This window comes from Mycolicibacterium peregrinum (assembly GCF_001665625.1).
Lineage (GTDB): Bacteria > Actinomycetota > Actinomycetes > Mycobacteriales > Mycobacteriaceae > Mycobacterium > Mycobacterium peregrinum_B.
Map to the genome: position 1 here is coordinate 1 of NZ_LZSY01000180.1, position 57,256 is coordinate 57,256.

General features: G+C 66.7%; 56 protein-coding genes and 1 pseudogene (1 of these 57 cut by a window edge). 40 read left to right on the forward strand and 17 right to left on the reverse strand.

Translation table 11 applies throughout. The features are described from left to right. A pseudogene (locus A5779_RS29135) lies at positions 1-313 on the forward strand (HNH endonuclease); the annotation flags it as partial. Between the two features lie 23 nt (positions 314-336). Here A5779_RS29135 and A5779_RS29140 read toward each other — a convergent pair. After that, positions 337-954, reverse strand: a complete 618-nt coding sequence (locus A5779_RS29140) for a TetR family transcriptional regulator (protein WP_064887203.1) — start codon at positions 952-954, stop codon at positions 337-339. A 71-nt stretch (positions 955-1,025) separates the two neighbouring features. On the opposite strand from A5779_RS29140, the gene bioB reads away from it, so the two are divergent. From bioB to A5779_RS29155, 3 genes are all read left to right on the forward strand, one after another. Then, a complete protein-coding gene (gene bioB / locus A5779_RS29145; protein ID WP_055113863.1) occupies positions 1,026-2,033 on the forward strand; it encodes a biotin synthase BioB in 1,008 nt (335 codons plus the stop codon). An 11-nt stretch (positions 2,034-2,044) separates the two neighbouring features. Continuing rightward, the gene (gene bsaP, locus A5779_RS29150) at positions 2,045-2,284 is read left to right on the forward strand and encodes a biotin synthase auxiliary protein BsaP (RefSeq protein WP_064887255.1); all 240 of its coding nucleotides are present in this window, start codon (positions 2,045-2,047) and stop codon (positions 2,282-2,284) included. A 62-nt stretch (positions 2,285-2,346) separates the two neighbouring features. Then, positions 2,347-3,021, forward strand: coding sequence for a DUF2567 domain-containing protein (locus A5779_RS29155; protein WP_064887256.1), 675 nt, complete (start codon positions 2,347-2,349; stop codon positions 3,019-3,021). Here A5779_RS29155 and A5779_RS29160 read toward each other — a convergent pair. From A5779_RS29160 to A5779_RS29175, 4 genes are read right to left on the reverse strand one after another with little or no spacing between them, the layout of a single operon-like run. Further along, positions 3,002-3,412, reverse strand: a complete 411-nt coding sequence (locus A5779_RS29160) for a VOC family protein (RefSeq protein WP_064887204.1) — start codon at positions 3,410-3,412, stop codon at positions 3,002-3,004. The genes A5779_RS29155 and A5779_RS29160 overlap by 20 nt on opposite strands. 48 nt (positions 3,413-3,460) lie before the next feature. Further along, positions 3,461-4,276, reverse strand: a complete 816-nt coding sequence (locus A5779_RS29165; RefSeq protein ID WP_082941896.1) for a helix-turn-helix transcriptional regulator — start codon at positions 4,274-4,276, stop codon at positions 3,461-3,463. A gap of 29 nt (positions 4,277-4,305) precedes the next feature. Beyond that, positions 4,306-5,637, reverse strand: coding sequence for a lipase family protein (locus A5779_RS29170; protein ID WP_064887206.1), 1,332 nt, complete (start codon positions 5,635-5,637; stop codon positions 4,306-4,308). A gap of 42 nt (positions 5,638-5,679) precedes the next feature. Then, a complete protein-coding gene (locus tag A5779_RS29175) occupies positions 5,680-6,345 on the reverse strand; it encodes an NUDIX hydrolase (protein ID WP_207549136.1) in 666 nt (221 codons plus the stop codon). A gap of 25 nt (positions 6,346-6,370) precedes the next feature. On the opposite strand from A5779_RS29175, the gene nadA reads away from it, so the two are divergent. Genes nadA through nadC form a run of 3 tightly spaced genes read left to right on the forward strand, consistent with a single transcriptional unit; the run spans position 6,371 to position 9,917 of the window. Then, positions 6,371-7,462, forward strand: coding sequence for a quinolinate synthase NadA (nadA, locus tag A5779_RS29180; protein WP_413784949.1), 1,092 nt, complete (start codon positions 6,371-6,373; stop codon positions 7,460-7,462). Then, on the forward strand, positions 7,459-9,060 hold the full coding sequence (locus A5779_RS29185) for an L-aspartate oxidase (RefSeq protein ID WP_064887208.1): 1,602 nt from the start codon (positions 7,459-7,461) through the stop codon (positions 9,058-9,060). The genes nadA and A5779_RS29185 overlap by 4 nt, the downstream gene beginning before the upstream one ends. Next, on the forward strand, positions 9,060-9,917 hold the full coding sequence (gene nadC, locus A5779_RS29190) for a carboxylating nicotinate-nucleotide diphosphorylase (protein ID WP_064887258.1): 858 nt from the start codon (positions 9,060-9,062) through the stop codon (positions 9,915-9,917). The genes A5779_RS29185 and nadC overlap by 1 nt, the downstream gene beginning before the upstream one ends. On the opposite strand, the gene A5779_RS29195 is transcribed toward nadC, so the two are convergent. Further along, positions 9,914-10,726, reverse strand: coding sequence for a helix-turn-helix domain-containing protein (locus A5779_RS29195; protein WP_110777871.1), 813 nt, complete (start codon positions 10,724-10,726; stop codon positions 9,914-9,916). The two genes, nadC and A5779_RS29195, sit on opposite strands and share 4 nt — an antisense overlap. A gap of 87 nt (positions 10,727-10,813) precedes the next feature. Here A5779_RS29195 and A5779_RS29200 point away from each other — a divergent pair, with 87 nt between their 5' ends. Beyond that, entirely contained in the window at positions 10,814-11,221 is a 408-nt protein-coding gene (locus A5779_RS29200; protein ID WP_064887209.1) for an SRPBCC family protein, read from the forward strand. Between the two features lie 78 nt (positions 11,222-11,299). On the opposite strand, the gene rhtB is transcribed toward A5779_RS29200, so the two are convergent. Both rhtB and A5779_RS29210 read right to left on the reverse strand, forming a co-directional pair. Then, positions 11,300-11,935 carry a homoserine/homoserine lactone efflux protein gene (gene rhtB / locus A5779_RS29205; protein WP_064887210.1) on the reverse strand — a complete coding sequence of 212 codons (636 nt, stop codon included), beginning with the start codon at positions 11,933-11,935 and terminating at the stop codon, positions 11,300-11,302. 21 nt (positions 11,936-11,956) lie between these two features. Continuing rightward, a complete protein-coding gene (locus A5779_RS29210) occupies positions 11,957-12,367 on the reverse strand; it encodes a nitroreductase family deazaflavin-dependent oxidoreductase (RefSeq protein ID WP_044518426.1) in 411 nt (136 codons plus the stop codon). A gap of 104 nt (positions 12,368-12,471) precedes the next feature. On the opposite strand from A5779_RS29210, the gene hisD reads away from it, so the two are divergent. Genes hisD through A5779_RS29265 form a run of 11 tightly spaced genes read left to right on the forward strand, consistent with a single transcriptional unit; the run spans position 12,472 to position 22,138 of the window. After that, positions 12,472-13,800, forward strand: a complete 1,329-nt coding sequence (gene hisD, locus A5779_RS29215; RefSeq protein ID WP_064887211.1) for a histidinol dehydrogenase — start codon at positions 12,472-12,474, stop codon at positions 13,798-13,800. A gap of 28 nt (positions 13,801-13,828) precedes the next feature. Next, the gene (locus A5779_RS29220) at positions 13,829-14,968 is read left to right on the forward strand and encodes a histidinol-phosphate transaminase (RefSeq protein WP_064887260.1); all 1,140 of its coding nucleotides are present in this window, start codon (positions 13,829-13,831) and stop codon (positions 14,966-14,968) included. After that, positions 14,965-15,573, forward strand: coding sequence for an imidazoleglycerol-phosphate dehydratase HisB (gene hisB, locus A5779_RS29225; protein WP_055113886.1), 609 nt, complete (start codon positions 14,965-14,967; stop codon positions 15,571-15,573). Before A5779_RS29220 ends, hisB begins: the two co-directional genes overlap by 4 nt. Further along, entirely contained in the window at positions 15,570-16,187 is a 618-nt protein-coding gene (gene hisH / locus A5779_RS29230; RefSeq protein WP_064887212.1) for an imidazole glycerol phosphate synthase subunit HisH, read from the forward strand. The genes hisB and hisH overlap by 4 nt, the downstream gene beginning before the upstream one ends. Next, positions 16,184-16,918: a bifunctional 1-(5-phosphoribosyl)-5-((5-phosphoribosylamino)methylideneamino)imidazole-4-carboxamide isomerase/phosphoribosylanthranilate isomerase PriA gene (gene priA / locus A5779_RS29235; RefSeq protein WP_064887213.1), complete on the forward strand. Its 735-nt coding sequence runs from the start codon at positions 16,184-16,186 to the stop codon at positions 16,916-16,918. The genes hisH and priA overlap by 4 nt, the downstream gene beginning before the upstream one ends. Further along, positions 16,915-17,745: an inositol monophosphatase family protein gene (locus A5779_RS29240; RefSeq protein ID WP_064887214.1), complete on the forward strand. Its 831-nt coding sequence runs from the start codon at positions 16,915-16,917 to the stop codon at positions 17,743-17,745. Before priA ends, A5779_RS29240 begins: the two co-directional genes overlap by 4 nt. Beyond that, positions 17,742-18,527, forward strand: coding sequence for an imidazole glycerol phosphate synthase subunit HisF (hisF, locus tag A5779_RS29245; RefSeq protein ID WP_064887215.1), 786 nt, complete (start codon positions 17,742-17,744; stop codon positions 18,525-18,527). Before A5779_RS29240 ends, hisF begins: the two co-directional genes overlap by 4 nt. Further along, positions 18,527-18,874, forward strand: coding sequence for a phosphoribosyl-AMP cyclohydrolase (gene hisI, locus A5779_RS29250; protein WP_064887216.1), 348 nt, complete (start codon positions 18,527-18,529; stop codon positions 18,872-18,874). The genes hisF and hisI overlap by 1 nt, the downstream gene beginning before the upstream one ends. 24 nt (positions 18,875-18,898) lie before the next feature. Beyond that, on the forward strand, positions 18,899-19,456 hold the full coding sequence (locus tag A5779_RS29255) for a hypothetical protein (RefSeq protein WP_064887217.1): 558 nt from the start codon (positions 18,899-18,901) through the stop codon (positions 19,454-19,456). 50 nt (positions 19,457-19,506) lie between these two features. Next, positions 19,507-21,153, forward strand: coding sequence for an N-6 DNA methylase (locus A5779_RS29260; RefSeq protein WP_110777877.1), 1,647 nt, complete (start codon positions 19,507-19,509; stop codon positions 21,151-21,153). Further along, entirely contained in the window at positions 21,143-22,138 is a 996-nt protein-coding gene (locus A5779_RS29265) for a hypothetical protein (protein WP_064887218.1), read from the forward strand. The genes A5779_RS29260 and A5779_RS29265 overlap by 11 nt, the downstream gene beginning before the upstream one ends. A gap of 72 nt (positions 22,139-22,210) precedes the next feature. On the opposite strand, the gene A5779_RS29270 is transcribed toward A5779_RS29265, so the two are convergent. Both A5779_RS29270 and A5779_RS29275 read right to left on the reverse strand, forming a co-directional pair. Continuing rightward, positions 22,211-23,008, reverse strand: a complete 798-nt coding sequence (locus A5779_RS29270; RefSeq protein WP_064887219.1) for an ABC transporter ATP-binding protein — start codon at positions 23,006-23,008, stop codon at positions 22,211-22,213. After that, on the reverse strand, positions 23,005-23,676 hold the full coding sequence (locus tag A5779_RS29275; RefSeq protein WP_064887220.1) for a FadR/GntR family transcriptional regulator: 672 nt from the start codon (positions 23,674-23,676) through the stop codon (positions 23,005-23,007). Before A5779_RS29275 ends, A5779_RS29270 begins: the two co-directional genes overlap by 4 nt. A gap of 156 nt (positions 23,677-23,832) precedes the next feature. Between A5779_RS29275 and A5779_RS29280 the strand changes: the two genes are divergently transcribed. Further along, the gene (locus A5779_RS29280) at positions 23,833-25,581 is read left to right on the forward strand and encodes a 2-isopropylmalate synthase (RefSeq protein ID WP_064887262.1); all 1,749 of its coding nucleotides are present in this window, start codon (positions 23,833-23,835) and stop codon (positions 25,579-25,581) included. Here A5779_RS29280 and A5779_RS29285 read toward each other — a convergent pair. Continuing rightward, positions 25,568-26,032, reverse strand: coding sequence for a peroxiredoxin (locus tag A5779_RS29285; RefSeq protein ID WP_055113906.1), 465 nt, complete (start codon positions 26,030-26,032; stop codon positions 25,568-25,570). The two genes, A5779_RS29280 and A5779_RS29285, sit on opposite strands and share 14 nt — an antisense overlap. A 44-nt stretch (positions 26,033-26,076) precedes the next feature. Between A5779_RS29285 and A5779_RS29290 the strand changes: the two genes are divergently transcribed. From A5779_RS29290 to A5779_RS29345, 12 genes are all read left to right on the forward strand, one after another. Then, positions 26,077-27,624: an anthranilate synthase component I gene (locus tag A5779_RS29290; protein WP_413784951.1), complete on the forward strand. Its 1,548-nt coding sequence runs from the start codon at positions 26,077-26,079 to the stop codon at positions 27,622-27,624. Beyond that, positions 27,621-28,241 carry a TIGR02234 family membrane protein gene (locus tag A5779_RS29295; protein ID WP_064887222.1) on the forward strand — a complete coding sequence of 207 codons (621 nt, stop codon included), beginning with the start codon at positions 27,621-27,623 and terminating at the stop codon, positions 28,239-28,241. The genes A5779_RS29290 and A5779_RS29295 overlap by 4 nt, the downstream gene beginning before the upstream one ends. A gap of 83 nt (positions 28,242-28,324) precedes the next feature. Beyond that, on the forward strand, positions 28,325-29,143 hold the full coding sequence (gene trpC, locus A5779_RS29300) for an indole-3-glycerol phosphate synthase TrpC (protein WP_055113911.1): 819 nt from the start codon (positions 28,325-28,327) through the stop codon (positions 29,141-29,143). A gap of 37 nt (positions 29,144-29,180) precedes the next feature. After that, on the forward strand, positions 29,181-30,446 hold the full coding sequence (trpB, locus tag A5779_RS29305) for a tryptophan synthase subunit beta (protein ID WP_064887223.1): 1,266 nt from the start codon (positions 29,181-29,183) through the stop codon (positions 30,444-30,446). After that, on the forward strand, positions 30,443-31,231 hold the full coding sequence (trpA, locus tag A5779_RS29310; RefSeq protein WP_064887224.1) for a tryptophan synthase subunit alpha: 789 nt from the start codon (positions 30,443-30,445) through the stop codon (positions 31,229-31,231). The genes trpB and trpA overlap by 4 nt, the downstream gene beginning before the upstream one ends. Then, positions 31,228-33,453 (forward strand): prolipoprotein diacylglyceryl transferase, encoded by a 2,226-nt coding sequence (gene lgt, locus A5779_RS29315; RefSeq protein ID WP_064887225.1) that lies wholly within the window; start codon positions 31,228-31,230, stop codon positions 33,451-33,453. Before trpA ends, lgt begins: the two co-directional genes overlap by 4 nt. 26 nt (positions 33,454-33,479) lie before the next feature. Then, positions 33,480-33,878, forward strand: coding sequence for a TM2 domain-containing protein (locus A5779_RS29320; protein ID WP_064887226.1), 399 nt, complete (start codon positions 33,480-33,482; stop codon positions 33,876-33,878). Next, the gene (locus A5779_RS29325) at positions 33,868-34,281 is read left to right on the forward strand and encodes a DUF2752 domain-containing protein (RefSeq protein ID WP_064887227.1); all 414 of its coding nucleotides are present in this window, start codon (positions 33,868-33,870) and stop codon (positions 34,279-34,281) included. The genes A5779_RS29320 and A5779_RS29325 overlap by 11 nt, the downstream gene beginning before the upstream one ends. 85 nt (positions 34,282-34,366) lie before the next feature. After that, positions 34,367-38,935 carry a glutamate synthase large subunit gene (gene gltB / locus A5779_RS29330; RefSeq protein ID WP_064887228.1) on the forward strand — a complete coding sequence of 1,523 codons (4,569 nt, stop codon included), beginning with the start codon at positions 34,367-34,369 and terminating at the stop codon, positions 38,933-38,935. Then, positions 38,928-40,430 (forward strand): glutamate synthase subunit beta, encoded by a 1,503-nt coding sequence (locus tag A5779_RS29335; RefSeq protein ID WP_064887229.1) that lies wholly within the window; start codon positions 38,928-38,930, stop codon positions 40,428-40,430. The genes gltB and A5779_RS29335 overlap by 8 nt, the downstream gene beginning before the upstream one ends. Before the next feature lie 27 nt (positions 40,431-40,457). Next, positions 40,458-41,876 (forward strand): pyruvate kinase, encoded by a 1,419-nt coding sequence (pyk, locus tag A5779_RS29340; RefSeq protein WP_064887230.1) that lies wholly within the window; start codon positions 40,458-40,460, stop codon positions 41,874-41,876. 46 nt (positions 41,877-41,922) lie between these two features. Then, positions 41,923-42,795 (forward strand): acyl-CoA thioesterase II, encoded by an 873-nt coding sequence (locus tag A5779_RS29345; RefSeq protein ID WP_064887231.1) that lies wholly within the window; start codon positions 41,923-41,925, stop codon positions 42,793-42,795. Positions 42,796-42,801: 6 nt separating this feature from the next. Here the strand turns inward: A5779_RS29345 and A5779_RS29350 are convergent, their stop codons facing one another. From A5779_RS29350 to A5779_RS29375, 6 genes are all read right to left on the reverse strand, one after another. After that, a complete protein-coding gene (locus tag A5779_RS29350; RefSeq protein WP_064887232.1) occupies positions 42,802-43,350 on the reverse strand; it encodes a DUF4190 domain-containing protein in 549 nt (182 codons plus the stop codon). Between the two features lie 10 nt (positions 43,351-43,360). Beyond that, positions 43,361-44,893: an ATP-binding cassette domain-containing protein gene (locus A5779_RS29355; RefSeq protein WP_064887264.1), complete on the reverse strand. Its 1,533-nt coding sequence runs from the start codon at positions 44,891-44,893 to the stop codon at positions 43,361-43,363. Further along, a complete protein-coding gene (gene cydD, locus A5779_RS29360; protein WP_236734916.1) occupies positions 44,880-46,409 on the reverse strand; it encodes a thiol reductant ABC exporter subunit CydD in 1,530 nt (509 codons plus the stop codon). The genes A5779_RS29355 and cydD overlap by 14 nt, the downstream gene beginning before the upstream one ends. 74 nt (positions 46,410-46,483) lie before the next feature. Next, on the reverse strand, positions 46,484-47,524 hold the full coding sequence (cydB, locus tag A5779_RS29365; protein WP_064887233.1) for a cytochrome d ubiquinol oxidase subunit II: 1,041 nt from the start codon (positions 47,522-47,524) through the stop codon (positions 46,484-46,486). Positions 47,525-47,539: 15 nt separating this feature from the next. Beyond that, positions 47,540-49,045, reverse strand: a complete 1,506-nt coding sequence (locus A5779_RS29370) for a cytochrome ubiquinol oxidase subunit I (RefSeq protein ID WP_064887234.1) — start codon at positions 49,043-49,045, stop codon at positions 47,540-47,542. An 85-nt stretch (positions 49,046-49,130) separates the two neighbouring features. After that, positions 49,131-49,721 (reverse strand): HdeD family acid-resistance protein, encoded by a 591-nt coding sequence (locus A5779_RS29375; RefSeq protein ID WP_064887235.1) that lies wholly within the window; start codon positions 49,719-49,721, stop codon positions 49,131-49,133. A 207-nt stretch (positions 49,722-49,928) separates the two neighbouring features. Between A5779_RS29375 and A5779_RS29380 the strand changes: the two genes are divergently transcribed. The 8 genes in view from A5779_RS29380 to A5779_RS29415 are tightly spaced (at most 60 nt apart) and all read left to right on the forward strand, a layout consistent with a single transcriptional unit that may run on beyond the window. Then, on the forward strand, positions 49,929-50,816 hold the full coding sequence (locus tag A5779_RS29380; protein ID WP_064887236.1) for an ABC transporter substrate-binding protein: 888 nt from the start codon (positions 49,929-49,931) through the stop codon (positions 50,814-50,816). 7 nt (positions 50,817-50,823) lie between these two features. Beyond that, positions 50,824-51,729, forward strand: a complete 906-nt coding sequence (locus A5779_RS29385; RefSeq protein WP_064887237.1) for an amino acid ABC transporter permease — start codon at positions 50,824-50,826, stop codon at positions 51,727-51,729. Positions 51,730-51,746: 17 nt separating this feature from the next. Next, positions 51,747-52,499, forward strand: a complete 753-nt coding sequence (locus A5779_RS29390) for an amino acid ABC transporter ATP-binding protein (RefSeq protein ID WP_064887265.1) — start codon at positions 51,747-51,749, stop codon at positions 52,497-52,499. A 10-nt stretch (positions 52,500-52,509) separates the two neighbouring features. Then, on the forward strand, positions 52,510-53,361 hold the full coding sequence (locus tag A5779_RS29395; RefSeq protein WP_064887238.1) for a sulfurtransferase: 852 nt from the start codon (positions 52,510-52,512) through the stop codon (positions 53,359-53,361). Positions 53,362-53,421: 60 nt separating this feature from the next. Next, entirely contained in the window at positions 53,422-54,576 is a 1,155-nt protein-coding gene (gene macS / locus A5779_RS29400) for a MacS family sensor histidine kinase (RefSeq protein ID WP_064887239.1), read from the forward strand. After that, complete coding sequence (locus A5779_RS29405) at positions 54,576-55,229, forward strand: response regulator (protein ID WP_064887240.1); 654 nt, start codon at positions 54,576-54,578, stop codon at positions 55,227-55,229. Before macS ends, A5779_RS29405 begins: the two co-directional genes overlap by 1 nt. A 43-nt stretch (positions 55,230-55,272) precedes the next feature. After that, positions 55,273-57,054 carry a DUF2339 domain-containing protein gene (locus A5779_RS29410; protein WP_064887241.1) on the forward strand — a complete coding sequence of 594 codons (1,782 nt, stop codon included), beginning with the start codon at positions 55,273-55,275 and terminating at the stop codon, positions 57,052-57,054. A 59-nt stretch (positions 57,055-57,113) separates the two neighbouring features. Then, positions 57,114-57,256, forward strand: the 5' portion of a protein-coding gene (locus A5779_RS29415; protein WP_064887242.1) for a Dps family protein. The gene runs 343 nt beyond the window's last position; the window shows 143 of its 486 coding nt (coding positions 1-143); the start codon lies at positions 57,114-57,116; its stop codon lies beyond the right edge, outside the window.

A 57,256-nucleotide genomic window follows, 5' to 3' on the forward strand; every position in this document is an offset into this window, starting at 1 on the left:
CCGCCAACTCCCCGACGGCACCATCGAATTCACCACCCCCACCGGACACACCCATGTGACCGAACCCCACGGCGCCGCCCTGTTCCCGACCCTGGGCCAACCCACCGGGGACCTCAACCTCCCCGAAGCCCAACCGCCCAGCCCCAATCGCGGTGCGAAAATGCCCAAACGCTCACGCACCCGCGAACAAGACCAACGTGACCGCATCGCCGAAGAACGACGCCTACGCGCCGAACTCAACAACGACCTCGACGTCGAACGCCAATACCAAGCCTGGCTCGCCGAAGAATATGGACCACCACCGCCATTTTGAGGCGGCATTCTGAGCTGGCCGGGTCAATTCTCGCTACGCTGCCGGCCACCGCGGCCGGAGCTGAGTGTGCTGGCGCCCCGTACTGCCACACCGTCTACGAGCAACTGCAGGCCGAAGGCGAACTGCCGGGAGGTGTCACGGGTGAGCACCGACTGCTCGTCGGCCAGGGCGCCCGCGGCGTCCCACTGCAGACGGGACTGTTCGTCGGCGGTGAAGCCGAGTACGAAGTACAGGAAGGTGCGAGCAGCCAACTCGTCGTCCGGCGGTGCCACACCGGCACGCTGGGCGGCGTCGGCGAGTTGGGCCACGATCTCGATGGCCAGCTTTGACTGCCCGGCCGCGAAGCTCGAGGACACCAGTTCGGCGCCGTCGGTGTGCGACAGCAGTGCGTCGCGCAGCGCCACACAGATCTCATGGATCCGGCCCGGCCAGGACGGCGTCGTGGAATCCGTGCGAGCAGGCTGCAGGATGCGGTCGGCGACCGCGCCGAGCAGCTCCTGTTTGTTGGCGAAATGCCAGTACAACGCGCCCGGGCTGACATTGAGCTCGCGCGCCAGGCGGCGCATCGTCAGGTCGGCGATGCCGTAGTTGTCGAGGATGGCCGTCGCCGCATCCACCACGTCGGGTTTGTGGAGTTGCACACCGTTACCCTAGCCTGAACGGTGTTCAATTGTCGGCTCGGCCGACCCCATGATCCACAGGAGGACTTTCGGTGACGCAGGCAGCCGTAGATGTACTGGGCGTAGCTCGCGAGCAGGTTCTGGAGCGTGGCGTCGGCCTCGACAAGGACCAGACGCTGCAGGTGCTGCAGCTGCCCGATGACCAGCTCGAAGAGCTGCTGGCCCTGGCCCACGAGGTCCGGATGAAGTGGTGTGGCCCCGAGGTCGAGGTCGAAGGCATCATCAGCCTCAAGACGGGCGGCTGCCCGGAGGACTGCCACTTCTGCTCGCAGTCTGGTCTGTTCGCCTCTCCGGTGCGTAGCGCCTGGCTCGACATCCCGAGCCTGGTCGAGGCGGCCAAGCAGACCGCCAAGACCGGCGCCACCGAGTTCTGCATCGTGGCCGCGGTGCGTGGCCCCGACGAGCGCCTGCTGGCCCAGGTCGCCGCGGGCATCGAGGCGATCCGCAACGAGGTCGACATCCAGATCGCCTGCTCGCTGGGCATGCTGACTCAGGAGCAGGTGGACCGCCTCAAGGACATGGGCGTGCACCGCTACAACCACAACCTGGAGACCGCGCAGTCGTTCTTCCCCAATGTCGTCACCACGCACTCGTGGGAGGAGCGCTGGGGCACGCTGGAAATGGTGCGTGAAGCCGGCATGGAGGTCTGCTGCGGCGGCATCCTGGGCATGGGCGAGACGCTGGAGCAGCGCGCTGAGTTCGCCGCCAACCTGGCCGAGCTGGACCCGCACGAGGTGCCGCTGAACTTCCTCAACCCGCGCCCGGGCACACCGTTCGGCGATCTCGAGGTGCTGCCTGCCTCTGAGGCCCTCAAGGCGGTGGCCGCGTTCCGACTGGCGCTGCCGCGCACCATGCTGCGCTTCGCCGGTGGCCGCGAGATCACCCTTGGTGACCTCGGCGCCAAGCAGGGCATCCTTGGCGGCATCAACGCTGTCATCGTCGGCAACTACCTGACCACGCTGGGCCGCCCGGCCGAGTCGGACCTTGAATTGCTCGACGATCTGCAGATGCCGATCAAGGCGCTGAACGCCAGCCTGTAGAACTGGTGGTGATGGTTCAAGACTTGCCCGCGCCCGTCGGCGCCGGCTTATACAACGTCTACACCGGGGTCCAGGCGGACGCGGCGGACGGAAGCGTCGTGCCCACCGCCGCACAACTCGGCCTGGAACCGCCACGGTTCTGTGCCGAATGCGGCCGCCGGATGATCGTCCAGGTGCGGCCCACCGGGTGGTGGGCCAAGTGTTCGCGGCATGGGCAGGTGGATTCGATGGACCTGGATACGCGGCGATGAGCCTCTCGGGCGAAGAGCAGAAGGCCCCGATGAGCCTCTCGGGCGAAGAGCAGAAGGCCCCGATGAGCCTCTCGGGCGAAGAGCAGGTTGCCCAGGCCGGTCCAGCTCCGGCCAATCTCGTTGGCGCGCCCCGCGTTCCGCGTGAGCGGGCGGTGTTGACCGTCATCGGGGCTCTCGCGGTGGCCGGAGCGCTGCTCGGCGCGCTGTGGGCGTGGTTGACGCCGGGGGTTCACGGAGTGATCGCGTTGACTCGTAGCGGCGAGCGGGTGCACGCGTATCTGGGCAGTGAATCCGATCATTTCTTCACGTCGGCATTCATGTTCGTCGGCATGCTCGTCGTCCTGGCGGTCGTGGCTGCCGTGGCGCTGTGGCAGTGGGCCCCGCATCGCGGGCCCGTTATGGTCGCCGCGTTGGCCATGGGCTCTGCGTTGGCCACCGGGGTGGCCGCCGGTGTCGGTGCGGCACTGGCTCACGTGCGGTTCGGCTCGTTGGACATCGCCGGAGCTCCGGTGACCACGGAACATCGGGTGCATTACGTGCTGGAAGCGCCGTCGGTCTTCTTCGGACACACACCGCTGCAGATCGCCGGCACGATCCTGTTCCCTGCCGCCGCAGCGGCAATGGTCTACGCGCTGATCGCGGTGTCGACCGTGCGTGACGATCTCGGTGCCTGGCCTCCTGTGGAGACCCCGACGTATCCGGTGATCCCGCCGGTGGTCACTCCACCCGGGGCTTGACGGCTGCGGGTTCGAAGAGCTCGATGGGGTTGCCGTCGGGGTCGTCGATTTGGACCTGCCGTCCCCCCGGCCCCGTCTCCACCTGGTTGCGGAACGTGACGGCGGCCCCGCGTAACTCGGTGACGGCAGCGTCGAGGTCATCGACCTCGAGCACGATCCGGTTGAAGCCTCCGGGGATCTGCGGCGCGCCGTCGGGCAGTGGACGTGCACCGGAGCTGCCCGGCCCGCTCAAGAACACGGTGAGATTGCCGCTGACCACGGACGCGAACGCGGGTCCTCCGCGGAGGGCGACATCGAATCCCAGCTGGCCCGTGTAGAACGCGACCGCGCGTTCGACGTCGGTGACCTGGTAGCGGATCGCGCCGGCTCGGTAGGTGATGTGTCCAGACATGACCGCAGTCTGCCGATCTTCGCACCGGATGTATTGAACAAAATTGACCTATGGCTCGAGTGCGATGTGGTCATCCTTCGCGACGTAGCTGCTTCGGCGCAGCTGCTGGGCGGGCGTCATCCCGGAGAACTCCTGGAACTCCCTGATCATGTGCGACTGGTCGGCGTATCCGTGCTCGATGGCGAAGGTGGGCCAATGCGGTGGTGAGAGTGCCGACGAGACAGCGTCATGTGCGTGCCGGAACCGTTGAACGCGGGCGAACCGTTTGGGTGGCATTCCGACCTGGGCCGTGAACAACTGGATCAGCCTGCGGTGACTGAAGCCGATTGCGCGGGCGAGTTTTTCGATCGTTGGTTGGCGGTCGAGGCTCAGCGCGTCCACCACGAATGCCACTTCCGGGGTCAGTCCGCGGCACCCGAGCAGTCGGGCGAGCAAGGTACGTTCGACGATCGCCAACCGCTGTGTGATCGACTGCGTCTCACAGATCTCGGAGCGCAGGTCGGCCGCCGCGCCGTTCCACACCGTATCGAGATTGATGTGGGAACCCACTAGTTCGTGCGCTGATATTCCGAGGACTGCACGGACACCGCCCGGTTTGAAGTGCACGCCCACCATGGCGGTGTGTTCACGGGCGTCGATGTCGAACGGCCGGGTGTAGGGGCCGGAGACCACGGCACCCGAAAGGCGCTGTGTACCTTGGCTGTTCGCTATGGCGATGGTGTCGACACCGAGGTTGATGACAAGCTCGGTGGTGCCGGTGGGAAGGATGCGTTCCGCCGGGTACGTGGGTCCGTCCGCAATGCACCACAGGTGGTCGACGCTGTCGCGCAGGGCCACCGTCGGGGGCTGACGGATATAACGCATCTACCCCTATTGTGCCAGCTCGCGACAGCTCAGAGCGGGCGCCGCCGTACCGTTCGGCCCAGGGCCACCTTGGTGGCGATTCCGGCCAGTCGTGCCATGCCCATGTAGGTGATCGGGTTGAGCAGCGTCGGCCATTTCGAACGCACCAGGTTGGCGGTCAGCGGGCGCTCGGCGAACCGATCGCCCAGCCAGCGCAACGCCATCGGGGCCGAGAACGGGTGCAACAGCAGGTGTTCGCTGAACATGTCGCGGTGGTAGGTCACGTCGGCGCCGCCGGCCAGGTAGGTATCGGCGAGTTCGTCGATGTCGTCGACCGAGATGATCTCGTCGTGCACCGCCTGCACGATCAGAACCGGCGGGACCGGCACGGCCACACCGAGTTTGGTGTCCTTGAACACCTCGGTGACCTCGGGCCCGTCGATAATCTGTTCCAGTGGCAGGTCGACCAGATCGGCCATGTCGGTGCGGAACATCCGCACGACGGCCTCCACCGTGGTCATCCGGTGCAGCCGGTCGAGGATCTTGCGTCCCTCGGTGGTGGCGTGCTCGGCGATCACTCGGTTGAGGTTGGGGTAGATGTCGGCGAGGGCGGCCACCACGAGGGCCGGCAGCCCGGAGAACACGGTGCCGTTGAGCCGGCGGAAGGTGTTTCCGAGGTTGCCGACGGGGGAGCCCAGGACGGCACCGACGATATTGAGCTCAGGGGCGTAGCTGCCGGCCATCTCGGCTGCCCAGGCGCTCGCCAGGCCGCCGCCGGAATACCCCCACAGGCCGATCCGTGCCGTCGGAGACAACGACAGGTGCTCGGTGTTGAGAGCCGCCCGCAAGCCGTCGAGTACCCGGTAACCGGGTTCGTAGGGCGCGCCCCACATGCCGTTGATGCCCTCGTGATCGGGCACCGAGACCGCCCAGCCTTCGGCCAGCGCGGCCGAGATCAGCAGGAATTCCAACTGGGCCAGGGAGCCGGTGGCCTTGGCATGGTGGCGCAGGGCGTAGGAGGGGAAGCATCGGGCTGAAATCGCGTCGATCGCGCACTGGTACGACACGATCGGGCAGTCCGGTGCGGCGTCGGCCGGGACGATGACGGTGGTGGCAGCGGCTTCAGGGATGCCGTTGCGGTCAGTGGAGCGGAACAACAGCTGCGTGGCGTGCAGACGCTGCGGGATCAGGCCCAGAAACGCCAGCTCGACGTCACGGCTACGCAGCACGGTGCCCGGTTCGGCGTGCTGGAACCCCGCAGGCGGTACATAGAACGCGTCGTGGTGGGGCAGGACGGGCCGGGAGGCCTGGTCGAGCTCCTCGTGAGGTGCCCGACCGATCCATTCGGCTGCCGAGACGCTGGCTGCACTGCCCATGTCCATCCCGGCATTCTTACTTAAGAAGGGTCTAAGAAGCCAGTCGACTCACCCGGGCGGGCGTAGAGCAGCGAATTCGTCGGTGACGCGGTACCGCGACTCGGTGAACCGGAACAAGGCCGCGGGCCGGCCGCCGCTGCGGCCCGATCGTGCGGTGGTCCCGGTGCGGGTGATGACCTTGCGACGTTCCAGCACCCGCTGCAGGTTTGTGGCGTCGACTTGGTAGTCGAGCGCGGCGTTGTAGATGTCGCGCAACGTGGATAGCGCGAATTCCTTTGGTGCCAAGGCGAATCCGATGTTGGTGTACGACAACTTGGCCACCAGTCGGTTGCGGGCGTGTTCGACCATCGGCGCGTGATCGAAGGCCATCGGGGGCAGGTCGCTGACCGGATGCCACCGGGTGTCCGGCGGCAGGGTCGGGGTCGAGGGGGAGGGCACCAGGCCAAGGAATGTCGATGCGATGGTCCGCGTGCCGGGAACTCGACGCGGGTCGGAAAACACCGCCAACTGCTCCAGATGGGCGAGTTCTCGCAGGTCAACCTTCTCGGCGAGCTGTCGCCGGACCGAGCTGATCAGGTCCTCGTCGTCATCCAGTCGGCCGCCCGGCAGGGACCATTTGCCCCGCTCGGGATCCAGTGCCCGCTGCCACAGCAGCACGTTGAGTGCGGGTTGCCGGGTGTCGAGGCCGCGAACCTGGAACACGACGGCGAGCACTTCGTGCGCGGTGTTACCATGTGGCATGTTTTCGATTATAAGTCGAAAACCTGACGCAGTGGAGGAGGTCGGCGTGACCGCTCTCGATGACACCCTCGCGGGGGGCTTGGCAGATCAGATCGTCGATGGTCCCGGTGGCTATTCCGGCGTTGACGGCGACGAGAAATGGGCTGCTGAGATTCGCCGTTTGGTCGATCAGCGCGGCGCGACGCTGCTGGCGCACAACTACCAGCTGCCGGCCATCCAGGACGTCGCCGACCATGTGGGTGATTCCCTGGCGCTCTCACGCATCGCCGCCGAGGCTCCCGAGGACACGATCGTGTTCTGCGGCGTGCACTTCATGGCCGAGACGGCCAAGATTCTCAGCCCCGACAAGACGGTGCTGATCCCGGACCAGCGCGCCGGTTGCTCGCTGGCCGACTCGATCACCGCCGACGAGCTGCAGGCCTGGAAGGACGAGCACCCCGGCGCGGTCGTCGTGTCCTACGTCAACACCACCGCCGCGGTGAAGGCACTGACAGATATCTGCTGCACGTCGTCGAATGCCGTCGAGGTGGTGGCCTCGATCCCCGAGGATCGCGAGGTGCTGTTCTGCCCGGACCAGTTCCTGGGTGCGCACGTGCGCCGCGTCACCGGCCGCAAGAACCTGCACGTCTGGGCCGGCGAATGCCACGTGCATGCCGGGATCAACGGCGACGAGCTGGCCGACCAGGCCCGGTCGCACCCCGACGCCGAACTGTTTGTGCACCCCGAATGTGGTTGCGCCACCTCGGCGCTCTACCTGGCCGGTGAGGGTGCGGTTCCCGAGGAGCGGGTGAAGATCCTGTCCACGGGCGGAATGCTCGACGCGGCCCGGGAAACCCGGGCCCGGCAGGTGCTCGTCGCCACCGAGGTCGGAATGCTGCACCAGTTGCGCAGGGCTGCACCGGAAGTCGACTTCCTGGCCGTCAACGACCGCGCGTCGTGCACCTACATGAAGATGATCACGCCGGCCGCACTGCTGCGCTGCCTGATCGAAGGTGCCGACGAGGTGCATGTCGATCCCGAGACCGCTCGGCTGGGACGGGCCAGCGTGCAGCGCATGATCGCGATTGGTCAGCCCGGCGGCGGCGAATGACCCCGACGGGCAGCGCCCGGGGATCGAGCCGCTTCGCCTGCGGCAGTTCGACGCTGTGGCAGCAGCGCGCTGACGTTGTCGTGGTCGGTACCGGAGTCGCCGGTCTGGTGGCGGCCCTGGCGGCGCACCGCGGGGGCCGGCGAGTGGTGGTGCTGAGCAAGGCTCGCGAGACCGCGACGTTCCATGCCCAGGGCGGGATCGCCGTCGTGTTGCCGGATTCCGACGACTCCGTCGAGGCGCACGTTGCCGATACGGTCGCCGCGGGGGGTGGCCTGTGCGACCCGGACGCGGTGCGCTCCATCGTCGCGGCCGGCTACGGCGCCGTGGCCGATCTGGTGACCGACGGTGCCCAGTTCGACGAGACAGCTCCCGGGCGCTGGGCGCTGACCCGCGAGGGCGGCCACACCCGACGCCGGATCATTCATGCCGGGGGTGACGCCACCGGGGCCGAGGTGCAGCGCGCCCTGGATTCGGCGGCGGCCGAACTCGACATCCGCCGTGACCACGTGGCGTGCGAGATCCTGCGTGACGACAGTGGCGTGACCGGAGTGCTGGTCCGCAACGAGGACGGCCTGGGTCTCATCCATGCGCCATCGGTCATCCTGGCGACCGGCGGCCTCGGCCACGTGTACGCGGCAACTACCAATCCGAGTGGCTCGACGGGTGACGGTATCGCCCTGGCGTTGTGGGCCGGAGTTGCGGTCCGCGACATCGAGTTCGTCCAATTCCACCCGACCATGCTGTACGTGGAGAACGGCGGCGGACGGCGTCCGCTCATCACTGAAGCGCTACGCGGTGAAGGCGCCATACTCATTGATTCGCAAGGTCACTCGGTGACTGACGGGGTGCACCCGATGGGGGACCTGGCCCCGCGCGATGTGGTCGCGGCGGCCATCAACGCCCGGCTCAGCGCCACGGGTGACCCGTGCGTGTATCTGGACGCCAGGGGTATCGCCCGGTTCTCCGACCGGTTTCCCACCGTGGCGGCGGCCTGTGCGGCGGCCGGGATCGACCCCACCCGCCAACCGATTCCGGTGGTTCCCGGCGCCCACTACAGCTGCGGCGGTGTGGTGACCGACGTGCATGGACGTACCGAACTGCCCGGGCTGTTCGCCGCGGGCGAGGTCGCCCGCACCGGGATGCACGGGGCCAACCGGTTGGCGTCCAACAGCTTGCTGGAGGGACTCGTCGTCGGTGGCCGGGCCGGCAGGTTGGCCGCCGAGCACGCGAGCGCGGCCGGTTCGGTGCGCGCCCAGGCGCCGCAGGATCGACGTCAAGACTCTGTTGAGCGAAATGTCCTGCAGCACGCCATGTCTGAGCATGCTTCAGTGGTCCGTGACGCCGAGGGCCTGCAACGGCTCGACGCAGTTCTGGCCGATGCGCGCTCGGTGCAGCCCGCCGACCGCCACAGCTTCGAGGATGCGGCCCTCACCGCGACCGCACGCGCAATCGCCGTCGCGGCCCTGGCCCGCACCGAAAGCCGTGGCTGCCACCATCGCGCCGATCACCCCGATACCGACCCCGCTCAGGAGCACTCCGTGACAATTCGCGCCGCAGCCGGCCGCCCCGTCCTCGATACCGCAACGGCGGTGTGCTGATGGCACTTTCGGATACTGAGCTGGCCGAGGCCCGGGCCACGATCACCCGTGCGCTCGAGGAGGACCTGCGCTACGGCCCGGACATCACGACTCTCGCCACCGTGGGCGCCGATGCCATGACCACCGCCTCGGTGGTGAATCGGGAGCCGGGCGTGGCCGCCGGCGTCGACATTGCGCTGCTGGTGCTCGACGGGGTCCTCGGCGCCGACGGCTACCGCGTGATCGACCGCGTCGAAGACGGTGCCCGGCTGGACGCCCGTTCTTCGATCCTGACGATCGAGGCGCCGACCCGCGGGCTGCTCACGGCCGAACGCACCATGCTGAACCTGATGTGCCACCTGTCGGGGATCGCCACGGCGACCGCCGCCTGGGTCGACGCAGTGGCCGGCACCAACGCCAAGATCCGCGACACCCGCAAGACACTGCCGGGCCTGCGTGCGCTGCAGAAGTACGCGGTGCGCGTCGGTGGCGGCGTCAACCACCGGATGGGGCTGGGTGACGCGGCACTGATCAAGGACAATCACGTCGCCGCGGCCGGGTCGGTGCTGGCCGCACTCAAGGCCGTCCGGGCCGAGGCTCCGGATCTGCCGTGTGAGGTCGAGGTGGATTCCCTCGAACAGCTCGACGATGTGCTCGCCGCCGACGTGGAATTGGTGCTGCTGGACAACTTCCCGGTCTGGCAGACCCAGATCGCGGTTCAGCGCCGCGACACCCGGTCGCCCAAGACGCTGCTGGAATCCTCGGGAGGCCTGTCGCTTGACAGCGCTGCCGAGTACGCCGGTACCGGGGTCGACTACCTGGCGATCGGTGCCCTCACCCATTCGGTGCGGGTGCTCGATATCGGTCTCGACACCTAACCCGCGCAGCGTAATTCGCGTCGAACCGCGGTCGGCGTCAACCCGGTGTGCGCACGCAGTGTGCGGCAGAAGTGGGCCTGGTCGGCGAAACCCAGTGTGGCCGCGACGTCGGCGATCGTGGATGTGCCGCGGTGCAGATGGTCGAGAGCCCGGCCGACCCGCACCCGGTTGCGGTACCGCGTCACCGACACCCCGAGTTCGTTGCTGAACGATCGGCTCAGCCGGTATGGCGAGACCCCGAGCGCAGTTGCGAGCGGGAACAACCCGACCGCGGCGTCATCCGCCTGCCTGATCGCGTCACGGGCTTGCGAGACCAACCGATCCGATGGCCGAGCAGGTGGATCGGACGCCGGTATCGGACGTCGTGCGGCCGCACGCAACGCAGACCCGACCAGCCGCACCAGGCCCTCCGCCAGTTGGTAATCGGGATCGGCGCGACTGCCGGCCAGAAGCCGTCGGTGCGCAAGTTCGAGACGGGCATCCACGTAGACGGAGGACGGCCCGATCCGATTCCGCTCGCCGGCGAGTTGCCACCAGCGGTCTGCGCTGAGCTGTAGTGACGTACACGCATCGCCGCCGTGTGGGTGGGCGAAATGCTCGTGTTCTCCGGGTTCGCCGAGGTAGCCCATGGTGGCATCGTGGTCCACTGGCTCGCCGGACCCGCGGCGGCGAAAACACCCCGAACGCACCAGCACGAATCGCCCGTCGACCGGACATTCGGCCTCTGACCAGTCCGGGTGCTCGCCGGAGCAACTCCAGGTGGCGATGCTGAATTCTGGCCGCGCGATCAGTGCCTGGGCGGTCAGCATGTGCGCCACGTTAGCCTTCGCGACCGACAGATACGGCCCGCAAAAATGTTCAAGACGCCTGGTCGGCCCGCGATCAGACTGGCTGGTATGGCATCGATCCACATTGAGTTCGACATTGAAGCTGACAGCGCGACGGTGTGGGAGGTGATCGGCGACTGGGCCGACGGCCCGGTACGCATGGCGCCCGGATTCGTGGCGACCTCCGAAGCCCATGATGACGTTCGGGTGGTGACGTTCGCCGACGGTTTCGTCGCCCGCGAGCGGCTGGTCAGCCGTGACGAGTCAACGCGCCGTGTCGCGTACTCCCTGATAGGTGACACCGCTAGGCCCGAGCACGACAACGCGGTGATGCAGGTGGTGTCCGACGGCCCGCACCGCTGCCGCTTCCTGTGGTCGCGTGATGTCCTGCCGGACGAGGCCGCGGGCCCGCTGCGGGCCGCGATGGAGCAGGCCGCCCCGATCATCAAGAGCGCGCAGGAGAACACGGTCGACTAGGCAGGCCTGGGGCACTGAACCGAGGATTCCGGTCAATATGTGGCTGAGATCCTCGGTTTAGTGCTCAACAGAGGGTTCCTACGCGGTCGCGCCGCGGCGGACCAACGACAACACCACCGCGGCCGTGGCGAACAGCCCGGAGAACACCCGGCCGAGCATCGTCTGCTGACGCGGTGTCTGCAGCCAGTCGAGTAGCCGCGCCGCCAGGCCGGTGTAGAGACTCATCACGACCACGTCGACGACGACCATGGTCGCTCCGATAGCCAAGTACTGCGGCAGCAACGGCGCCGTCGGCACCACGAACTGCGGCAGCACCGCGACGAGGAACACCAAGCCCTTCGGGTTGGTCGTGTTCACCAGGAATCCGCGCATCACCAGGGACAGTCGGCCGCGTTCACCTGTGCCGCCCATTCGGTCGCGCAGATCCTGCGAGGCGCTGCGCCACTGCTGGATGGCCAGGTAGATCAGGTACGCCACACCGATCCACTTGACGATGTGGAAGGCCAGCATCGACTTCGCGACCACGGCCCCCAGTCCGACGGCCACCAACACCAGCTGTGCAAGTAGTCCGAGCTGGAGTCCGAGCACGCTCCATGACCCACGGCGTACGCCATGGGTCAGGCCGGTCGCCATCGACTGAATCGCCCCGGCACCGGGGGACAGACTGATGGCGATCGACGCGCCGAGAAACGCGAGCCAGATCTGCCAGGTCATATGTGCAGTCTGGCGAGCGTGTCAAACGATATCTGCGACGAAGACGCCCATCCGGCGGGCCGCGTTGCGGGGGATCCGGGGGAGGGTTGGATCGTCGGTGCCCGCCGGCAGGACGCGCGGGTTGGTGATCTTGATGTCGCCGCGGAACAGGTGCACGTCGGCCCCACCGGCGGCGATCACGTTCTTCACCCAGTTGGTCTTGCCGTGCAGGAGCGTCACCGCGAACACATTGCCCTTGCGGTAGCTGGTCACGATCGTCTCGTACGGCGTACCAGAGGTACGGCCCCGATGCTTGATCACGGTGAAGCCGGGCAAGCGCTTGGAAAACGGTTTGACCAGCGGGTTGATGTATTTGATCTGGAACCGCTCCAGCGCGGGCGGTATGAGCATCGGTACGCCGGGGGCGTTGTTCGGATGGTCTTTCGCGGACATCTAGGGCTCCATTCGGCAGTCTGGGACCACACTACGGCGGGTTGTGCCGGCGGCAGCCGACGACGGATTTTTATCAACTGGACTGATCAGGGACAATTGAACCGATGGCCGAGTTTCAGATGTCCCGTATCGACCTGCGTAACCGTGCGCTGAATGCCGCGCAGTTGCGATCCGCGCTGCCCCGCGGCGGAGTCGACGTGGACGCAATTGTGCCCAAAGTCCGCCCGATCGTGGAGGCCGTCGCCGAGCACGGCGCGAAGGCCGCGCTGGACTACGGCCATACCTTCGACGGCATCCGTCCCGACACCGTGCGGGTGCCCGCGGACCGGCTGGCTGCGGCCCTCGCCGACCTCGACCCCGATGTCCGCGCCGCCCTGCAAGTCGCGATCGACCGGGCACGCACGGTGCACGCCGACCAACGGCGCACCGACACCACCACCACGCTGGGGCCTGGTGCCACCGTCACCGAACGCTGGGTCCCGGTCGAGCGTGTCGGGCTGTATGTGCCCGGCGGCAACGCCGTGTACCCGTCGAGTGTCGTGATGAACGTGGTGCCCGCGCAGACCGCCGGTGTGGATTCGCTGGTGATCGCCAGCCCGCCGCAGGCGGAATTCGCGGGCCTGCCGCACCCGACCATCCTGGCCGCTGCGGCGCTCCTCGGCGTCGACGAGGTGTGGGCCGTCGGCGGCGCACAGGCGGTGGCGTTGCTGGCCTACGGCGGAACCGACACCGATGGCGCCGAGTTGGCCCCCGTCGACATGATCACCGGCCCCGGCAACATCTACGTGACCGCCGCCAAGCGGATCTGCCGTTCGCAGGTCGGCATCGACGCCGAGGCCGGCCCGACGGAGATCGCGATCCTGGCCGACGACACGGCCGATCCGGTGCACGTCGCCGCTGACCTGATCAGTCAGGCCGAGCACGACGAGATGGCGGCCAGTGTGCTGGTCACCGTCAGCGAGGCGCTGGCCGCGGCCACCGACCGCGAGCTCACTCGCCAGTTGGAGACCACCGTGCATGTCGAGCGCGTCAAGGCCGCACTCTCGGGCAAGCAGTCCGCGATCGTGCTGGTCGACGACATCGATGCCGGGGTACGCGTGGTCAACGCCTACGCCGCCGAGCACCTCGAGATCCAGACCGAGGATGCGCCTGCGTTGGCCGGCCGGATTCGTTCTGCCGGAGCCATTTTCGTCGGCGCCTGGTCGCCGGTCAGCCTGGGCGACTACTGCGCCGGGTCCAACCACGTGCTGCCGACCGCCGGTTGCGCCCGCCACTCCAGCGGCCTGTCCGTGCAGACGTTCCTGCGCGGCATCCACGTCGTCGAGTACGACGAAGCCGCACTCAAAGATGTGTCCGGCCATGTGATCACGCTGTCCAAGGCGGAAAACCTGCCCTCACATGGCGAGGCGGTACGACGGAGGTTTGAACGGTGATGAGCGCTTGCGCGAAGAACAGGCGATCATGAGCGCACGGGATGTGACGCTGGCCGATCTGCCGCTGCGCGAAAACCTGCGCGGGAAATCGCCCTACGGGGCACCGCAATTGGTGGTTCCGGTGCGGCTCAATACGAACGAGAACCCGCACCCGCCCACCCAGGCCCTCATCGATGACGTCGCCGCATCGGTCCGCGACGCCGCGGCCGAATTGCACCGCTATCCCGACCGTGACTCGGTTCAGTTGCGCACCGATCTGGCCGCCTATCTCACGGCGGCGACCGGCGTGCCGCTGACAGTCGACAACCTCTGGGCGGCAAACGGTTCCAACGAGATCCTGCAGCAGCTGCTGCAGGCTTTCGGCGGACCGGGGCGCACCGCGATCGGTTTCGTGCCGTCGTACTCGATGCACCCGATCATCTCCGACGGCACCCAGACCGAATGGCTGCAGGCCGCCCGCGCCGCGGACTTCGGGCTCGACATCGACGTGGCGGTGGCGGCGGTCAAGGAACGGACCCCCGACGTGGTGTTCGTCGCGAGCCCCAACAACCCGTCGGGCCAGAGTGTCCCGATCGAGGACCTGCGCCGGCTGCTGCAAGCGATGACGGGTGGCATCCTGATCGTCGACGAAGCCTACGGCGAGTTCTCGTCGCAGCCCAGCGCGGTCACCTTGATCGACGAGTTCCCGGCCAAGCTGATCGTCACCCGGACGATGAGCAAGGCGTTCGCGTTCGCCGGCGGTCGGCTCGGTTACCTGGCGGCCGCGCCTGCGGTGATCGATGCGCTGCTGTTGGTGCGACTGCCGTATCACCTGTCGGTGCTCACCCAGGCGGCCGCGTGTGCAGCACTGCGTCATGCTGATGACACCCTGGGAAGCGTGGCGACCCTGGCTGCCGAACGCGACCGGGTGAGCGCCGAATTGACCCGCTTGGGCTACCGAGTGATCCCCAGCGACGCGAACTTCGTGTTATTCGGCGATTTCACCGATGCGCCGGCGACGTGGCAGCGCTACCTGGACAAGGGAATCCTGATCCGCGATGTCGGTATCCCTGGCTTCCTGCGCACCACGATCGGTCTGGCCGAGGAGAACGACGCATTCCTGGCTGCCAGCGCCGATCTGGCCACCACCGAACTTCAGCCCGCCAACAGCCCGGTAGGAGCATCGTGACCCGTCGCGCGAAAGTCGAACGCAAGACCAGGGAATCCGACATCACCGTCGAGATCGACCTCGACGGCACCGGTGTCGTCGACATCGATACCGGTGTCCCGTTCTTCGATCACATGCTGACCGCGCTGGGCACCCACGCCAGCTTCGATCTCACCGTGCACGCCAAGGGCGACATCGAAATCGAGGGGCATCACACGATCGAAGACACGGCGATCGTGTTGGGCCAGGCACTCGGCCAGGCGTTGGGCGACAAGAAGGGCATCCGCCGGTTCGGCGATGCGTTCATCCCGATGGACGAGTCGTTGGCGCACGCCGCCGTCGACGTGTCCGGCCGGCCCTACTTCGTGCACACCGGGGAACCCGAGTTCATGGTCGAATTCACCATCGCCGGGTCCAGCGCGCCCTACCACACCGTGATCAACCGCCACGTATTCGAATCGCTGGCCTTCAACGCCCGCATCGCATTGCACGTGCGGACGCTCTACGGCCGCGACCCACACCACATCACCGAGGCGCAGTACAAGGCCGTGGCCCGCGCGCTGCGCCAGGCCGTCGAGTACGACGCCAGGGTCACCGGCGTCCCGTCGACCAAGGGCACTCTGTGACCAAGAAACTCGTCGTCCTCGATTACGGATCGGGCAACCTGCGCTCGGCCCAGCGGGCACTGGAGCGGGTTGGTGCCGATGTCGAGGTCACGGCCGACCCCGGGGCTGCCGCAGCAGCCGACGGACTCGTGGTGCCCGGTGTCGGAGCGTTCGAGGCCTGCATGACCGGACTCCGGGCGATCGGCGGAGAGAAGATCATCGCCGATCGCCTGCAGCATGGCCGTCCGGTGTTGGGCGTCTGTGTCGGTATGCAGATTCTGTTCGCCCGCGGCGTGGAGTTCGGCGTGGAGTCCACCGGGTGCGGGCAGTGGCCAGGCTCGGTGACCCGACTGGACGCGCCGGTGATTCCGCACATGGGCTGGAATGTCGTCGAAGCTGCGGCCGGCAGCACTCTGTTCAAGGGCCTCGACACCGCCACGCGTTTCTATTTCGTGCATTCGTACGCCGCCCAGGAATGGTCCGGTAATCCGGACGCACGCGTCACCTGGGCGACGCATCACGTGCCGTTCATCGCCGCCGTCGAAGACGGCGCGTTGTCGGCTACGCAATTTCATCCGGAGAAGAGCGGCGACGCCGGTGCGACGCTTCTCGCGAATTGGGTTGAGGGACTGTGAGTTTGATTCTGTTGCCGGCTGTCGATGTGGTGGACGGCAAGGCGGTGCGTCTGGTGCAGGGCAAGGCCGGCAGTGAGACCGATTACGGTTCGGCACTGGAAGCTGCGGAGGCTTGGCAGCGTGACGGCGCTGAGTGGATCCACCTGGTGGACCTGGACGCCGCCTTCGGGCGCGGCAGCAACCGCGAACTGCTGGCTGATCTGGTCGGCAAGCTCGACGTGAAAGTCGAACTGTCCGGCGGGATCCGCGATGACGACTCGCTCAAGGCGGCCATGGACACCGGCTGCGCGCGGGTGAACATCGGCACCGCGGCGCTGGAAAGCCCCGAGTGGTGCCGTCGGGCCATCGCCGAGTACGGCGACCGGGTCGCAGTTGGGCTGGATGTTCAGTTCGAGAACGACAGCTGGCGGCTGCGCGGCCGCGGCTGGGAAACCGACGGCGGCGATCTTTGGGAGGTCTTGGATCGCCTTGATCGCGAAGGGTGTTCGCGCTACGTCGTCACCGACGTCACCAAGGACGGCACCCTGACCGGGCCCAACCTGGAACTGTTGGCCGCGGTGGCCGACCGCACTGACGCTCCGGTGATCGCCTCGGGCGGGGTATCCAGCCTGGACGACCTCCGGGCAATCGCCACCCTTACCGGTCACGGTGTCGAGGGTGCGATCGTCGGGAAGGCGCTCTACGCCGAACGATTCACTCTGCCGCAGGCACTGGCCGCGGTCAGCGGATAAGCGAGGTGGGTGACCTGGATTCGTCGAAGCTGGCCGCACTGGTTGCTGCGGCCACCGAGATCCTCGACGCGGCGTCCGTGCCGTTCATCGCCGGGCACCGCGCGGATTCGGCTGTCACCAAGCAGGGCAATGACTTTGCCACCGAGGTCGATCTGGCGATCGAGCGGCAGGTGGTGCGGGCACTGACCGAGGCCACCGGAATCGGGGTCCACGGTGAGGAATTCGGTGGTGAGCCCATCGATTCCCCGCTGGTGTGGGTGCTCGACCCGATCGACGGCACATTCAACTACGCGGCAGGGTCGCCGATGGCGGCCATTCTGCTCGGTCTGTTGGCGGACGGCGAGCCGGTGGCCGGCCTGACCTGGCTGCCGTTCACCGGACAGCGGTATTCGGCGCTGGCCGGGGGACCGGTGCGGGACAACGGGACCGCGCTGCCGCCGCTGGGGTCGCCGACGTTGACCGACTCGATCGTCGGGATCCAGACCTTCAACATCGATTCTCGCGGCCGGTTCCCCGGCCGCTACCGGGTCGAGGTGCTGTCCAATCTGAGCCGGGTGTGCTTGCGGGTGCGGATGCACGGCGCCACCGGGGTGGACCTGGCCTATGTCGCGGCCGGGATCCTGGGTGGGGCCATCAGTTTCGGCCACCACATCTGGGACCATGCTGCCGGTGTGGCGCTGGTCCGGGCCGCGGGCGGCATCGTGACGGACCTGGCCGGCGATCCGTGGACCGCCGAGTCGAAGTCGGCGCTGGCCGCCGCGCCCGGCGTGCACGAACGCATGTTGGAAATCGTGAAATCCGCTGGCAATCCGGAGGACTATCTGTGAGCACCATCAGTGACGTCGCGACGAGGGTGATCCCGTGCCTCGACGTCGACGCCGGCCGGGTGGTCAAGGGTGTCAACTTCGAGAACCTGCGCGATGCAGGCGATCCCGTGGAACTCGCGGCCGTTTACGACGCCGAGGGCGCCGATGAACTGACCTTCCTCGATGTGACCGCGTCCTCGTCGGGCCGGTCCACCATGCTCGAGGTGGTCAAGCGCACCGCCGAGCAGGTGTTCATCCCGCTGACCGTCGGTGGCGGTGTGCGCGCGGTCGAGGACGTCGACGTGCTGCTGCGTGCCGGCGCCGACAAGGTGTCGGTCAACACCGCGGCGATCGCCCGGCCCGAACTGTTGGCCGAGATGGCGCGCCAGTTCGGTTCGCAGTGCATCGTGCTCAGCGTCGACGCGCGTACCGTGCCCGCCGGTGATCAGCCCACTCCCTCGGGGTGGGAGGTGACCACTCACGGCGGGCGCCGCGGCACCGGCATCGATGCCATCGAATGGGCCGCCCGCGGCGCCGAACTCGGCGTCGGCGAGATCCTGCTCAACTCGATGGACCGTGACGGCACCAAGGCCGGGTTCGACCTGCCGATGCTGCGTGCCGTGCGCGCGGCAGTGGGCGTCCCGGTGATCGCCAGCGGTGGTGCCGGCGCGGTCGCCGATTTCGCACCTGCCGTGCAGGCGGGCGCGGATGCGGTGCTGGCCGCCAGCGTCTTCCACTTCGGGGAGATGACCATCGGTCAGGTCAAGGCCGCGATGGCGGCCGAAGGAATCGTGGTGCGGTAATGGCACTCGATCCCGACATCGCCAAGCGCCTCAAGCGCAACGCCGACGGGTTGTTCAGCGCCGTGGCGCAGGAGCGTTCCACCGGTCAGGTGCTGATGGTCGCCTGGATGGACGACGACGCGCTGGCCCGCACCCTGGAAACCCGTGAGGCCACCTATTTTTCACGCTCCCGCGGCGAGCAGTGGGTCAAGGGCCTGACCTCGGGGCACACGCAGTACGTGCACTCGGTCCGGCTGGACTGCGACGGCGACACGGTGTTGCTGGAGGTCGACCAGATCGGCGCCGCCTGCCACACCGGGGCGCACACATGCTTCGACGCGGACGTGCTTTTGCCGGCCGTGGACTGACTGACGCGGCATTACCGTGGAGCGATGGGAGATTGGTCGCAGTCACTGGTCGATGTCGATGTGTCGGCCGAGGACGCACCCGAGTTGGGTGCCCGCCTGACCCGGTGGCTCATCGACACCGGGGTGATCAGTGCCGAACAATCCGACTGCGTGCTCGGGACGCCACTTGGTCACCCGCCCGGACCGAACTATGGCCACGCCATCGGCGGTACCGAACCGGCACCGGTGCTCTGGACAAACGGGGCCGCCATCAGCGTCGGCCGGGTGGTGTCATACAGCTACGAGCCTGAGGTATTGACTTGCCGGCGCTGCGGGCACCGGGAGCTGCCGGCACCGGATGATCAGAATTGGCAGGCGGCATTCGCTGCCATCGGTGATTGGGCAGATGGTGGTGTCGGTGCGATGTCGTGCCAGTCCTGTGGTGCGGACAACGACGTGAACGGGTGGGACTGGGAGCCGACCTGGGGGTTCGGCCTGCTGACCATGGAGGTCTGGAATTGGAATCCGTTGGCGCCCGAGTTCATCGCCGAGGTCAGCGGATTTCTCGGGCACCGGATCGTCTATACGAACTTCAAACTCTGAGCGGGCGTTGCGGTCATGGGCTTGTCGGTGCGGTATCGCACAATAGCGGGGTGACTGACAGCGCTGGGCCGGCCCACGGCGATTCTGCCGAAGCCCGCAAAGCGCGCGGTGCGTACTTCACCCCGGTCCAGATCACCGATTACCTAACCCAATGGGCAGTGCGGTCCGCCGGTGAGCGGATCTTGGAGCCCTCGGCCGGGGACGCGGCCTTCCTGGTAGCCGCCACCCGCAGGCTGCAGCAGCTCGGTCTCGAGCATCCGGAGCTCGACGGCATCGAGATTCACCGGAGCAGCGCCACCACGGCGCGCCGCCGCGTCACTGAAGCCGGGGGACGGGCCAGGATCAGGACGTCCGACTTCTTCGACGTCGAACCGCGTGCTGAGTACACGGCGGTGATCGGCAACCCCCCCTACATCCGCTACCAGGATTTCCGGGGTGCGACCCGGGCACAGTCGCGCCGCGCCGCACTCAAGGCGGGCGTCACGCTGTCTGGGCTGGCCTCGAGCTGGGCCGCGTTCACCGTGCACGCTGCGTTGTTCCTGCAGCCAGGTGGGCGCCTGGCTCTGGTGCTGCCCGCCGAGCTGCTGAGCGTCAACTACGCGGCGGCGGTGCGGAAGTTTCTCTTCGATCGGTTCACCAGCGTCGAGTTGGTGATGTTCGACGAGCAGGTGTTTCCCGAGGCCGAAGCCGATGTGGTGCTGCTGCTGGCCGACGGCTATGGGGGTGGGCCGACCAGTCACGCCGTCATCCACCGGGCCTGCAACGCGAGCTCGTTGACATCCGAACTCGCACAACGTCGTTGGTCGCCGCGCGATCCCGCCGACAAGTGGGTCAGCGGCCTGATCGGTAACGCGCCGGTCGATGCGCTCCACGGTCTACACGAGGCTGGGCAGTTCACGACCTTGGAGACGTGGGGCGACACGACTCTGGGCATGGTGACCGGCAACAACGGCTTCTTCGCGCTGTCCCCGGAGCGCGTACATGAGCTGGGTCTGCGCGGTACTGACCTGTTGCCGTTGTCCCCGCCAGGCAGTGCCCATCTACGCGGCCTCACGCTGACCGCCGAGCAGCTGGCCAGGCTGGGGGAGGACGGCCGGTCGATACACCTGTTCCGTCCGGCCGGGCAGCCATCGGCCGCTGCGCAGCGCTACATCGACGCCGGCCACGCCGCAGGCGTGCATCTGGCCTACAAATGCCGGGTGCGTCAGCCTTGGTATCTGGTGCCACTGGTGAAACCGGCCGACCTGCTGCTGACCTGTATGAACGCCGACACTCCGCGGTTGATCAGCAACCGGGCCAAGACACATCATCTCAACTCGGTGCACGGCGTGTATCTGCGTGACGGGGTGCGCACGCTGGGGCGCGACCTGCTGGGCTTGGCGGCGCTGAACTCGGTGACGGTGCTACATGCCGAGATCGTCGGCCGTTCCTACGGCGGCGGGATCCTCAAGATCGAACCGCGCGAGGCCGACCGTTGGCTCGTTCCCTCACCCGATCTGGTGGCCGCGCGTGCCGACGAACTGCGGGCCGTCCGACGGAGGGTCGGATCGCTGTTGGAGCGTGGCCGTCTGCTCGATGCGACTCGCGTCGTCGACGATGCGTTGGGACTGGAGACGCGGATCGTTCTGGAACCCGTTCGTGCCGCGCGCGATTCATTGGCGACCCGCCGGACGGTAAGGTCTCGGCGTGCCCGCTGAACCGTCGACCAAGGCCACAGCATGGGCCATCTTCGATCGCATCGTGGCCGACGCCGCGCCCGGCGGTGTGCACACCAATCCGTGGGTGCGCAGCGGAGGCGCACTGACCTTCGTTCCCGATTTCCGAGTGCTGCGCAAGCTTCTCGGCGTCCCGCTGTTCCTGGACGCGCCGTCCACCACCGGCGTTCCGGCGCTGGCTTTGGACGTGTGGCTGGCCTACGAGTTGCGGCGTGCCGGATTCGATCCGGATGCGGTGTGGCCCCGAGCGACGGATCCGCGGATCATGCCCAGCGCGATCGCCAGTCTGCTCGAGGCGCTGCCGCAGAAGGAACGCCACCTCATCGAGCAACGGCTGAAGCGGTCGATGAAAGGCGTTGCCGCGTCGAGTGCCAGCGTGCTGGGCAAGCACTACATGAAACAGGTCGACGTGGTGATGTCGGATTGGGACACCGGCCCGGAGTTGCTGATCAGTACCAAACGTATGGATTCCAGCTTCGGCAAGAATGCCGCCAACCGGGTCGAGGAAAGTTACGGCGACGCCAAGAATCTGCGTCTGCGCCACCCGCTTTCGGCGCTGGGCTTTGTCTACGGCTTGCGCTCGACGATTCTGAGCACAGAACCGGACAAGGCCGAGTGGCTCATCGATCTGCTGGGCAAGCTCGGCACCGAGGACGACGCCTATCACGCGGTTGCGCTGGTGATGATCGATTACGACGTCGAGGTCGCCGAGTCCGCGGACGAGGAGGTCGACAGCATCGAAAAGGCCGAGCCGGACGCGCTGTTCGAGATCGTCGACGTTGCCACGGCCGCCGTCGACGAGGCGTTGGCGGCACTACCCGACATCGCGATCCGGCATGACACGGTGCCGCCCGAGCTGCAGCCTTCGCGTTTTCTGGCGACCATGGTCAACCGCGTCATCGACACCACACCGGTGACCCGGCACCGTGAGGCGCGTCGGCGGCGTAACACAGCCGCCGAAGCCTGACGCAATCGCCGAGATCAACGCAAGGGTCGCGAATTGGCGCTGCGAACGACCTTTGCGTCGCACTCGCGGAAGCTACAACACCCGTGAACTGGCCTTGGCCCGCGCACTCCAGCGGCCGTCCTGATACCCCACCACCACGGGGTGAGCGAAAGCCTCGCTGACGTGCTCGGTGTTGACCACCTCGTGGGCGAACCCGCTGGCCACCGTGCGTCCCTGGGAGATCAGCAGGGCGTGGGTGGTGCTGGTGGGCAGCTCCTCGAGGTGGTGGGTGACCAGGATCGAGGCCATGTCGGGGTGCGAGTTATCCAGAGTGTCAAGCGTTTCCAGCAATTGCTCGCGAGCCGCGACGTCCAGACCGGTGGTCGGCTCGTCCAGTAGCAGCAGCTGCGGATCGGCGATCAATGCCCGCGCGATCAGGGTGCGGCCGCGCTCGCCCTGAGACAGCGTGGGCCAGATCGCGTCGGCCCGCGCCGACAGCCCCACGGTGTCGATCAGTTCCTCGGCCCGGCGGGCCTGTTCTGCGGTCGGCGTCCAGTGCGCGGCGATGTCGATGGTGGCGGTGATGCCGGTGAGGACCACCTCGCGCACGGTGAGCGGGTACTGCAGCCGGTGCCGGGGATTCACGTGGCCGATGGAGCGGCGCAGCACGGCCAGGTCGGTGCGGCCCATCTGGCCGCCGAGCACGTGCACGGTGCCTGAAGTCGGAAAGGTCACGGCGGCACAGAAACCCAGCAGCGTGCTCTTCCCGGCGCCGTTTGGTCCCAACAGGGCCCAGTGCTCACCGGCCTGCACCGTCAGGGAGATGCCGTCGATGATCTGCTTGCCGTCGCGGCGGAACGTCACATCGGCGATGTCGAGGACCGGGGTCATGCGAAAGACTCCTTCAATGAGCTCAAATGGGTTCTGCTGGCGGCTGCGGCGGCCTCGGGGTCGCGGGCGACGATCGCGTCGGCCAACTGCTGGTGCAGGTCGTGATCGCAGGGTTCGGAGGCGATCGGCCGGATCTTGAGCATGTCGATCATCGCCAGCCGCAGCCGCGGCAGGAAGGCGTCGAACAATTGGATCAGCACCTCGTTGTGAGCCGCGGCGATCACCGTGCGGTGAAACGCCATGTCGGCGTCGACGTGGTCGGGTACCGACTGTCCGGTCACCCCGCGGGCGGCCAGGGTGCGACGAATCGCGCGCAGATCGGCTGGGGTGCGTCGGGTCGCGGCCAGCGCGGCAGCTTCGGCCTCGATGGCGATGCGCGCCTCGATCACCGAGACGATGGTGGCTCGGCGTAGCACGGTGTCCCAGTCTTCGGCGGCGTCGAGTGCCGTGACGAATACGCCGGCACCCTGGCGGCTCTCCAACACGCCCTTGCCGGACAGTTCGCGGATGGCCTCGCGCAGGGTGGAGCGGCCTACGCCGAGCTGTGCAGCCAGGGTTGTCTCACCTGGAAGTCGATGCCCGAGTGGCCATTCGCCCTGGCGGATGCGCGTCAGCAGAAGCTGGGCGGTCTGGGCCGCCAGCGGGTGACGCTGAACTTGGGAAGTCATCGAAACCTGTCTACTTGTCTGAGGAGTTGTGTATAGTCTACCCATCATGACGCGTGCCCTCATCCTTAGCCGCCGCGGCGGGGCCTGAATCGACCGGCCCCCTGCCGTGGGGCTGTGGCGCGCCGGTCGAACTCCCATCCGACCGAAGGCACCCTCATGACCACTTCCGTATTTCCCACCATCAACACCCCGGCCGGGGAGATCCCGGCCACCGCACCGGCCTGGAATCGGCAGCGGCACTCGCAAATGCCGTCGCACCGTTACGCCAGTGTCTATGACCGCGTCGAAGTTCCACTGGTTCAACGCGATTGGCCCACCGCTCGGATCGAACGCGCGCCGCTGTGGGTGCCGGTGGACCTGCGTGACGGCAACCAGGCGCTGGCCGAGCCGATGGACCCGGCCCGCAAGCGCCGCTTCTTCGAGCTGCTGGTGGCCATGGGCTACAAGGAGATCGAGGTCGGGTATCCGTCCGCCTCGCAGACCGACTTCGACTTCGTCCGACTGCTGGCCGAGTCCGACATCGCCCCGCCGGACGTCACCATCGTCGTGTTCGTCCCGGCGCGCCGCGACCTGATCGAACGAACCGTGGACTCGGTGCGCGGCATCGGCAACGACGTCGTCATCCACATGTACACCGCCACCGCTCCGACCTGGCGCGATGTCGTACTGGGCAAGGCCAGAGGCGAGCTGAGCCAGCTCATCTATGCCGGTGCGCGTGACGTCCTCGAGTTCACCGACGGCATGCCCAATGTGCGGTTCGAATTCTCCCCGGAGGTGTTCAACCTCACCGAGCCTGATTACGTGCTGGAGTTGTGTGACGCGGTCACCGAGCTGTGGCAAGCCACTCTGGGACGTCCGGTCATCTTGAACCTGCCGGCCACCGTCGAGATCGCCACCCCCAACGTCTACGCCGACCAGATCGAGTACATGCACCGCAACCTGTCCCGCCGCGACAGCGTCATCCTCTCAGTGCACCCACACAACGACCGGGGCAGCGGCATCGCCTGCGCCGAACTCGCGGTGCTGGCCGGTGCCCAGCGGGTCGAGGGGTGCGTCTTCGGCAACGGCGAACGCACCGGCAATGTCGACATCGCCACCCTGGCGCTGAATCTGCACGCCCAGGGTGTGGATCCGATGATCGACTTCTCCGACATCGACGAGATCGCCCGGACCGTCAGCCACTGCACCCGCATGCCGATCCACGAACGCCATCCCTATGTCGGGGACATGGTGCACACCGCGTTCTCCGGAACCCACCAGGACGCGATCAAGAAGGGCTTCGCCGAACATCGCGCACGGGCCGCGGACACCGGACAGCCGGAGAACGAAATCGATTGGCGGGTGCCGTATCTGCCGATCGATCCGGCCGACATCGGCCGCACCTATGACGCGGTGATCAGGGTGAATTCCCAATCCGGCAAAGGAGGCATCGCCTACCTGCTGGCAGAAGAATATGGGCTGGAGCTGCCTCGTCGCCTACAGATCGATTTCGCCCGGCACGTCCAGGCCCACACCGACGAAAGCGGCGCGGAGGTGACCGCCGCCGAACTGTTCGACCTGTTCGAGGCGACCTATCTGGATCCGGTCGGGCCGGTGCAACTCAAGGACTGGCACACCGGCGGCGACGGTGCCGCTGCGGTCACCGACCTGACGTTGGTGTACAACGGCAGCACGGTCACCAGCAGCCATCGCGGCATCGGCCCGGTGGATGCACTGCGGGCCGCGCTCGCGCAGATCGGCCATTCAGTCGAGATGTTGAGCCTGACCCAACAGTCGATCGGCAGCACCGCCGTCAGCTACCTGGAGTACCGGTCGCCCAGTCGCACCGGATGGGCGTGCGGGCGCAGCGATTCGGTGCTCGCAGCGTCGATGGCGGCGGTGCTGCGGGCGGTTAACGCGCCTTGAGCACTTCGAGTGCCTTGTCGGCGTGGGTGTCCATGCTGATCTCGCTGGCAATCACCGCGAGCACGGTGCGATCGGTATCGATGACGAACGTGGTCCGCTTGACCGGCATGAGCTTGCCGAGCAGGCCACGCTTCACCCCGAACTGGGCCGCCACCTTGCCGTCGGCGTCCGAGAGCAATGGGTAGTCGAAACTCTGGATGTCGGCGAACTTGGCCTGCTTGGCGACCGGGTCGGTGCTGATGCCGACCCGGTTCGCCCCGGCAGCGGCGAACTCGCCGGCCAGATCCCGGAAGTGACAGGCCTCCTTGGTGCACCCCGGCGTCATCGCCGCCGGATAGAAGAACAGCACCACGGGTCCGTCGGCGAGCAGGCTCGTCAGGCTGCGAATCGTGCCGGTCTGGTCGGGGAGCTCGAAGTCGGGAACGGTGTCACCGGTCCTGATCTGTGTCATGGTCGCTCACGCTACGCCGTCTGCATGCCGATCCTGCTCGGTCGATCTGGGAGGATTGGTCTGTGCAAACCACCCCCGACAGCCTCACCCGCACCACATCGCGCGAGGATTTCCGGGCATTGGCCGCCGAGCACCGCGTGGTCCCGGTGACCCGCAAGGTGCTGGCCGACAGCGAGACGCCGTTGTCGGCGTACCGCAAGCTCGCCGCCAACCGTCCCGGTACGTTCCTGCTCGAATCGGCCGAGAACGGTCGCTCGTGGTCGCGTTGGTCGTTCATCGGCGCCGGTGCACCTTCGGCCCTGACGGTCCGCGATGACCAGGCGGTGTGGCTGGGCACGGCCCCCAAGGGCGCGCCCAGCGGTGGCGAGCCGCTGGCGGCGTTGCGGGCCACCCTGGATCTGCTGCAGACCGAGGCGGTGCCCGACCTGCCGCCGTTGTCCTCGGGGCTCGTCGGTTACTTCGCCTACGACATGGTGCGGCGTCTGGAACGGCTGCCGGAGCTGACCGTGGACGATCTGGGCCTGCCGGACATGGTGCTGCTGCTGGCCACCGACATCGCCGCCGTCGATCACCACGAGGGCACCATCACCCTGATCGCCAACGCGGTGAACTGGAACGGCACCGACGAGCGCGTCGACGAGGCCTACGACGATGCGGTCCGGCGCCTCGACATCATGACCACTGCGCTGGGCCAGCCACTGTCGTCCACGGTGGCGACATTCAGCCGGCCCGAACCCGACCATCGCGGACAGCGCACAGTGGAGGAGTACACCGCGATCGTCGAGAAGCTCGTCGGCGACATCGAGGCCGGTGAAGCCTTCCAGGTGGTGCCCTCGCAGCGGTTCGAGATGACGACCCAAGCCGATCCCATTGACGTCTACCGGATGCTGCGGGTGACTAACCCGAGCCCGTACATGTACCTGCTCAATGTCCCCGATGCCGATGGCGGACTGGACTTTTCGGTCGTCGGCTCCAGTCCCGAGGCGCTGGTCACGGTGAAGGACGGCCGGGCCACCACCCATCCGATCGCGGGAACCCGGTGGCGCGGTGCCACCGAGGAAGAAGACGTCCTTCTCGAGAAGGAGCTCTTGTCCGACGAGAAGGAACGTGCCGAGCACCTGATGCTGGTCGACCTCGGCCGCAACGACCTGGGACGGGTGTGCCGCCCGGGTACGGTGCGGGTCGAGGACTACAGCCACATCGAGCGCTACAGCCATGTGATGCACCTGGTGTCCACGGTGACCGGGGAGTTGGCGGAGGGTAAGACCGCGCTCGACGCGGTGACGGCATGTTTCCCGGCCGGCACGCTGTCGGGGGCACCCAAGGTGCGTGCCATGGAGTTGATCGAGGAGGTCGAGATGACCCGACGCGGCCTGTACGGCGGCGTGCTGGGCTACCTGGACTTCGCGGGCAACGCCGACTTCGCGATCGCCATCCGGACCGCCCTGATGCGTGACGGCACGGCCTACGTGCAGGCCGGCGGGGGAGTCGTGGCCGATTCCAACGGCCCCTACGAGTACAACGAATCGGCGAACAAGGCCAAAGCCGTGCTCAACGCCATCGCCGCCGCCGACACATTGGCCGAGCCGTGACACGGGTGGCGCAGGCGCTGTTCGTCGTCGCGGCGGTGCTGCTGTGGGTCGCCTCGCGGATGACCTGGGTCTCGGTGACATCGTTCGACGGGCTCGGCCAGCCCAAGACCACGGCGTTGACGGGCGCATCCTGGTCGACGGCGTTGATCCCGCTGGCATTGCTCGTGCTGGCGGCCGCGGTCGCGACGCTGGCCGTGCACGGCTGGGCGCTGCGCCTGCTGGCCCTGTTGATCGCCGCCGCCAGCGCAGGCATGGGGTACCTGGGGATCAGCCTGTGGGTGATCAAGGATGTGGCGCAGCGGGCCGCTGACCTGGCAGTCGTACCCGTCTCCCAGTTGACCGCCGCCGGGGGCGGAACCAGTCGTTCCTATGGTGGCGCGGTGCTGACGCTGGTAGCAGCTGGGTGTGCACTGGTCGGCGCGGTGCTGCTGATGCGGTCGGCCAACGGCGCGAGGCGTGGCAATGCGACCCGCTACGCGGCACCTGCAGCGCGGCGGGAGGCGGCCAAGGGCGACGGCGGTGATGAACCGATGTCGGAGCGAATGTTGTGGGATGCGCTGGACGAAGGTCACGATCCGACCGGTGACGGCAGTGATCCGGACAGTAAGGGCCGGTGAATGGTGAAGGTGTGGCGACGGCTACCCTTCCAGGGAGGGCAACCGGGACCGGCCCGGAGGCACCAGAAAGGAACCGACGGGCGATGAGTTCGGCCACAGTGCTCGACTCCATTATCGAGGGAGTTCGCGCCGACGTTGCCGCCCGCGAGGCCGTTATCAGCTTGGCTGATATCAAGGCGCGGGCCCAGGAAGCACCGGCGCCACTGAACGTGATGGCCGCCTTGCGGGAACCGGGTATTGCCGTGATCGCCGAGGTGAAGCGCGCGAGCCCGTCCCGAGGTGAGTTGGCCAATATCGCCGATCCGGCGCAGTTGGCGCAGGCCTACGAGGCCGGTGGCGCCCGCGTGATCAGCGTGCTCACCGAGCAGCGCAGGTTCAACGGCTCACTCGACGATCTGGACGCGGTGCGGGCGGCAGTGTCAATTCCGGTGCTGCGCAAGGACTTTATCGTCAAGCCGTACCAAATCCATGAGGCTCGGGCGCACGGCGCCGACCTGTTGCTGCTCATTGTGGCGGCACTGGAGCAGTCGGTGCTGGAATCGCTTTTGGAGCGTACGGAATCCCTCGGGATGACCGCGCTCGTCGAGGTGCACACCGAAGAGGAGGCCGACCGGGCATTGCAGGCCGGGGCCAAGCTGATCGGTGTCAACGCCCGCGACCTCAAGACGCTGGAAGTCGACCGTGACTGCTTCGCCCGGATCGCGCCGGGGCTGCCCTCCGATGTCATCCGCGTCGCGGAGTCCGGGGTCCGTGGAACCGCTGACCTCCTGGCGTACGCCGGCGCAGGTGCCGATGCTGTGCTGGTCGGTGAAGGCCTGGTGACCAGCGGGGATCCCCGCAGCGCGGTCGCCGATCTGGTCACCGCCGGCACGCACCCGTCCTGCCCGAAACCGGCTCGCTGAACCAGTCAATGAGCCGCTTGTACGAAAAGACACTTTGATGGCGGATCTCGCGGGGCCCGAGTTGCCCCGTACCAGCGCAGGCGTTGCCGAACCCACCGTTCACGATCCCGACGAGTTGGGACATTTCGGATCCTACGGCGGCCGGTTGGTTCCCGAGGCGCTGATGGCGGTGATCGAAGAGGTCACCGCGGCCTACGAGAAGGCGCGCGGTGACCAGGCTTTCCTCGACGAGCTCGACCGGTTGCAGCGCCATTACAGCGGCCGTCCGTCCCCGCTGTACGAGGCGACCCGACTGTCCGAGCACGCCGGTGGCGCACGCATCTTCCTCAAGCGAGAAGACCTGAACCACACCGGTTCTCACAAGATCAACAACGTTCTGGGCCAGGCACTGTTGGCGCGGCAGATGGGCAAGACGCGGGTCATCGCCGAGACCGGAGCCGGCCAGCACGGAGTGGCCACCGCCACCGCATGTGCCCTGCTCGGACTGGAATGCATCATCTACATGGGCGCGGTGGACACCTCCCGGCAGGCGCTCAACGTCGCGCGGATGCGCTTGCTCGGAGCCACCGTCGTCTCGGTCGAGGCAGGGTCCAAGACACTCAAGGACGCGATCAACGAGGCGTTCCGGGACTGGGTCACCAACGCCGACGACACCTATTACTGCTTCGGGACGGCGGCAGGCCCGCATCCGTTCCCGCTGATGGTGCGGGATTTCCAGCGGATCATCGGCATGGAGGCCAGAGCGCAGATCCTCGATCAGGCCGGCCGGTTGCCCGACGCGGTCACTGCGTGCGTCGGCGGCGGCTCGAACGCCATCGGTGTGTTCCACGCCTTCATCGATGACCCGGCGGTGCGGTTGGTCGGTTTCGAGGCCGCGGGCGACGGCGTCGAGACGGGTCGGCACGCCGCGACATTCACCGGTGGCTCTCCCGGCGCGTTCCAGGGATCGTTCTCCTACCTGTTGCAGGACGAGGACGGCCAGACGATCGAATCGCACTCCATCTCGGCCGGTTTGGACTACCCGGGCGTCGGGCCCGAGCACGCATTCCTCAAAGACATCGGTCGCGCCGAGTACCGCCCCGTGACCGATACCGAGGCGATGGACGCGTTCTCGTTGTTGTGCCGCCGCGAGGGCATCATCCCGGCGATCGAGTCGGCGCATGCGGTGGCCGGTGCGCTCAAGTTGGGCCCTGAACTGGGCAGCGGAGCGATCATCGTGGTGAACTTGTCCGGGCGTGGCGACAAAGACGTTGAGACTGCGGCCAAGTGGTTCGGACTGCTCGACGAGGGGAGCGCGGGATGAGCCGGCTGGCGGAGTTGTTCGACGGCTGCCGCGCCGAGGGTCGTGCCGCACTGATCGGATATCTGCCCACCGGGTTCCCAGATGTTCAGACGTCGATCGCGGCGATGACGGCGATGGTCGAATCCGGTTGTGACTTGGTGGAAGTCGGCGTTCCTTACTCGGATCCGGGGATGGACGGGCCGACGATCGCGGCAGCCACCGAGGCGGCGTTGGCCGGTGGGGTTCGGGTGCGCGACACCCTCGCGGCGGTCGAGGCGATCAGCAACGCCGGCGGCCGCGCAGTGGTGATGACATACTGGAATCCGGTGTTGCGCAAGGGCGTTGACACGTTTGCTCGCGATCTGGCCTCTGCCGGTGGATACGGGTTGATCACCCCGGACCTGATCCCCGAAGAAGCCGTCGATTGGATCGCGGCATCGGAGGAGCACAATTTGGACCGGATCTTCCTGGTCGCCCCGTCGTCTACGCCGGAGCGGCTCGCGGCGACAGTGAACGCTTCACGAGGCTTCATCTACGCCGCATCGACCATGGGCGTCACCGGGGCACGCGACGTGGTCTCGAACGCAGCGCCGGAGTTGGTGCGCCGCGTCAAGGAAGTCTCCGACATCCCTGTCGGGGTGGGGTTGGGCGTGCGCTCGGGAGCGCAGGCAGCCGAGATCGGCGCCTACGCTGACGGCGTCATCGTCGGGTCGGCGCTGGTGTCGGCCCTGAGTGAGGGGTTGGACGCAGTCCGGCGCCTCACCGAAGAACTGGCCAACGGCGTTAGGCAGAGGATTTCAGCTTGACCACTACCGTGCTCGCGTACTTGCCCAGCCCGTCACAGGGCGTCTGGCATTTGGGCCCGGTGCCGATACGCGCGTACGCGCTGTGCATCATCGTCGGCATCATCGCAGCGCTGGTGATCGGTGACCGGCGTTGGCAGGCGCGGGGCGGGCAAGCCGGCGTCATCTACGACATCGCCTTGTGGGCAGTACCGTTCGGGCTTGTCGGCGGCCGGCTCTACCACGTCATGACCGACTGGCCCACCTATTTCGGGCCCACCGGCAAGGGTCTCGGTGCGGCATTCCAGGTTTGGCAAGGCGGTCTGGGGATCTGGGGCGCCGTCGCACTGGGCGGTGTCGGTGCCTGGATCGGTTGCCGGGCACACGGGATACCGCTGCCGGCTTTCGGGGACGCGATCGCGCCCGGAATCATCTTGGCCCAGGCCATCGGGCGGCTGGGTAACTACTTCAACCAGGAGCTGTACGGCGGGGACACCACCTTGCCGTGGGGCCTGGAGATCTACAAGCGACTGAATGCCGCCGGCATGCCCGACGATCTCAATGGCGTGTCCACCGGCGAGGTCATCAAGGTCGTGCATCCGACCTTCCTCTACGAATTACTGTGGAACCTACTGGTTTTCGCGCTACTGATCTGGGCGGACCGCAAGTTCAGGCTCGGCCACGGCCGGCTGTTTGCGTTGTATGTAGCCGGCTACTGTGCGGGCCGTTTCCTCGTCGAATTGATGCGTAGCGACCCGGCGACCGAATTCGCCGGTATCCGCGTCAACACCTTCACCTCGACGTTCGTGTTCATCGGAGCGGTCGTCTACATCATGCTGGCGACCAAGGGTCGGGAAGACCCTGCGACGCTGGTCGGTAAGCGCGATGACGAAGAGGACGAATCCGCGGTCGACGAACTCGGCAAGGAGTTGGTTGCCGCAGCGGCGGGTACCGGTGTCGTCGCGGCCGCAGTGGTAGCGGGTCAGGACGACGACGAAGATGCCGACCACATGCATCCGGACGAGGTCGGTGCCAGTGAGGACGACGGCGCCGAAGCTGCCGCGGCCATCGAACTGAAGGGGATCGCGGCCGAGCCTGACGAGGACGCCGGCGACGAGGAGTCCGAAGAATCCGAAGACGAGGCGGATCTCGAGGACGAGGCTGAAGACACCGAGGCAGAAGCTGAAGCTGTAGAAGCTGAGTCGGACGTCGAGGAAGAAGCTGCCGACGAGCTGGCTGTCGCCGGTGATTCCACTGATGACGAAGGCGAGGCCGAAGAAGTCGAAGCCGAGTCCGACGCCGAGGAAGCAGCTGCCGGCGAGGTCGCTGATGACGAGCGCACTGGTACTGAGGCCGAGGATGATGTCGCCGAGTCTGCCGAGGAGCAGGTTGCCGATCAGGATGCGGTAGCCGAGTCGGGCGGCGAAGAAGAGTCTGCCGACGAGCCCGCTGCCGACGGTGATTCCACTGATGTCGAAGGCGAGGCTGAGGCAGCCGAGGCCGAGTCTGACGTGGAGGAAGCTGGCGAAGTCGCCGCTGACGATGAGTCCACCGATGTAGCCGACGAGCCGGAACTCGAATCTGAGGAAGCCACCGAGGAGCAGGCTGCTGACGAGTCTGCCGACGAGGTCGCTGCCGACGATGAGTCCGCTGATGACGAAGGCGAGGCTGACGGAGCCGAGTCTGACGTCGAAGACGCTGGCGAAGTCGCCGCTGACGATGAGTCCACCGATGTAGCCGACGAGCCGGAGCACGAATCTGAGGAAGCCGCCGAGGAGCAGGCTGCTGACGAGACCGCGGACGACACCGAAGGCGAGGAAGCGGTAGTCGACACCGACACCGATACCGACACCGAAGACGCCCTTCCGGTTGAGACTGGTGAGTCTGAGACGTCGGTGGATACCGATGAGGTCGACCACGCGGATGACGTCGAGGTCGAGGCCGACGAAGGCGCCGCGGAAGCCGACGAGCCCGATACCGACGAAGAGGCTTCGGAGGAGCCCGCGCCCGAAGCTGCGGATGAGGCCGTCGACGAAGACGAGACCGACGAAGACGTGACTGCCGATGAGGCGGACGACGAAGCCGAGTCCGAGACTGCTGAAACCGACGATGGCAATGACGATGGCAATGAGGACGTCTCCGACGAAGACGGACCGGAATCACCCGCTGCTGTCGAGCCGTCGGAGCCTTCCGAGCCAACCAAGCAGGGCGGTCGGGTGCGTCGCTGGTTCCGCCGTAACCGGTAAGGGTCGGGCTCTGGCATCCTGGCTGTATGACTGATCCGTCGCAGTCCGGAGGCTCCTCGGATATCCCTTCGTCGGCCGGCTTTCCGCCGCCCGCGGGGTATCCGCCGCCGCCACCGGGCTATCCGCCCTATCCACCGGCGTTCGTGGATCCGAGCGCGCCCTTCGGCCGTCATCCGGTGACCGGCGAACCGCTCTCCGACAAGTCGAAGGTTGTGGCCGGGCTGCTGCAGTTGGTCGGGCTGTTCGGCTTTGTCGGCCTCGGGCGGATCTACCTGGGCCAAACCGGACTGGGCATCGCCCAGTTGATCGTGGGCTTGGCCACCTGCACCATCGGCGCCATCATCTGGGGGCTCGTCGACGCGATCCTGATCTTCACCGACAAGGTTCGCGACCCGTACGGGCGTCCACTGCGCGATGGAACCTAGCGGCCTCACCTCCACGACGGCCGGGCGATACTCGCTGCTGGCGGCGGGATTGCTCGGGGCCGGCGCGTTGACCTACACCGGTGTGGCGGATCCACACCGTCCCGGGTTCCTGTTTCCTGGCTGCCCGTTCAAGGCCCTGACCGGATTGAACTGTCCGGCCTGTGGCGGGCTGCGGATGACCCATGATCTGCTGCACGGCGACGTGGCCGCGGCGATCGTGGATAACGTATTCGCTTTGGTCGGTCTGCCTGCGCTGATGGTGTGGATGTTGGTGCGGTGGCGGTTGGGCAAGGCGATGTTTCCGATGCCCGCGGTGGCGACGATCGTGGTCGCGTTGGTGCTGTGGACGGTGGTGCGTAACCTGCCGGTCTTCCCACTGGTCCCGACGTTAAGCGCTCAGTAGTAGCCCACCTGCGCTGATACACTGAAAATTCGGGCCGGTGCAGTCCCGGGACCAGGATGTTCCGGACTTGCGGAGGTGCGATCAAGTGCTGTTCTCGGCATTGCCAGATGCGCAGGGGCTGTATGACCCCGCCAACGAGGCCGATTCCTGCGGCGTGGCCATGATCACCGACATTCAGGGCCGCCGCTCCCACGGCATCGTCACCGACGGGCTGATCGCCCTCGAGCACCTCGAACACCGCGGTGCCGCCGGGGCCGAGCCCAACAGTGGCGACGGCGCCGGTATCCTGCTGCAGCTGCCGGTCGAACTCCTGACTGAAGTGGTCGACTTCGCACTGCCGGCCTCTGCCGCCGACGGCAGCCACAGTTTCGCCGCGGGCATCTGTTTTCTGCCGCAGGATCAGGACGCGCGCGGTGCTGCGCGCGCCCGCATCGAAGCACTGGCCGCTGAGGAAGACCTTGAGGTTCTCGGCTGGCGCGAGGTGCCGGTGGATCCGGACGGCGCCGAGATCGGTTCGACGGCGTTGGGCTGCATGCCCCACATGGCACAGCTGTTCGTCGCGGCACCAGAGGTCGACGGCAACCGGCCGAGCGGTATCGAGCTGGACCGCAAGGTCTATCCACTGCGCAAGCGTGCCGAACAGGGCCAGGGCGCCGATGCGGTGTACTTCGCGTCGTTGTCCAGCCGGACCATCGTGTACAAGGGCATGCTGACGACAATGCAGCTGCCGCAATACTTTCCGGATCTGCGGGACGAGCGCTGCATGAGCGCGATCGCCATCGTGCACAGTCGCTTCTCCACCAACACTTTTCCGTCGTGGCCGTTGGCGCATCCGTTCCGCTTCGTCGCCCACAACGGCGAGATCAACACCGTGCGGGGTAACCGCAACCGCATGCATGCCCGGGAGGCGCTGCTGGCCAGCGCCCTGATTCCTGGTGATCTGAGCCGGTTGTCGCCGATCTGCAGCCCCGACGCCTCTGATTCGGCGTCCTTCGACGAGGTGCTTGAGCTGCTGCATCTGGGCGGGCGTAGCCTGCCGCACGCGGTGCTGATGATGATTCCGGAGGCGTGGCAGAACGCCACCACCATGGACGCCACGGAGCGCGCGTTCTGGAAGTTCCATGCTTCGCTGATGGAACCGTGGGACGGGCCGGCCTGCGTGACGTTCACCGACGGCACCGTGGTGGGGGCAGTACTCGACCGCAACGGTCTGCGGCCGGGACGCTGGTGGCGCACGGTCGATGACCGGGTCATCCTCGCCAGCGAGAGCGGTGTGCTTGACGTGCCGTCGGGCGAGATCGTCGCCAAGGGGCGCCTGCAGCCCGGCAAGATGTTCCTGGTCGACACCGCTGCGGGGCGCATCATCGGAGACGACGAGATCAAGGAGCAGTTGTCGGCCGCCGAACCCTACGGCGAGTGGCTGCATGCCGGGCTGCTCGATCTCGGTACGTTGCCCGAGCGGGCCCGGACCCAGCCGAATCACGACTCGGTGGTGCGCCGTCAGATCGCGTTCGGCTACACGGAGGAGGAGCTGCGGATCCTGCTGACGCCGATGGCGGCATCCGGCGGCGAGCCGCTCGGTTCGATGGGAACCGATACCCCCGTCGCGGTGCTCTCCAAGCGCTCACGGCTGCTCTACGACTACTTCGTCGAACTGTTCGCCCAGGTGACGAACCCACCGTTGGACGCCATCCGCGAGGAGGTGGTCACCTCGATGGCCCGCGTGATGGGGCCGGAGGAGAATCTGCTGGAGCCTTCGGCCGCGTCGTGTCGTCAAATCGTCTTGCGCTGGCCGGTTCTGGACAATGACGAGCTGAGCAAGATCGTCCACATCAATGACGACGGTGAGCATCCTGGCTTACGCACCGCCGTGCTGCGTGCGCTCTACGACGTCGAGCGCGGTGGGGAAGGTCTGGCCGAAGCGGTCGATGACCTGCGGTCGAGGGCGACCGAGGCGATTGCCAAAGGTGCCCGCACACTGGTGATCTCCGATCGCGATTCCGACCACACCAGGGCTCCCATCCCGTCGCTGCTCGCCGTTTCCGCGGTGCACCACCACCTGGTGCGTTCCAAGGAACGCACCAAAGTGGCGCTCGTGGTGGAAAGCGGTGACGCCCGCGAGGTCCATCACATCGCCATGCTCATCGGGTACGGCGCTGCCGCCGTCAACCCGTATCTGGCCTTCGAGTCGATCGAGGACCTCATCCGCGAAGGAGAGCTCACCGGCATCGAAACAGCCACTGCCGTACGCAATTACGTCAAGGCGCTCGGCAAGGGCGTGGTGAAGGTGATGAGCAAGATGGGCATCTCCACGGTCGCGTCGTACACCGCCGCCCAGGTCTTCGAGGCGATCGGGCTGAGCCGTGACGTCGTCGACGACTACTTCACGGGAACCACCAGTCAGCTCGGCGGCGTCGGGCTGGATGTGCTGGCGGAGGAGGTCAAGCTTCGTCACCGGCGCGCCTATCCGGAGAACCCCACCGAGCGGGTGCACCGCCGGCTGGAGGTCGGGGGCGAGTACGCGTTCCGTCGGGAAGGTGAGCTGCATCTGTTCACCCCGGAAGTGGTGTTTCTGCTGCAGCATTCGACCCGGACCGGTCGGCGCGACATTTTCGCTCGCTACTCGGCGGAGGTCGACCGGCTGTCTCGCGAAGGCGGGACCCTGCGCGGGCTGTTCGAGTTCAAGCAGGGACTGCGGCCCCCAGTTCCGCTCGATGAGGTCGAACCGGTCGAGTCGATCGTGACCCGGTTCAACACCGGGGCGATGAGTTACGGCTCCATCTCGGCGGAGGCCCACGAGACCATGGCGATCGCCATGAACAACCTCGGCGGCCGGTCGAACAGCGGTGAAGGTGGTGAGGACGTCGACCGACTGTACGACCCGCGCCGGCGCAGCGCCGTCAAGCAGGTGGCCTCGGGGCGTTTCGGCGTCACCAGCGACTATCTGGTGAACGCCACCGACATCCAGATCAAGATGGCTCAGGGCGCCAAACCCGGTGAGGGTGGCCAGCTTCCGGGTTACAAGGTGTATCCCAACATCGCCAAGACCCGGCACTCCACTCCCGGCGTGGGACTGATCTCGCCGCCGCCACACCACGACATCTACTCGATCGAGGACCTGGCCCAGCTCATCCACGATCTGAAGAACGCCAATGACCAGGCCCGGATCCACGTGAAGCTGGTCAGCAGCGTCGGCGTCGGCACGGTCGCGGCCGGGGTGTCGAAGGCGCACGCCGACGTCGTGTTGATATCCGGATATGACGGTGGAACGGGCGCGGCACCGTTGACCTCACTCAAGCATGCCGGGGCACCGTGGGAGATCGGTCTGGCCGACACCCAGCAGACGTTGGTGCTCAACGGTTTGCGTGATCGGATCACCGTGCAGTGCGACGGTGGCATGCGCAGCGCCCGCGATGTGATCGTGGCTGCACTGTTGGGCGCCGAGGAGTTCGGTTTTGCCACCGCGCCGCTGGTGGTGTCGGGCTGCATCATGATGCGGGTCTGTCACCTCGACACCTGCCCGGTCGGCGTGGCCACGCAGAACCCGGAACTGCGGGCACGGTTCAACGGCAAGCCCGAGTTCGTCGAGAACTTCTTCACCTTCATTGCCGAGGACATCCGCCGTTACCTGGCCGAGTTGGGATTCCGCAGTATCGACGAGGCCGTCGGCCATGCCGAGGTACTCGACACCGATCCCGGTGTGGCGCACTGGAAGAGCCGTGGGCTGGACCTCAGCCCGATCTTCGCGTTGCCGACGGATGCCGACGGCGGCACGCTCACTCAGCGGCTCCGGGTGCGCGACCAGGATCACGGACTCGAGCAGGCTCTCGATCAGACCCTCATCCAACTCGCCGAGGGCGCACTCGAAGATGCGCTACCGGTTCGCCTGGAACTCCCGGTCCGCAACGTCAACCGCACAGTGGGTACTTTGCTCGGATCAGAGGTCACCCGACGCTACGGTGCGGCCGGATTGCCCGACAACACCATTCACGTCACCCTGACCGGGTCGGCCGGCCAGTCGATCGGGGCATTCCTGCCGCCGGGAGTCACACTCGATCTGATCGGTGATGCCAATGATTATGTGGGCAAGGGGCTTTCCGGCGGCCGGGTGATCGTGCGGCCACCCGACGATGTGCTGTTTCTGCCCGAGGACAACGTCGTCGCCGGGAACACTCTGCTGTACGGAGCCACCTCGGGTGAGGTGTTCTTGCGGGGTCGGGTAGGTGAGCGGTTCTGCGCGCGCAATTCCGGCGCCTTGGCCGTTGTCGAAGGCGTCGGAGACCATGCGTGTGAGTACATGACCGGAGGACGGGTGGTCATCCTGGGTAAGACCGGGCGCAACCTGGCTGCCGGCATGTCCGGTGGCATCGCCTTCGTGCTCGGTCTGGACCCGGCCCGGGTCAACACCGAAATGGTGCAGCTGCAGCAGTTGGAGGCCGAAGATCTGGCCTGGCTGCACGATGTGGTGGCCGCCCATGCTCGCCATACCGGCAGCACGCTGGCGTCCTCGATTCTGGCTGACTGGCCCAGGCGCAGTGCGCAATTCACCAAAGTAATGCCCACCGACTACCAGCGTGTCCTGCAGGCGACCCGGATGGCCAAGGCCGAGGGACGCGATGTGGACAGCGCGATCATGGAGGCCAGCCGTGGCTGATCCGACCGGATTTCTTCGTGTCCCCAAAATCGAGGCGGCCAAGCGCCCCGTCGAGGAGCGGGTGGGGGACTGGCGCGAGGTGTACGAGCGCGAGGATCCCAACGCGCGCGCCGGCGAGGTGTCGCAGCAGGCCCGGCGCTGTATGGATTGCGGGATCCCGTTCTGCCATTCCGGCAAGGCGGGCTGTCCGCTGGGCAACCTGATCCCGGAATGGAACGACCTGGTGCGGCGGGGACGTTGGGATGCGGCCAGTGACCGCCTGCACGCCACCAACAACTTTCCGGAGTTCACCGGACGGCTGTGCCCGGCGCCATGCGAGGCAGCCTGCGTGCTCTCGATCTCCGAGGAGCAGACCGGCGGCAGCGTGACGATCAAGCGCATCGAGCAGACGATCGCCGACCACGCCTGGATGAACGGCACCGTCGAACCCCAGCCCGCCGCGATCTCCACCGGCAAAAGCGTGGCAGTCGTCGGTTCGGGACCGGCAGGTTTGGCTGCGGCACAACAGCTCACGCGGGCCGGCCACGAGGTCACCGTGTACGAGCGTGACAACCGGGTGGGTGGGCTGCTGCGCTACGGGATCCCCGAGTACAAGCTCGAGAAGTCGGTGCTGAATCAGCGTCTGGCCCAGATGCGGGCCGAGGGCACCCGATTCGTCACCGAGTGCGAAGTGGGCGTCGATCTGACCGTCGAGCAGCTGCGTCAGCGTCACCAGGCGGTGGTGCTGGCGGTCGGCGCGCTCCGGGGCCGAGACAACGACGTGCCCGGACGAGAGCTCGACGGCGTGCACCTGGCGATGGAGCATCTGGTGCCGGCCAACCGCGAGTGCGAAGGCGACTCGTCGTCGCCGATCTCGGCGGCGGGCAAGCACGTGGTGATCATCGGTGGCGGTGACACCGGCGCCGACTGCCTGGGTACCGCGCACCGTCAGGGTGCGGCGTCAGTGACGCAGCTCGACTACAACGCCGAGCCACCCGAGACCCGCGACGACGAACTCTCTCCCTGGCCGACGTGGCCGTTGGTGCTGCGGACCTCCCCGGCACACGCAGAAGGTGGCGCGCGCCGGTTCGAGGTGGCCGTGCAGCGTTTTCTAGGCGACGAAAACGGTCACGTGCGGGCCGTCGAGATTGCCGAGGTTCAGGTGACCCGCGACGCGGAAGGACGGCGCGAGATCACCCCGGTCGGCGAGTCGTTGCAGATTCCCTGCGACCTGGCGCTGTTGGCGATCGGGTTCGAAGGCGTGGAGCACATGGCGCTGCTCGACGGGCTGCACCTGAAACTGACCCGGCGCGGCACTGTGTCGTGCGGTTCGGATTGGCAGACCGACGCGCCCGGGGTGTTCGTTTGCGGCGATGCCCACCGGGGCGCCTCGCTGGTGGTGTGGGCCATCGCCGAGGGCCGCAGCGCGGCGCACGCGGTGGACGCCTACCTGATGGGTGAGTCGGATCTGCCGTCGCCGGTGAGGCCCGGCACCCTGCCTCTGGCCGTCATCTGAATCGATCAACGACTAAGCTGACATGACGTGAGCAGACGCGGAAAGATCGTTTGTACGCTTGGCCCGGCTACCAGCACTGATGAGACGGTGCGCGCGCTGGTCGAGGCCGGGATGGATGTCGCGCGGCTGAACTTCAGCCACGGTGACTACACCGACCACGAGGCCGCCTACAAGCGGATTCGGGCGGCATCGGATGCCACCGGCCACGCTGTGGGTGTGCTGGCTGACCTTCAGGGCCCCAAGATCAGGTTGGGGCGATTCACAGACGGCCCGACCTACTGGGCGAACGGTGAATCGGTGCGGATCACCGTCGACGACTGCGAGGGCACGCACGACCGGGTGTCGACCACCTACAAGCGGTTGGCCGAGGACGCCCGGCCGGGGGATCGGGTCCTCGTCGACGACGGCAACGTCGGCCTGGTGGTCGACCAGATCGACGGCAACGACGTGATCTGCACGGTCACCGAGGGCGGCCCGGTCAGCAACAACAAGGGCATGTCGTTGCCCGGCATGAACGTGACGGCACCGGCGCTGTCCGAGAAGGACATCGAGGATCTCGAATTCGCGCTGCGCCTCGGCGTTGATCTCATTGCCCTGTCGTTCGTCCGGTCGCCCGCCGACATCGAACTCGTCCACGAGGTGATGGACCGGGTTGGCCGGCGCGTTCCGGTGATCGCGAAGCTGGAGAAGCCGGAGGCCGTCGAAAACCTCGAGGCCATCGTGCTGGCGTTCGACGCGATCATGGTCGCCCGCGGCGATCTCGGTGTCGAACTGCCGCTGGAAGAAGTGCCTCTGGTCCAGAAGCGCGCCATCCAGATGGCAAGGGAGAACGCCAAACCCGTCATCGTCGCGACCCAGATGCTGGAGTCGATGATCGAAAGCTCCCGGCCCACCCGCGCGGAGGCCTCGGACGTCGCCAACGCCGTGCTCGACGGCGCGGACGCGGTGATGTTGTCCGGCGAGACTTCTGTCGGCAAGTACCCGCTGGAGGCCGTCAAGACGATGGCCCGCATCATCAAGGCGGTCGAGGACAATTCGGTGAGCGTGCCGCCGCTGACGCACACCCCTCGCACCAAGCGCGGGGTCATCTCCTATGCGGCCCGCGATATCGGGGAGCGACTCGACGCCAAGGCGTTGGTCGCGTTCACCCAGTCCGGTGACACCGTGCGTCGCCTGGCCCGGCTGCACACCCCGCTTCCGGTGCTGGCGTTCACAGCGTTGCCCGAGGTCCGCAGCCAGTTGGCCCTGACCTGGGGCACCGAGACGTTCATCGTGGCGCAGATGAAGAGCACGGACGACATGATCCGCCAGGTCGACAAGTCGCTGCTGGATCTGGGTCGCTACAAGCGCGGTGAGCTGGTGGTCATCGTCGCGGGTGCTCCGCCGGGCACAGTAGGCTCCACGAATCTGATCCACGTGCACCGCATCGGGGAGGACGACGTCTAGCGGTCGCCTGCCGACCAGCGCCGCCAAAGATCTCGAAAGGCATTCCTTGACACACCCGGATTTCGAGGAGCTGCTGGCTGTTCTCGATCTGAATCGCGTCGATGACAACCTGTTCATCGGCTCGCATCCGAGCAAGAACCCGGTGCGCACCTTCGGCGGCCAGATGATCGCGCAGGCGTTTGTCGCAGGCGGGCGCACGCTGGAACACAAGCTCGCGCCGAGTGCGCTGAATGCGCACTTCATCGCCGGTGGCGATCCGGAAAAGGATCTGGAGTTCCATGTAGTGCGGCTGCGCGACGAGCGCCGGTTCGCCAACCGCCGGGTGGATGTCATGCAGGACGGGAACCTGCTGACCTCGGTGATGCTGTCTTACATGAACGCCGGCCGGGGGCTCGAGCACAGCGTGCCGGCTCCGGAGGTTCCGCATCCGGACACGCTGCCCAAGATCGATGAATTGCTGCGCGGCTATGAGAAAACGGTGCCGTTGTTCGTCGAGGCGTTACGCCCGATCGAATGGCGGTACACCAACGATCCGTCCTGGGTGATGCGGAAAAAGGGCGGCAAGCTCGAGCACAACCGGGTGTGGCTGAAGACGGAGGGCACCATGCCCTCCGATCCCGTACTGCACGGTGCGGCCCTGGTGTACTCCTCCGATACCACCGTGCTCGATTCGATCATCACCACGCATGGGTTGTCCTGGGGTTTTGACCGGATCTTCGCGGTGACGATGAACCACTCCGTGTGGTTTCACCGGCCGGTCAAGTTCGACGAGTGGGTGCTGTACTCGACCACGTCGCCGGTGGCGGCCGAATCCCGAGGCCTGGGCACCGGTCACTTTTTCGACGCAGCGGGCCATCTGGTCGCGACGGTGGTCCAGGAGGGAATCGTCAAGTACTTCCCCGGTGCCGCCACGACGTGAGTCGGTTCAGCGGGTAGAGGTCGGCGTGTCGCCGAAGGAATCCTCGATCCGCCGTTCGAACTCCTTCTCGCACCGCTGCTGTGCGACGGTATCGTCGCCGGCCCGCTGCATGCAGTGCACGTAGTCCCGGCCACCGACATCGTCGAACCATCGTTGGCCGAAGTACACCCAGATTCCGACGAACACCAGAGAGACCACACAGGCGATGGCGCCGAGCGCGACTCCGGCCGTGGCGACGCCACCATTGGTGGCTTCGCCACGTTGGCTGCGCCCACGACCGAGAAATCCGAGGATCAGTGCGACGATGCCGAATATCAGTCCACCGATCACCGTCCATGTCAGCAGCAACGCGAAGATGGCCAGGATGAGCGCGGCGAGGCCGAGTCCGTTGGCGGGCCCACGCGGGCTGGGCTGCATCGGGTATCCGCCGTACGGCGGCGGGTACGGCCCGGGATACGCACCGGGGGGCGGCCCGTAGGGATATCCCGACGGAGGGAGAGGCCCGGTCGGCTGCGGCTCCTCCGACCCGGATGGGTTGGATCGCTCGTCGGTCATGTCTGCGAGGCTACCCGTCGGTGATGGTGCCCGGTTGCGGACAGCGGACGACGGGGCAGGCGAGCGTGTCCGGCAGATGGTGGGTGGCGACGACGACGGTCTGGTCTGGGGCGAACCAGTCACCCGGAGTGAGGATTTCGGTCAGGATCCGTTGGCTGTCGGCGGCGTCGAGGTTCTCGGTGGGCTCATCGAGCAGGACGACAGAGAAATCGGACACCAGCACTCGCGCCAGCAGCAACCGGCGTCGCTGACCGGCCGACAACGCGGTGTGACCGCCTTCGAGCACGGTCGACAAGCCATCGGGCAGGCCGTCCAACCATTCGGTGAGACCGACACGGTCGATCGCTGACAGCAATTCGGTGTCGGTGACATCCCCGCGGACCACGAGAAGGTTGTCCCGCACCGTGGTCTCGAAAATGTGTGCATCTTCGGCGAAAAACGCTGCACGTCCGGGTGTTTCATCGAGTCGCTCGGCCAGCGCCATCAACAGCGTCGTCTTTCCCGAGCCGCTCGGCCCGACGACGGCCAGTCGGCCCCCGTCGGGCAGGTCGACCGAAGGTGCCGTGGGACGTCGGCGGGCCAGGGGATCGCCCTCGGTGAGCTCGAGCAGACGGCGTGCGGCGATGCGGGACTTCGTGAGCCCGACGGCAGCGTCGGGCAGGGCGGTAGTGGCCTCGAAAGCCGACAAGGGCAACAACATCAGGATGGCCAAGGTGGTCGGCGCGGTCGTGGGGGCCAGTGCGATGCCTGCGATGACCGCACCCAGGATGCTGGCACCAATGGCGATGCTGGGCATCGCGGCGGCCAGCGCTGCCGGGGCGGCCGCGCGGTCAGCGGCGTGGCCCCAGTCGCGGTGGTGGCGCTCCGCGGTGGCGATGACATCGTCGAGGCGCCCGCTCACCCGCAACTCCGGCGCGTACTCCAGGGCCAACATCGTTGCGGAGTCGCGGTCACCACGGTGTTGGACAGCAACGGATTCCGCGGCGGCCACGGAGCGGGCGGTGAGTGCCGGGGCCACCACGCCGGCGATCAGCAGGCACAGCGTCAGCACCACCGCGGCGCCGGGGGAGATGAGCGCGATGACACCGACCGCCACCGCGCTGAGCACTGTGGCCACCACGATCGGCAGCACAGACCGCACTACGACGTCGGCCAGTTCATCGACGGAACTGCCGACCCGGGACACCAACTCCCCGCTCGGAAGCCGCATCGCGTCGTCGTCGGGGCCGGTTGCGAGCCTGCGGTACAAGCCGGTGCGGGCGTTGGCCGCGGACCTCAGTGCCGTGTCGTGGGCGGCCAGGCGCTGGCAGTAGCCGAGCACACCGCGGGAGATACCCAGCGCACGCACTGCGACGACGGCGACCGAGAGGTCCAGGATCGGGGGCATCTGCCAGGCCCTCGTGATCAACCACGCCGAGATGCCCGCCAGGGCCAGCGCGCTGCCCAGCGAGAGCACTCCGAGGCCGCCGGCCAGGATCAGCCGGCTCAGCCGGGGCCGCAGCAGGTCCAGTGTCAGTCGCAGCAGCGGATCACGTCGAAACATGCGCCGCACCAATCGTGATCACCTCGTCGCCGATCGCCACCACCGGATCCCGGTGGCCGACCACGACGACTGTGGCACCTGCGCGGGCCCGGGCGACGATCGCCTGCAACACCCGATGTTCCAGCGCGGAATCGAGGTGGGCGGTGGGCTCATCGAGAAGCAGCACCCGTGCCGAGGCCCCGAGTGCCCGGGCAAGGCCCAACCGCTGTCGTTGTCCCAGTGACAATCCGACTCCGGTGCGGCCGATCCTCGTCTCCAGTCCGTCGGGAAGGTCGTTCAGCACGTCGTCGAAGCCGGAATCGCGGCAGGCGCGGGCCAGGTCGGTCAGTGGTCCGAGCAGCTCAAGGTTTTCTCGGACCGTTCCCGGGATCAGCACGGGCCGGTGTGGCAGCCAGGCGATGCTGTGCCACCACGCCGTCATGTCCAGGTCACCGACATCCACTCCATCGATCCGCACGGGCCCGGACGGAAGCGGGGCCAAACCGAGAATGGCTTGTAGTGCAGTCGATTTTCCCGCTCCGTTGGGGCCGGTGAGCACGATGACCCGGCCCGGCTCGATGGTTGGCCCCAGACCCTCCAACTCGATCGCCGGAGCGGAGTCCGCCACGCGCACCGCACCTTCGGCGGGTTGGTGCGTCTCGCAGAGCTTGAACGCTTGTTCCGCGGCGGTCTTACCGTCCTGGGCCGCGTGAAAGGCCGCGCCGACACGGCGCAGTGGCCAGAACACCTCGGGAGCCAGCAACAGGGCGGTCAGGCCCGCGGACAGGTCCATCTCGCCGTAGACCAGCCGTAGGCCGACGCTGACTGCCACCAGCGCCACGCCCAGGGTGGCCAGCAGTTCGAGCACCAATGAGGACAGGAACGCAATCCGTAGGGTTGCCATGGCCGAGCGTCGGTGCGCGGCAGCCAGTTCAGTGATGCGCTGGGCCGAGCCGGCGGCCCGGCCCACGGCGCGCAGGGTGGGGATCCCTGCCACGAGGTCGAGCAGTCGGGCCTGCAGGGTCGTCATCGCGGCCAGTGCGGCGGCCGACCGGTCGGCCGTGACGAGGCCGATCAGAATCATGAACACCGGGATGAGCGGCAGCGCGATCACCACGATCGCCGCGGACTGAAGGTCGTAACAGGCCATCACGATCACCGCCACCGGTGTCAGGACGGCGGCCTGTATCACCGCGGGCAGGTAGCCGGTCAAGTACGGTCGTAGACCATCCAGGCCGCGGGTCACCACTGCGGCTGCGGCATCGCGCTCGGCCGCCAATTGCCTTGGCGGGGCCGAGGTTACCGAGCGCAGCACCTGGCTGGACAATTCCCCGATCACCGCGGTGGCACCGCGCTGCGACAGCCGGCCCTGAAGCCAGTGTGCGGCCGCGCGCAGGATCCACAGCGCACACAGTGCCACCAGCGCACTGCCGTGGCCGGCCGCTGAACCGGGGTCGACGATGATGGCGGCCACGATGTGTGCCAGCACCACCGCTGCGGCGATGGTGCTGGCGCTGATGGTCACGCCGCAGATCACCGCCGCCAGCAGGTAGCGCCGTAACCCCGTCGTAGCGCCGGCGGCCCCGCGGATACCGAGCGCGCGCCAGAGATTCAGACCGACCGCCGAGACAGTCCGATGGGGGCGGGGATACGGTCTGCCGAAATCCGCTTGCGGAACACCCAGTAGGTCCAGCCCTGGTACACCAACACCAGAGGCAGCAGCGTCAACGACGCCCAGGTCATGATCTTCAGCGTGTACGGGGTGGAGGAGCCGTTGTAGATGGTCACGCCCCACTCCGAGCTCAGCGTGGACGGCAGGAGGTACGGGTACATCGCACCGAACAGCAGGACGACGACGGCGGCCACGACCACCACGGTGGCGACGAAGGCCCAGCCTTCCCGCGACCGAGACCACATCAATGCCACCGAGATCAGCAGTGCGACCACCGCGACCGCCAGGGCCGCCCAGGTCCATGGCTTGCCGTGGGCCAGCTGTGTCCACAGACCGAAGCCGCCGGCCAGCAGGATCACGGGCAGGGTCAGTATCCGGGCGAACCGGAACGCGTCGTCGCGTATGGGGCCGGCGGTTTTCAATGCGATGAACACCGAACCGTAGAACGCGAACAGCGATGCGGTCGCGAGCCCGCCGAGCACCGTGTAGGCGTTGAGCACGTCGCCGACCCCGGCGTGCACCCGATGGTTGGCGTCAATCGGCAAGCCGCGCACCAGGATTGCGAAAGCGACACCCCACAGTATGGCGGGCAGCCACGATCCCACGGCGATGCCGAGGTCGGCGTATTTGCGCCACTTGGTGTCGTCGATCTTGCCGCGCCACTCGATGCCCACGATGCGCAGGATCATCCCGAACAGGATCGCCAGCAGCGGCAGGTACAGCGCGGAGAACAGCGTCGCATACCAGTTGGGGAATGCCGCGAACATGGCTGCGCCCGCGGTGATCAGCCACACCTCGTTGGCGTCCCACACCGGTCCGATGGTGTTCAGCACGGCTCGTCTGCGGCTTTCCGGATCGCCTTCGCCCGCGCTGCCGAGCGGGGCCATCAGCATCCCGACACCGAAGTCGAAGCCTTCCAGAACCACGAATCCGAGGAACAGGACGGCGATGAGTATGAACCAGAGTTCTTGGAGTCCCATCTGAGATCAGTCCTCTCAGTACGCGAAAGACAGCGGGGCGGATTCGTCCTCGTCTGGAGGCGTCGGCGGTGCCGGCTCGGAATCGTGTTCCTGTGGCCCTTCGGTCACATAGCGGCGCAGCAGCCAGAACCAGACGACCGCGAGCACGCCGTAGAGGAGGGTGAAGACCGCGAGTGAGAAGAACACCGTGCCGGCCGCATGGTCAGACACGCCCTGTTGCACCGTCAGCCGAACCATCTGGTCACCGGTTGGATTGGGCACCACCACCCAGGGCTGCCGGCCCATCTCGGTGAAGACCCAGCCGGCGGAATTGGCCAGGAAGGGTGTGGGCAGGGTGATCAGCGCGAAGATGCCGTACCACCGTTGGTCGGGGAGCCGTCGGCGGCGGGTCAGCCACAGCGTCAGCAGGGCGAACGCCAGTGGCACCACCATGAGGCCGATCATCGCCCGGAACGACCAGTAGGTGACGAAGAGATTCGGCCGGTAATCGCCGGGCCCGAACCGTGATTCGTACTGTTTTTGGAGGTCGTTGACGCCCTCCAGGGTGACGCCGCTGAATTTGCCCTCGGCAAGGAAGGGCAGCACGTAGGGCACCTCGATCACGTGGGTCACGCTGGCGCAGTTGTTGTGCGTACCCACGGTCAGGACCGAGAAGTCCGGGTCTGTCTGCGTGTCGCACAGGGATTCGGCCGAGGCCATCTTCATCGGCTGTTGCACGAACATCAACTTGCCTTGAATGTCACCGGTGAAGAAGATCACGGCGACTGCGGCCAGTGCCACGAGGCTGCCGAGAATCGTTGCGGGTCGGTACATTCCAGCGGAATCGTCGGCGGCCGCGGCGTCGGATGCCTCCGTGGACTCGGCAGCCGCCTTGTCGGCGTTTGTCCTGCGCCGATCACGCACCATCAGCCACGCGCTCACGGCCGCGACGAAGGTGCCCGCGGTGAGCAGCGACCCGGCGACGACATGCAGGAACGCCCAGATAGCGGTGTTGTTGCTGAGCAGGGCGCCGAAGTCGATGAGCTCAGCCCGCCCGCTCTCCGGGTTGTACTTCGCCCCGACCGGGTGCTGCATGAACGAGTTGGCGGCGATGATGAAGAACGCCGACGCGTTGACCGCAAAGGCGACCATCCAGATGCAGAACAGATGAACGGCACGCGGCAGTCGCGTCCAGCCGAAGATCCACAGACCGATGAACGTGGACTCGACGAAGAACGCGACCAGGCCCTCGAAGGCCAGCGGTGCGCCGAAGATGTCGCCGACGAAACGCGAGTATTCGCTCCAGTTCATGCCGAACTGGAATTCCTGCACGATGCCGGTGGCCACACCGATCGCGAAGTTGATCAGAAACAGCTTGCCGAAGAATCGCGTGAGGCGATACCAGCTGTCGTTACCGGTGAACACCCATGCGGTTTGCATGACGGCGATCAACGGCGCCAACCCAATGGTCAGCGGTACGAATATGAAGTGGTAGACGGTGGTGATTCCGAACTGCCACCGCGATACGTCCAAAGCGTCCATCTGGCCCTACTTCCGAGGTCTCAGACCAATCTACGACGGAGTGTAGTAGAAGGTCGCGGGCCAGGCGCCGACCGTGACCGGTGTCTTACGTCACCGGAGGCGCCTGGTGTGAGATTGCCGCGTGGAGTTTCTTGGCCTCGCTACGGATTGCGAAGGCGGAGATCACCTCGAATACGCCGACGACGATGAGGATGATGCCGGTGACCTGAGCGAGGGCGACCAGCCCCTCCATGGGGGCGACGAACATGATGATGCCGGCGATCACGCTGATGATGCCGATGATGATCTCCCAGACCCGCCCGGGCAGCGAGGGATCGCCGATGGCCGACATCGTCGTTGCGACACCGCGGAAGATGAACCCGACACCGATCCAGATCGCCAGCAGTTCGAACGAATTCTGCAGGCTGACGAAACAGAGCACGGCCAGCACGAGTGCCGCGGCGCCACCGATGAACAGCAATACCCGCCCACCGACCGAGGACCGGATGCTGAACGCCAGGACGAGCTGCGAGATACCGGTGATCAACAGGTAGGCGGCGAAGAAGATCGCGGCAACCAGAATGGTGATCCCGGGCCAGACCAACGCCAGGACGCCGAGGATGACGGCGAGAATTCCCGAAACCAGCGTCGATTTCCACAGATGTGGCAACAAGCTTGGGGCAGCAGTGGTTTCCATGCAGGCAGTTTGACACAAACGTAGATGTAGATCGCGGTTTTTGCGTTACGGCTGTGGTGTCGCAGCCTGGTAGTTAAGGTTCCGTTACCGGCGCTGCATCCCCGGCCCGCGGCCGTTAACCTCTTCGTTTTGGAACAGCCCGACCGCAGCCGAAGACAGAGAAATGAGGCAACCGTGACAGTTGGATGTCGTCCCCGACGAAGCAAGATGTGGCGTTTCGCGGTGGTGGTCGCCGCCAGCGGCGCACTCGCGATGTCGGGCTGCGCGAACAACACCGAATCCGGTGGGTCGGAAACCAAATCGACGACGGCGGCAAAGGTTGAAAAAGTCGACTCGATAGCCAATTCGGTGCCCGAGCCGATCAAGTCGAGCGGCAAGCTGGTCATCGGGACGGACCCGACGTACCCGCCCAACGAATTCAAAGATCCCGCGGGCAAGATCATCGGCTTCGATGTCGATTTGATGAATGCGATCGCCGCCACTCTGGGCCTCACCCCGGAGTACCGGGCGTCCCTGTTCGACAAGATCATCCCGTCGGTGCAGGGCGGGAACTACAACGTCGGTATGTCGTCGTTCACCGACTCGAAGAAGCGTGAAGAGCAGGTTGACTTCGTGACCTACTTCAATGCGGGTTCATCGTGGGCGCAGAAGGTCGGTGCCGGGATCAACCCCGACGATGCCTGCGGTTTGAAGATCGCAGTGCAGACGGCAACGGTGCAGGACACCGAGGAAATGCCGGCCCGTAGCAAGAAGTGTGTCGCCGCGGGCAAGCCCGCCATCAACGTCATCAAGTTCGACGACCAGACCGCCGCCACCAGCGCGGTGATGCTCGGCCAAGCCGACGCCATGTCGGCGGATTCGCCGGTGACGGCGTATGCGATCAAGCAGAGCAACGGGAAACTCGAAGCCGCAGGGGATATCTTCGACTCGGCTCCGTACGGCTGGGCGGTCCAGAAGGGTTCGCCGCTGGCAGCGTCGCTGCAACAGGCGCTTCAGCACCTGATCGACAACGGTGCGTACAAGCAGGTGGCCACGAACTGGGGCGCGGAGAAGGGGATGATCGAGAAGCCGGTCATCAACGGTGCGACCAGCTGAGCCGCCGATGAGTGATGAATCCTCGCCGGCCGCCATCGACGCCGTCCCGCTGAGACATCCATGGCGTTGGGTGGCGGCGATCCTCATCCTCGTCCTGATCGGGCTGTTCCTTTGGGGCGCTGCGACCAACGAGGCGTACGGGTGGGAGACGTACGGCAAGTACCTCTTCGATCAACGCATCTCGCAAGCTGCCTGGAACACGCTGCAACTGACCATCTATTCGATGATCCTGGCGCTCGTGCTGGGTGTGCTCCTCGCGGTGATGCGGTTGTCACCGAATCCGGTACTCAAAGCGGTGTCCTGGACCTACCTGTGGATCTTCCGCGGCACCCCGATCTATGTTCAGTTGGTGCTGTGGGGCCTGGTCCCGGTGATCTACAGGAACATTCAGATCGGCGTCCCGTTCGGCCCGAAGCTTTTCGAGTTCACTCTGTCTGACCCGAATGTGTTCTGGCTGGCGGTTCTCGGCCTGGGTCTCAACGAGGCCGCGTATATGGCGGAGATCATCCGGGCGGGCATCAACTCAGTGCCCGAAGGGCAGACGGAAGCCTCGGTGGCGCTTGGCATGTCATGGACCATGACGATGCGACGTACGGTGCTTCCCCAGGCCATGCGGGTCATCATCCCGCCGACCGGCAACGAGTTCATCAGCATGCTGAAGACGACCTCGCTGGTCACCGCGATCCCGTACAGCTTCGAGTTGTACGGCCGCTCAAAAGATATCGGCGTGGATCTGTTTCAGCCGGTCCCGCTGCTGCTGGTGGCGTCCACCTGGTATCTGGCGATCACCAGCATTCTGATGGTCGGGCAGTACTACCTCGAGCGGCACTACGCACGTGGTGCGTCGCGCAAGTTGACCTCCAAGCAGCTGCAGGCCCTGGCCAACGCCCAGATGGGAGAGCCACATCCATGACCGCCGCCGCCGAACCGATGGTGCGGGCCGAGAGTGTCTGCAAGAACTTCGGTGCCCTGCACGTCCTGAAGGGCGTCACGTTGGACGTCAGCAGGGGTGAGGTGTTGTGCATGGTCGGGCCGTCGGGCTCGGGCAAGTCGACGTTCCTGCGGTGTATCAACCATCTCGAGCAGGTCAACGCGGGCCGCCTCTACGTCGACGGGGAGCTGATCGGGTATCGCGAACGGGGCGGCAAGCTGCACGAGATGGCTCCGCGGGACGCCGCCCGGCAGCGCCGGGACATCGGCATGGTGTTCCAGCACTTCAACCTGTTCCCGCACCGCACTGCCTTGGAGAACATCATCGAGGCGCCCATGCGCGTCAAGCGGGTGAAGAAGGACGCCGCGCTGGCCCGCGCCAAGGATCTGCTCGACCAGGTGGGTTTGGCCGCCAAGGCCGACGCTTATCCCGCACAGCTGTCTGGTGGGCAGCAGCAGCGGGTGGCCATTGCCCGGGCGCTGGCGATGAATCCGAAGCTGATGCTGTTCGACGAGCCGACCTCGGCGCTGGATCCCGAGCTCGTCGGGGAGGTCCTGGCGGTGATCAAGAAACTTGCCGGCGAGGGCATGACCATGGTCGTGGTCACGCACGAGATGGGTTTCGCCCGGGAGGTCGCCGACAAGTTGGTGTTCATGGACGGCGGCGTCATCGTGGAGAGCGGAAATCCCCGCGAGGTGATGGCCAACCCCAAACATGAACGCACAAAGGAGTTTCTGTCGAAGGTGATGTAGCGTCGACTGTGTGGCTTCCACACGTGAAGACGTCTTCGTCACGGCCGGTGACCTTCGCGAGCGCATCGCCTCCGGGGGTCCCGTCACCGTGCTGGACGTGCGATGGTCGCTGGCCGAGCCCGACGGTGAACAGGCCTATCTGAGCGGCCATCTGCCCGCCGCGGTCTATGTCTCGCTGGATGGGGAGCTGACGGACCACCGCGTCGCCGGTCGGGGTCGCCATCCGCTGCCGTCCGGATCCGACCTGCAGGCGGCAGCGCGTCGTTGGGGCGTGCGCAAGGGGGTGCCCACCGTGGTCTACGACGACTGGAACCGCGCCGGGTCTGCCCGGGCCTGGTGGGTGCTGACCGCGGCCGGCATCGACGACGTCCGCATTCTCGACGGTGGCCTGGCTGCCTGGACAGCGGCTGGCGGGGCGCTACAGAGCGGCCCGGTCACGCCGGCGCCCGGTGACATCGACGTCGTCCATGGCGATCTGTATCGCGGTGCCCGGCGCACTCTCACCGCAGAAGAGGCGGGGTCCGGGATCGGTGTGCTGATTGACGCTCGGGCACCCGAGCGGTTCCGCGGGGACGTCGAGCCCGTCGACCCAGTGGCCGGGCACATCCCCGGGGCGGTCAATCTGCCGAGTACCCAGTTCCTTTCCTCAGACGGCACATTGGCTGCGGACGCCCAACTGCAGGCGTTGCTCGCAGATCACTCAGCCGCGGGCGCGGACATCGGTGCCTACTGTGGCTCCGGGGTCACCGCGGCGCTCGCGGTGGCCGGGATGGCTGCCGCCGGGGTGGATGCGGCGCTGTATCCCGGGTCATGGTCGGAGTGGGCGTCGGATCCGGCGCGCCCCGTGGCCCGGGGCGAGTAGCAGCGCCGACGCGCGACATCGGTGCTCCGCGGCGCCGGTCGGCGACTTTATGCTGAGCCAATGCAGCGCAGCCCGGACCCGGTCACCCCGTTGTGGCGTGCCGCCCAGATCTTCCGGTTGCTGAGTTGCCTGTACGCGCTGGGTTTTCAGATCGCGATCAACGATGACCTGACCAGTCCGGTGGTGGCCGGCGGGCTGTGTGCGGTGCTGATCGTGTGGAGCGTTGTGTGTGCGATTGCCTACCTGCAGGGGTTCGGCCGTCGTCCGTCGTGGGTGATTGCGGAGGTCGTGGTCGTTCTTGCCCTCATGCTCTCGACCGAACTGGTGGCGTCCGAGCACTGGATCGCGGACAACCAGTCCTGGCCCACCACGTTGTGGGCGACGAACGCCACCATTTCGGCGGCCCTGCAATTCGGCCCGGTCGGAGGGATGGGAGCCGGACTGGCGGTGATGGCCGCCGCCGCCGCGTTGAAGGGCTACGTCAGCATCAATCTCGGGCGCAACGCCACCATCGTCATCGAACTGGCCGTGGGCCTCGCGGTAGGGATGGCTGCGCAGACCGCACGCCGGGCTCATGCCGAGTTGGAGCGTGCGGTGCGGTTGGCGGCGTCGCTGGAGGAACGGGAACGGTTGTCCCGGCGGGTGCACGACGGCGCCATTCAGGTGTTGGCGCTGGTTTCGCGGCGGGGTCGCGAAATCGGTGGAGAGACAGCTCAATTGGCCGAACTGGCCGGGGAGCAGGAGCGTGCGTTGCGCAGGTTGGTCAGCGCACCCGATCCGGAGGTTCACACCGGCGGGGTCACCGACATCGGCGCGCTTCTACGGTCCAGGGCCTCTGATCGAATTTCGGTCAGTCTGCCGGCCGAACCCGTGCTGCTGGACCACGATGCCGCGCACGAATTGTTCGCTGCCGCAGGCAATGCCTTGGACAACGCCGCCGCACACGCCGGACCTGACGCCCGGGTTTTCGTGCTGCTTGAGGATCTCGGCGAATCGGTGACGGTGAGTATTCGCGACGACGGGATCGGTATCGGCGACGGACGACTGGCCGAAGCGGTCCGCGAAGGTCATGTCGGTATCTCGAAATCGATTGTGGGACGCATGGATTGGCTGGGCGGTCAGGCGCAGCTGAACACCGCACCCGGATGTGGCACGGAATGGGAGCTCACGCTGCCCCGCTCCTCGGGCCGTGACTCCGTCGAGAAGGGACAGTGATGACCGAGACCGCACTGAAGGTGATGGTCGTCGATGACCACCCGATCTGGCGCGACGCGGTGGCACGCGACCTCGCCGACGAGGGATTCGATGTAGTGGCCACCGCCGATGGGGTGGCTTCGGCGCGGAGACGGGCCGGGGTGGTACTGCCTGACGTGGTGGTGATGGACATGAGCCTTTCCGACGGCAGTGGCGCCACGGCCACCGCGGAGGTGCTCACCGTGTCGCCGTCGTCGCGGGTGCTGGTGCTTTCGGCCTCGGACGAGCGCGATGACGTTCTTGAGGCGGTGAAAGCGGGGGCCACCGGTTATCTGGTGAAGAGCGCGTCGAAAGCCGAACTGACCGCGGCGGTACGGGCCACCGCGGAGGGGCGCGCAGTGTTCACCCCAGGGTTGGCCGGACTGGTGCTCGGTGAGTACCGGCGTATCGCCCAACGCCCGGAGGACGGCCCGGCCACGCCCAGCCTGACCGAGCGGGAGACCGAGGTGCTGCGATTTGTGGCAAAGGGATTGACGGCCAAGCAGATTGCGACGCGACTGTCCCTGAGTCACCGCACGGTGGAGAATCACGTCCAGGCGACGTTCCGTAAGTTGCAGGTCGCCAACCGCGTCGAATTGGCCCGCTACGCCATCGAACACGGCCTCGACACGTAGTCCTACTCATCCGGGCGGCCGCATTTGTTGCCACCATGACCGCATGAGCGAATCTCATCGGGTCGTGATCGCCCGGATGTCGTCTGACCTGGCCGCGATCTCGGCGTACATGAACCGGGTGTCGACGGATCTGGGGGAGCTGGGTCGAAGGCTCGATCAGGTCCCGGTGGCCGTGCCGCCCCCGGTCCCTGCCGCGGCGCCGGTCGCTTGGCCCGTCGCATCCGCTCCGGTGCCGGTGCCGCCGCCGAGGTCTGAGCCCACGTTCGGCCCGGAGCGCTCCGAAGGCTGGATCGGCAAGGCGCTCGCGGTAGCGGGAGTGGCCGTGACGCTCACCGGTGTGGTGCTGCTGCTGGTGCTGGCCGCGCAGGCCGGTCTTCTGCGACCGGAGTTCCGGGTGGCCGCAGGAGCCGTTCTGGCCGCTGGACTGGTCGGCGCCGGATGGTGGCTTCATCGTCGGCCGGGTGGCCGGGTGGGGGCCATCGCGTTGGCCGCGACCGGTGTTGCCGCCGCGTACATCGACGTGATCGCGGTGACAACGGTCTATGAGTGGGTTGCGGCGCCGATCGGTCTTCTGGTTGCCGCCGCAGTCGGTGGTGGCGGCCTGATGCTGGCACGGCGGTGGAACTCCGAACAGCTGAGCTTGTTGGTGCTGGTGCCGCTGATCGCCCTGGCGCCCGTCGTCACCGACGGGGTGACCCACCTGCTGATCGGATTCATGCTGGCTCTGTCGGCTGCCGCACTCCCGGTGCAGTTCCGCCGGGACTGGACCGGGTTGTACGCCGCGCGTATCGCCGCGGCCACGTTGCCGTTGTTGATGGCACTCGCGGCCGCCGCAATCGATGGACGGACCGATGTCCTGCTCGCGCCGGCCTGCGGGCTCGCTGCAGTGCTGGCGTTGGCGGGCGGGCTGCTGGTGCTGCGGTGGACCACCAAGCCGTCGGCGACGGCCGTTCTGACGGCGTGCGGCGTTCTTCCCGTGCTGTGCGTGGCGGGCGGCGTCGACCGCGTTATCGCGGCCCTCATGGCGGCGGCGTTGGCAACCGCCCTCGTGGCGATCGTGGCCTTCGGCGACCGCATTCCGGGGGTGGTCGTGGTGGTCCGCCAGATCTGGGCGGTACTCGCGGCTGCGGCTGCTCTGATTGCGGTGCTGGTGGCCTTCGAAGGACCGGTGGCAGGCCCGGTGCTGTTGGCGATGGCCACGGTGGTCGCCCTCGCGGGGCGCCACGCCGGTGTCGCGCGGTCGATTGCCCTCGGGTTGGCCGCGGTCGGGGGCATGATCTATCTCGATTCCGCCGGGCCCGACATCTTGGTTAGTGCCACCAAAATGTCTGCAGGGCTTACGGTTTCGGTGTTGACCGGCAGCGTCCTGGCGATCGCGGCGGCGGCCGCGGTCTCGTGGGCGTGGTCGTCCGAGGGTGCCGCGGATCAGGAGTTGCTCCGGCTGGTGTGGGCAGCGGCGGGTGTCGTGGCCGGATATGCGCTGACGGTGTTCGCCGTGACGGCCGGTGTCGCAGTCGGCGGCATCGAGGCCGGCTTCTTCGGCGGTCACATGGTGGCGACGATCTGCTGGATCGCGGTCGCGGCCGGCCTGCTCGGCTACGCGGCGCGGCGCCCCAAGGCGCAGCGGTCCCTGCCGATCGGCGGAGGCATGGCGCTCGTCGCGGCGGCCATGACCAAGCTGTTCCTGTTCGACCTAGGGACCCTGGCCGGAATCTTCCGGGTGGCGGTGTTCATCGTGGTCGGGTTGGCGCTGCTGGGAATGGGAGCGGGGTACGCACGCCTGCTCAATCAGCAGGACCAGGCGGCCGACCAGCAGTCTGTGTGAACGTGCTCACATCTCGACTAATCTGGAGTGATTCCAGATTGCGGACCGTTGTAACTGGCATGAGTACACGTCGAATCGAATCCGATATCCAGGGATACCAGGCCGCGCCCGAGCTCAGCGGCTACCTGCAGCAGGTGCTGGTCGACTTGATCGAGCTCGGCATCCAGGGCAAGCAGGCGCATTGGAACGTCGTCGGCACGAA

Bases quoted from the DNA above. Each gene is read 5' to 3' on its own strand.
- A5779_RS29385 (WP_064887237.1), top strand. From the start codon at position 50,824: ATGAGTGATGAATCCTCGCCGGCCGCCATCGACGCCGTCCCGCTGAGA.
- A5779_RS29320 (WP_064887226.1), top strand. From the start codon at position 33,480: ATGACTGATCCGTCGCAGTCCGGAGGCTCCTCGGATATCCCTTCGTCG.
- macS (WP_064887239.1), top strand. From the start codon at position 53,422: ATGCAGCGCAGCCCGGACCCGGTCACCCCGTTGTGGCGTGCCGCCCAG.
- hisD (WP_064887211.1), top strand. From the start codon at position 12,472: ATGGCCGAGTTTCAGATGTCCCGTATCGACCTGCGTAACCGTGCGCTG.
- nadC (WP_064887258.1), top strand. From the start codon at position 9,060: ATGGCACTTTCGGATACTGAGCTGGCCGAGGCCCGGGCCACGATCACC.
- A5779_RS29185 (WP_064887208.1), top strand. From the start codon at position 7,459: ATGACCCCGACGGGCAGCGCCCGGGGATCGAGCCGCTTCGCCTGCGGC.
- trpC (WP_055113911.1), top strand. From the start codon at position 28,325: ATGAGTTCGGCCACAGTGCTCGACTCCATTATCGAGGGAGTTCGCGCC.
- A5779_RS29380 (WP_064887236.1), top strand. From the start codon at position 49,929: ATGTGGCGTTTCGCGGTGGTGGTCGCCGCCAGCGGCGCACTCGCGATG.
- A5779_RS29165 (WP_082941896.1), bottom strand. From the start codon at position 4,276: ATGCGTTATATCCGTCAGCCCCCGACGGTGGCCCTGCGCGACAGCGTC.
- hisI (WP_064887216.1), top strand. From the start codon at position 18,527: ATGGCACTCGATCCCGACATCGCCAAGCGCCTCAAGCGCAACGCCGAC.
- A5779_RS29405 (WP_064887240.1), top strand. From the start codon at position 54,576: ATGACCGAGACCGCACTGAAGGTGATGGTCGTCGATGACCACCCGATC.
- cydB (WP_064887233.1), bottom strand. From the start codon at position 47,524: ATGGGACTCCAAGAACTCTGGTTCATACTCATCGCCGTCCTGTTCCTC.
- A5779_RS29160 (WP_064887204.1), bottom strand. From the start codon at position 3,412: ATGTCTGGACACATCACCTACCGAGCCGGCGCGATCCGCTACCAGGTC.
- A5779_RS29370 (WP_064887234.1), bottom strand. From the start codon at position 49,045: ATGGACGCTTTGGACGTATCGCGGTGGCAGTTCGGAATCACCACCGTC.
- A5779_RS29410 (WP_064887241.1), top strand. From the start codon at position 55,273: ATGAGCGAATCTCATCGGGTCGTGATCGCCCGGATGTCGTCTGACCTG.
- A5779_RS29325 (WP_064887227.1), top strand. From the start codon at position 33,868: ATGGAACCTAGCGGCCTCACCTCCACGACGGCCGGGCGATACTCGCTG.
- A5779_RS29350 (WP_064887232.1), bottom strand. From the start codon at position 43,350: ATGACCGACGAGCGATCCAACCCATCCGGGTCGGAGGAGCCGCAGCCG.
- A5779_RS29220 (WP_064887260.1), top strand. From the start codon at position 13,829: ATGAGCGCACGGGATGTGACGCTGGCCGATCTGCCGCTGCGCGAAAAC.
- A5779_RS29170 (WP_064887206.1), bottom strand. From the start codon at position 5,637: ATGGACATGGGCAGTGCAGCCAGCGTCTCGGCAGCCGAATGGATCGGT.
- A5779_RS29195 (WP_110777871.1), bottom strand. From the start codon at position 10,726: ATGCTGACCGCCCAGGCACTGATCGCGCGGCCAGAATTCAGCATCGCC.
- A5779_RS29255 (WP_064887217.1), top strand. From the start codon at position 18,899: ATGGGAGATTGGTCGCAGTCACTGGTCGATGTCGATGTGTCGGCCGAG.
- A5779_RS29390 (WP_064887265.1), top strand. From the start codon at position 51,747: ATGGTGCGGGCCGAGAGTGTCTGCAAGAACTTCGGTGCCCTGCACGTC.
- A5779_RS29355 (WP_064887264.1), bottom strand. From the start codon at position 44,893: ATGTTTCGACGTGATCCGCTGCTGCGACTGACACTGGACCTGCTGCGG.
- rhtB (WP_064887210.1), bottom strand. From the start codon at position 11,935: ATGACCTGGCAGATCTGGCTCGCGTTTCTCGGCGCGTCGATCGCCATC.
- bsaP (WP_064887255.1), top strand. From the start codon at position 2,045: ATGGTTCAAGACTTGCCCGCGCCCGTCGGCGCCGGCTTATACAACGTC.
- A5779_RS29280 (WP_064887262.1), top strand. From the start codon at position 23,833: ATGACCACTTCCGTATTTCCCACCATCAACACCCCGGCCGGGGAGATC.
- trpB (WP_064887223.1), top strand. From the start codon at position 29,181: ATGGCGGATCTCGCGGGGCCCGAGTTGCCCCGTACCAGCGCAGGCGTT.
- nadA (WP_413784949.1), top strand. From the start codon at position 6,371: ATGTTTTCGATTATAAGTCGAAAACCTGACGCAGTGGAGGAGGTCGGC.
- trpA (WP_064887224.1), top strand. From the start codon at position 30,443: ATGAGCCGGCTGGCGGAGTTGTTCGACGGCTGCCGCGCCGAGGGTCGT.
- A5779_RS29155 (WP_064887256.1), top strand. From the start codon at position 2,347: ATGAGCCTCTCGGGCGAAGAGCAGGTTGCCCAGGCCGGTCCAGCTCCG.
- A5779_RS29210 (WP_044518426.1), bottom strand. From the start codon at position 12,367: ATGTCCGCGAAAGACCATCCGAACAACGCCCCCGGCGTACCGATGCTC.
- A5779_RS29275 (WP_064887220.1), bottom strand. From the start codon at position 23,676: ATGACTTCCCAAGTTCAGCGTCACCCGCTGGCGGCCCAGACCGCCCAG.
- A5779_RS29200 (WP_064887209.1), top strand. From the start codon at position 10,814: ATGGCATCGATCCACATTGAGTTCGACATTGAAGCTGACAGCGCGACG.
- A5779_RS29375 (WP_064887235.1), bottom strand. From the start codon at position 49,721: ATGGAAACCACTGCTGCCCCAAGCTTGTTGCCACATCTGTGGAAATCG.
- A5779_RS29285 (WP_055113906.1), bottom strand. From the start codon at position 26,032: ATGACACAGATCAGGACCGGTGACACCGTTCCCGACTTCGAGCTCCCC.
- A5779_RS29270 (WP_064887219.1), bottom strand. From the start codon at position 23,008: ATGACCCCGGTCCTCGACATCGCCGATGTGACGTTCCGCCGCGACGGC.